This window comes from Amycolatopsis sp. NPDC006125 (genome assembly GCF_040614195.1).
In the GTDB taxonomy this organism is placed as follows: domain Bacteria; phylum Actinomycetota; class Actinomycetes; order Mycobacteriales; family Pseudonocardiaceae; genus Amycolatopsis_E; species Amycolatopsis_E tucumanensis.
The window spans coordinates 1-48,252 of sequence record NZ_JBEXTZ010000069.1; the positions used below are offsets into that span (position 1 = coordinate 1).

General features: G+C 69.0%; 51 protein-coding genes. 38 read left to right on the plus strand and 13 right to left on the minus strand.

Annotation, left to right across the window (positions count from 1 at the left end; translation table 11 throughout):
* The 3 genes from ABZ193_RS29270 to ABZ193_RS29280 form a co-directional block, all read left to right on the plus strand.
* Window positions 1–1,018: FAD-dependent oxidoreductase (locus ABZ193_RS29270; protein ID WP_354712243.1), on the plus strand; the 1,018-nt coding region annotated here is incomplete at its 5' end.
* Entirely contained in the window at window positions 1,015–2,223 is a 1,209-nt protein-coding gene (locus tag ABZ193_RS29275) for an MFS transporter (RefSeq protein WP_354712244.1), read from the plus strand. The genes ABZ193_RS29270 and ABZ193_RS29275, both read left to right, overlap by 4 nt.
* Window positions 2,224–2,264: 41 nt before the next feature.
* Complete coding sequence (locus tag ABZ193_RS29280; RefSeq protein WP_354712245.1) at window positions 2,265–3,302, plus strand: NAD(P)-binding domain-containing protein; 1,038 nt, start codon at window positions 2,265–2,267, stop codon at window positions 3,300–3,302.
* Here ABZ193_RS29280 and ABZ193_RS29285 read toward each other — a convergent pair.
* Together ABZ193_RS29285 and arsM are read right to left on the minus strand one after the other, a co-directional pair.
* A complete protein-coding gene (locus ABZ193_RS29285) occupies window positions 3,292–3,804 on the minus strand; it encodes a DinB family protein (RefSeq protein ID WP_354712246.1) in 513 nt (170 codons plus the stop codon). The genes ABZ193_RS29280 and ABZ193_RS29285 overlap by 11 nt on opposite strands.
* Window positions 3,805–3,853: 49 nt before the next feature.
* Window positions 3,854–4,642: an arsenite methyltransferase gene (gene arsM, locus ABZ193_RS29290; RefSeq protein WP_354712247.1), complete on the minus strand. Its 789-nt coding sequence runs from the start codon at window positions 4,640–4,642 to the stop codon at window positions 3,854–3,856.
* A gap of 128 nt (window positions 4,643–4,770) precedes the next feature.
* On the opposite strand from arsM, the gene ABZ193_RS29295 reads away from it, so the two are divergent.
* Window positions 4,771–5,073 carry a metalloregulator ArsR/SmtB family transcription factor gene (locus ABZ193_RS29295; RefSeq protein WP_094003147.1) on the plus strand — a complete coding sequence of 101 codons (303 nt, stop codon included), beginning with the start codon at window positions 4,771–4,773 and terminating at the stop codon, window positions 5,071–5,073.
* Window positions 5,074–5,080: 7 nt separating this feature from the next.
* Here ABZ193_RS29295 and ABZ193_RS29300 read toward each other — a convergent pair whose 3' ends face one another.
* The 3 genes from ABZ193_RS29300 to ABZ193_RS29310 all read right to left on the minus strand — a co-directional run bounded on the left by ABZ193_RS29300 (window position 5,081) and on the right by ABZ193_RS29310 (window position 6,418).
* Window positions 5,081–5,485, minus strand: a complete 405-nt coding sequence (locus ABZ193_RS29300) for an arsenate reductase ArsC (RefSeq protein ID WP_354712248.1) — start codon at window positions 5,483–5,485, stop codon at window positions 5,081–5,083.
* Between the two features lie 79 nt (window positions 5,486–5,564).
* Complete coding sequence (locus ABZ193_RS29305; protein WP_354712249.1) at window positions 5,565–5,765, minus strand: hypothetical protein; 201 nt, start codon at window positions 5,763–5,765, stop codon at window positions 5,565–5,567.
* A gap of 8 nt (window positions 5,766–5,773) precedes the next feature.
* Window positions 5,774–6,418: an arsenate reductase ArsC gene (locus ABZ193_RS29310; protein ID WP_354712250.1), complete on the minus strand. Its 645-nt coding sequence runs from the start codon at window positions 6,416–6,418 to the stop codon at window positions 5,774–5,776.
* A gap of 125 nt (window positions 6,419–6,543) precedes the next feature.
* On the opposite strand from ABZ193_RS29310, the gene ABZ193_RS29315 reads away from it, so the two are divergent.
* The 12 genes from ABZ193_RS29315 to ABZ193_RS29370 all read left to right on the plus strand — a co-directional run bounded on the left by ABZ193_RS29315 (window position 6,544) and on the right by ABZ193_RS29370 (window position 18,215).
* Window positions 6,544–6,921: a metalloregulator ArsR/SmtB family transcription factor gene (locus tag ABZ193_RS29315; protein WP_354712251.1), complete on the plus strand. Its 378-nt coding sequence runs from the start codon at window positions 6,544–6,546 to the stop codon at window positions 6,919–6,921.
* A 163-nt stretch (window positions 6,922–7,084) separates the two neighbouring features.
* Window positions 7,085–8,053, plus strand: a complete 969-nt coding sequence (locus ABZ193_RS29320) for a PstS family phosphate ABC transporter substrate-binding protein (protein ID WP_354712252.1) — start codon at window positions 7,085–7,087, stop codon at window positions 8,051–8,053.
* Window positions 8,053–9,027: a phosphate ABC transporter permease subunit PstC gene (gene pstC, locus ABZ193_RS29325; protein WP_354712253.1), complete on the plus strand. Its 975-nt coding sequence runs from the start codon at window positions 8,053–8,055 to the stop codon at window positions 9,025–9,027. Before ABZ193_RS29320 ends, pstC begins: the two co-directional genes overlap by 1 nt.
* Window positions 9,027–9,920: a phosphate ABC transporter permease PstA gene (gene pstA / locus ABZ193_RS29330; protein WP_116113417.1), complete on the plus strand. Its 894-nt coding sequence runs from the start codon at window positions 9,027–9,029 to the stop codon at window positions 9,918–9,920. Before pstC ends, pstA begins: the two co-directional genes overlap by 1 nt.
* A 29-nt stretch (window positions 9,921–9,949) precedes the next feature.
* The gene (gene pstB, locus ABZ193_RS29335) at window positions 9,950–10,837 is read left to right on the plus strand and encodes a phosphate ABC transporter ATP-binding protein PstB (protein WP_354712254.1); all 888 of its coding nucleotides are present in this window, start codon (window positions 9,950–9,952) and stop codon (window positions 10,835–10,837) included.
* 9 nt (window positions 10,838–10,846) lie between these two features.
* On the plus strand, window positions 10,847–11,665 hold the full coding sequence (locus ABZ193_RS29340) for a response regulator transcription factor (protein WP_354712255.1): 819 nt from the start codon (window positions 10,847–10,849) through the stop codon (window positions 11,663–11,665).
* 13 nt (window positions 11,666–11,678) lie between these two features.
* Window positions 11,679–12,098 (plus strand): metalloregulator ArsR/SmtB family transcription factor, encoded by a 420-nt coding sequence (locus tag ABZ193_RS29345; RefSeq protein WP_354712256.1) that lies wholly within the window; start codon window positions 11,679–11,681, stop codon window positions 12,096–12,098.
* Window positions 12,099–12,155: 57 nt separating this feature from the next.
* Window positions 12,156–12,455 carry a metalloregulator ArsR/SmtB family transcription factor gene (locus ABZ193_RS29350; RefSeq protein WP_354712257.1) on the plus strand — a complete coding sequence of 100 codons (300 nt, stop codon included), beginning with the start codon at window positions 12,156–12,158 and terminating at the stop codon, window positions 12,453–12,455.
* Entirely contained in the window at window positions 12,452–13,537 is a 1,086-nt protein-coding gene (gene arsB, locus ABZ193_RS29355) for an ACR3 family arsenite efflux transporter (protein WP_354712258.1), read from the plus strand. Before ABZ193_RS29350 ends, arsB begins: the two co-directional genes overlap by 4 nt.
* Window positions 13,534–14,526, plus strand: coding sequence for an ArsO family NAD(P)H-dependent flavin-containing monooxygenase (locus ABZ193_RS29360; protein ID WP_354712259.1), 993 nt, complete (start codon window positions 13,534–13,536; stop codon window positions 14,524–14,526). The genes arsB and ABZ193_RS29360 overlap by 4 nt, the downstream gene beginning before the upstream one ends.
* 64 nt (window positions 14,527–14,590) lie before the next feature.
* A complete protein-coding gene (locus ABZ193_RS29365; RefSeq protein ID WP_354712260.1) occupies window positions 14,591–15,976 on the plus strand; it encodes an FAD-dependent oxidoreductase in 1,386 nt (461 codons plus the stop codon).
* Between the two features lie 223 nt (window positions 15,977–16,199).
* Window positions 16,200–18,215, plus strand: a complete 2,016-nt coding sequence (locus ABZ193_RS29370; RefSeq protein ID WP_354712261.1) for a PhoX family phosphatase — start codon at window positions 16,200–16,202, stop codon at window positions 18,213–18,215.
* 153 nt (window positions 18,216–18,368) lie between these two features.
* Here ABZ193_RS29370 and ABZ193_RS29375 read toward each other — a convergent pair whose 3' ends face one another.
* Window positions 18,369–18,539 carry a hypothetical protein gene (locus ABZ193_RS29375; RefSeq protein ID WP_354712262.1) on the minus strand — a complete coding sequence of 57 codons (171 nt, stop codon included), beginning with the start codon at window positions 18,537–18,539 and terminating at the stop codon, window positions 18,369–18,371.
* Between the two features lie 255 nt (window positions 18,540–18,794).
* Between ABZ193_RS29375 and ABZ193_RS29380 the strand changes: the two genes are divergently transcribed.
* Together ABZ193_RS29380 and ABZ193_RS29385 are read left to right on the plus strand one after the other, a co-directional pair.
* The gene (locus ABZ193_RS29380) at window positions 18,795–19,457 is read left to right on the plus strand and encodes a hypothetical protein (protein ID WP_354712263.1); all 663 of its coding nucleotides are present in this window, start codon (window positions 18,795–18,797) and stop codon (window positions 19,455–19,457) included.
* Between the two features lie 22 nt (window positions 19,458–19,479).
* A complete protein-coding gene (locus tag ABZ193_RS29385; protein WP_354712264.1) occupies window positions 19,480–20,607 on the plus strand; it encodes an XRE family transcriptional regulator in 1,128 nt (375 codons plus the stop codon).
* A gap of 318 nt (window positions 20,608–20,925) precedes the next feature.
* Here ABZ193_RS29385 and ABZ193_RS29390 read toward each other — a convergent pair whose 3' ends face one another.
* Both ABZ193_RS29390 and ABZ193_RS29395 read right to left on the minus strand, forming a co-directional pair.
* The gene (locus ABZ193_RS29390) at window positions 20,926–21,408 is read right to left on the minus strand and encodes a hypothetical protein (RefSeq protein ID WP_354712265.1); all 483 of its coding nucleotides are present in this window, start codon (window positions 21,406–21,408) and stop codon (window positions 20,926–20,928) included.
* Window positions 21,409–21,428: 20 nt separating this feature from the next.
* Complete coding sequence (locus tag ABZ193_RS29395; protein WP_354712266.1) at window positions 21,429–22,841, minus strand: hypothetical protein; 1,413 nt, start codon at window positions 22,839–22,841, stop codon at window positions 21,429–21,431.
* Between the two features lie 627 nt (window positions 22,842–23,468).
* On the opposite strand from ABZ193_RS29395, the gene fxlA reads away from it, so the two are divergent.
* The 4 genes from fxlA (at window position 23,469) to fxlM (ending at window position 29,244) form a co-directional block, all read left to right on the plus strand.
* On the plus strand, window positions 23,469–23,663 hold the full coding sequence (gene fxlA, locus ABZ193_RS29400; protein ID WP_354712267.1) for an FxLD family lanthipeptide: 195 nt from the start codon (window positions 23,469–23,471) through the stop codon (window positions 23,661–23,663).
* Window positions 23,664–23,744: 81 nt separating this feature from the next.
* Entirely contained in the window at window positions 23,745–26,789 is a 3,045-nt protein-coding gene (locus ABZ193_RS29405; protein WP_354712268.1) for a lantibiotic dehydratase, read from the plus strand.
* On the plus strand, window positions 26,786–28,033 hold the full coding sequence (locus tag ABZ193_RS29410; protein ID WP_354712269.1) for a lanthionine synthetase C family protein: 1,248 nt from the start codon (window positions 26,786–26,788) through the stop codon (window positions 28,031–28,033). The genes ABZ193_RS29405 and ABZ193_RS29410 overlap by 4 nt, the downstream gene beginning before the upstream one ends.
* Complete coding sequence (gene fxlM / locus ABZ193_RS29415) at window positions 28,030–29,244, plus strand: methyltransferase, FxLD system (RefSeq protein WP_354712270.1); 1,215 nt, start codon at window positions 28,030–28,032, stop codon at window positions 29,242–29,244. The genes ABZ193_RS29410 and fxlM overlap by 4 nt, the downstream gene beginning before the upstream one ends.
* 162 nt (window positions 29,245–29,406) lie before the next feature.
* Here the strand turns inward: fxlM and ABZ193_RS29420 are convergent, their stop codons facing one another.
* A complete protein-coding gene (locus ABZ193_RS29420; RefSeq protein ID WP_354712271.1) occupies window positions 29,407–30,699 on the minus strand; it encodes a hypothetical protein in 1,293 nt (430 codons plus the stop codon).
* 283 nt (window positions 30,700–30,982) lie between these two features.
* Here ABZ193_RS29420 and ABZ193_RS29425 point away from each other — a divergent pair, with 283 nt between their 5' ends.
* Window positions 30,983–32,389 carry a hypothetical protein gene (locus ABZ193_RS29425; protein ID WP_354712272.1) on the plus strand — a complete coding sequence of 469 codons (1,407 nt, stop codon included), beginning with the start codon at window positions 30,983–30,985 and terminating at the stop codon, window positions 32,387–32,389.
* Here the strand turns inward: ABZ193_RS29425 and ABZ193_RS29430 are convergent, their stop codons facing one another.
* The gene (locus tag ABZ193_RS29430; RefSeq protein WP_354712273.1) at window positions 32,390–33,052 is read right to left on the minus strand and encodes an HAD family hydrolase; all 663 of its coding nucleotides are present in this window, start codon (window positions 33,050–33,052) and stop codon (window positions 32,390–32,392) included.
* Window positions 33,053–33,272: 220 nt separating this feature from the next.
* Here ABZ193_RS29430 and ABZ193_RS29435 point away from each other — a divergent pair, with 220 nt between their 5' ends.
* Entirely contained in the window at window positions 33,273–33,905 is a 633-nt protein-coding gene (locus ABZ193_RS29435) for a hypothetical protein (protein WP_354712274.1), read from the plus strand.
* Window positions 33,906–34,108: 203 nt separating this feature from the next.
* Here the strand turns inward: ABZ193_RS29435 and ABZ193_RS29440 are convergent, their stop codons facing one another.
* Window positions 34,109–34,282, minus strand: a complete 174-nt coding sequence (locus tag ABZ193_RS29440) for a hypothetical protein (protein WP_354712275.1) — start codon at window positions 34,280–34,282, stop codon at window positions 34,109–34,111.
* 90 nt (window positions 34,283–34,372) lie between these two features.
* Between ABZ193_RS29440 and ABZ193_RS29445 the strand changes: the two genes are divergently transcribed.
* The 7 genes from ABZ193_RS29445 (at window position 34,373) to ABZ193_RS29475 (ending at window position 39,208) form a co-directional block, all read left to right on the plus strand.
* Window positions 34,373–35,044, plus strand: coding sequence for a hypothetical protein (locus ABZ193_RS29445; protein ID WP_354712276.1), 672 nt, complete (start codon window positions 34,373–34,375; stop codon window positions 35,042–35,044).
* A 59-nt stretch (window positions 35,045–35,103) separates the two neighbouring features.
* Window positions 35,104–35,997, plus strand: a complete 894-nt coding sequence (locus ABZ193_RS29450) for an SAM-dependent methyltransferase (protein ID WP_354712277.1) — start codon at window positions 35,104–35,106, stop codon at window positions 35,995–35,997.
* Window positions 35,994–36,542 (plus strand): hypothetical protein, encoded by a 549-nt coding sequence (locus ABZ193_RS29455; protein ID WP_354712278.1) that lies wholly within the window; start codon window positions 35,994–35,996, stop codon window positions 36,540–36,542. The genes ABZ193_RS29450 and ABZ193_RS29455 overlap by 4 nt, the downstream gene beginning before the upstream one ends.
* A complete protein-coding gene (locus tag ABZ193_RS29460) occupies window positions 36,539–36,904 on the plus strand; it encodes a hypothetical protein (RefSeq protein ID WP_354712279.1) in 366 nt (121 codons plus the stop codon). The genes ABZ193_RS29455 and ABZ193_RS29460 overlap by 4 nt, the downstream gene beginning before the upstream one ends.
* Window positions 36,901–37,161 (plus strand): hypothetical protein, encoded by a 261-nt coding sequence (locus ABZ193_RS29465; protein WP_354712280.1) that lies wholly within the window; start codon window positions 36,901–36,903, stop codon window positions 37,159–37,161. The genes ABZ193_RS29460 and ABZ193_RS29465 overlap by 4 nt, the downstream gene beginning before the upstream one ends.
* A 374-nt stretch (window positions 37,162–37,535) precedes the next feature.
* The gene (locus tag ABZ193_RS29470) at window positions 37,536–38,489 is read left to right on the plus strand and encodes a hypothetical protein (protein WP_354712281.1); all 954 of its coding nucleotides are present in this window, start codon (window positions 37,536–37,538) and stop codon (window positions 38,487–38,489) included.
* On the plus strand, window positions 38,486–39,208 hold the full coding sequence (locus tag ABZ193_RS29475) for an HAD family hydrolase (RefSeq protein WP_354712282.1): 723 nt from the start codon (window positions 38,486–38,488) through the stop codon (window positions 39,206–39,208). The genes ABZ193_RS29470 and ABZ193_RS29475 overlap by 4 nt, the downstream gene beginning before the upstream one ends.
* Window positions 39,209–39,825: 617 nt before the next feature.
* Here ABZ193_RS29475 and ABZ193_RS29480 read toward each other — a convergent pair.
* Window positions 39,826–40,014, minus strand: a complete 189-nt coding sequence (locus tag ABZ193_RS29480; RefSeq protein WP_354712283.1) for a MerR family transcriptional regulator — start codon at window positions 40,012–40,014, stop codon at window positions 39,826–39,828.
* A gap of 418 nt (window positions 40,015–40,432) precedes the next feature.
* Between ABZ193_RS29480 and ABZ193_RS29485 the strand changes: the two genes are divergently transcribed.
* Entirely contained in the window at window positions 40,433–41,506 is a 1,074-nt protein-coding gene (locus ABZ193_RS29485) for a hypothetical protein (RefSeq protein ID WP_354712284.1), read from the plus strand.
* A gap of 5 nt (window positions 41,507–41,511) precedes the next feature.
* Window positions 41,512–42,213 carry a TetR family transcriptional regulator gene (locus ABZ193_RS29490; RefSeq protein WP_354712291.1) on the plus strand — a complete coding sequence of 234 codons (702 nt, stop codon included), beginning with the start codon at window positions 41,512–41,514 and terminating at the stop codon, window positions 42,211–42,213.
* A gap of 251 nt (window positions 42,214–42,464) precedes the next feature.
* On the opposite strand, the gene ABZ193_RS29495 is transcribed toward ABZ193_RS29490, so the two are convergent.
* Window positions 42,465–43,112 carry a prepilin peptidase gene (locus tag ABZ193_RS29495; protein WP_354712285.1) on the minus strand — a complete coding sequence of 216 codons (648 nt, stop codon included), beginning with the start codon at window positions 43,110–43,112 and terminating at the stop codon, window positions 42,465–42,467.
* 460 nt (window positions 43,113–43,572) lie between these two features.
* Here ABZ193_RS29495 and ABZ193_RS29500 point away from each other — a divergent pair, with 460 nt between their 5' ends.
* From ABZ193_RS29500 to ABZ193_RS29520, 5 genes are all read left to right on the plus strand, one after another.
* On the plus strand, window positions 43,573–43,980 hold the full coding sequence (locus ABZ193_RS29500) for a hypothetical protein (RefSeq protein ID WP_354712286.1): 408 nt from the start codon (window positions 43,573–43,575) through the stop codon (window positions 43,978–43,980).
* Window positions 43,974–45,023, plus strand: coding sequence for a hypothetical protein (locus ABZ193_RS29505; RefSeq protein WP_354712287.1), 1,050 nt, complete (start codon window positions 43,974–43,976; stop codon window positions 45,021–45,023). The genes ABZ193_RS29500 and ABZ193_RS29505 overlap by 7 nt, the downstream gene beginning before the upstream one ends.
* A gap of 119 nt (window positions 45,024–45,142) precedes the next feature.
* Complete coding sequence (locus ABZ193_RS29510) at window positions 45,143–45,856, plus strand: SAF domain-containing protein (RefSeq protein WP_354712288.1); 714 nt, start codon at window positions 45,143–45,145, stop codon at window positions 45,854–45,856.
* The gene (locus ABZ193_RS29515; protein ID WP_354712289.1) at window positions 45,856–46,695 is read left to right on the plus strand and encodes a chromosome partitioning protein; all 840 of its coding nucleotides are present in this window, start codon (window positions 45,856–45,858) and stop codon (window positions 46,693–46,695) included. Before ABZ193_RS29510 ends, ABZ193_RS29515 begins: the two co-directional genes overlap by 1 nt.
* A gap of 125 nt (window positions 46,696–46,820) precedes the next feature.
* A complete protein-coding gene (locus ABZ193_RS29520) occupies window positions 46,821–48,140 on the plus strand; it encodes an ATPase, T2SS/T4P/T4SS family (RefSeq protein WP_354712290.1) in 1,320 nt (439 codons plus the stop codon).
* Window positions 48,141–48,252: the final 112 nt, after the last annotated feature.

The window sequence follows — 48,252 nt, forward strand, 5'->3', positions numbered from 1 at the left end:
GGAGGTGGTGGGCGTCGCGCGCCGGGGCCGGGACCGCGTGGTCGACCACGGGCGCGACACCGAGCCGCTGACGGTGCACGTCCGACACGCCGACGGCCGCGAGGAGCTGATCACCGCGCGCGCGGTGATCGACGCCTCGGGCACGTGGACCAACCCGAACCCGCTGGGCGGCGACGGGCTCCCGGCGCTGGGCGAGCGGGCGGCGGCAGACCGGATCACCTACCAGGTGCCCGACCTCGGCGACCCGGTGGTCCGGGAACGGTTCGCCGGCAGGCACGTCGCGGTCGCGGGCAGCGGGCACTCCGCGTTGACGGCGCTGGTCGCGCTCACCGCCGTGGAGGGCACGCGGGTCAGCTGGATCCTGCGCCGCGGCTCGGTGGGCAACACCTTCGGCGGCGGCGAGGCCGACCAGCTGCCCGCCCGCGGCGCGCTCGGCCTCCGCGCCAAGGAGGCCGTGGACGCCGGGCTGGTGCAGGTCGTCTCCGGGTTCCGCACCGAGGCCGTCGAGCGCGACGAGCAGGGCCGCCTGGTGCTGCGCTCGGGCGACGGGCGCACCGTCGAGGCGGTGGACGAGGTCGTGGTGGTGACCGGCTTCCGCCCGGACCTGTCCTGGCTCTCGGAGCTGCGGCTGGAGCTGGACGCCACACTGCAGGCGCCCGTCGCGCTCGCGCCGCTGATCGACCCGAACGTGCACTCCTGCGGCACCGTCTACCCGCACGGCGCGAAGGAACTCGCGCACCCGGAGCCGGACGTCTACCTGGCCGGGATGAAGAGCTACGGCCGCGCCCCGACGTTCCTCGCGATGACCGGCTACGAGCAGGTCCGCTCGATCGCCGCCGCACTCGCCGGCGACCACGAAGCGGCCGGGCGGGTGGAGCTGGTGCTGGCCGAAACCGGGGTGTGCGGCGGGGCGGGGCTGTTCGACGAGCCCGCTGCCGACGCTTCCTCGGGCGGATGCTGTGGCGGTTCGGCCGAACCGGAGCTGATCTCGCTGTCGGCCCCCTCGGCAGACCGGTGACGGTTGATTCCACCGCGCAGCCCGGCTCCCTGTCACGGGCCGGGCTGCGCCGGGTCCTGGTGACCTTGTGCGTCACCGAGATCACCAGCTGGGGCGTGCTCTACTACGCCTTCCCCGTCCTGGCGACCGACATCGCACGGGACACCGGGTGGTCGCCAACCTGGGTCACCGCGGGCTTCTCCGGTGGGCAGCTGGTGGCCGCGCTCGCCGGCATTCCGGTGGGGCGGTGGCTGGACCGGCACGGGCCGCGGTGGCTGATGACCGGTGGCTCGATCCTCGCGGTGCCGGCGGTGGTGGCGATCGCGACCGCGCAGAACCTCGCCTGGTTCGTCGCGGCGTGGCTGCTCGCCGGAGTGGCGATGGGCGCGACGCTGTACCCGCCGGCATTCGCCGCGCTGACCCGCTGGTACGGGCCGCGCCGGGTAGGCGCGCTGACCGTGGTGACCCTGGTAGCGGGGCTCGCGTCGACGGTGTTCGCCCCGCTGACCGCCGCGCTGGCCTCCCACCTGGACTGGCGGCAGACCTACTTCGTCCTCGCCGCCATCCTGGCGATGATCACCATTCCGGGCCACGCGTGGGGGCTGCGGGGGCACTGGCCCGATCCCGGACCGCACGAGCACCCCGCACACGCCGAGCACACCGACCCTGGACGCATCGCACGGAGCCGCGCATTCGTGGCACTGGTGGTGGCGTTGAGCTTGTCGGCGTTCGCCGCGTTCGCGGTGGTGATCAACCTGGTGCCGTTGCTCACCGAGCGCGGGCTCAGTCCCGGTGCCGCCGCGGTCGCGCTCGGTCTCGGCGGGGCCGGGCAGGTGCTGGGCCGTCTCGGCTACACCACCTTCGCCCGCCACACCAGCGTCCGGGCGCGCACCGCGATCATCCTTGCCGCGGTTGCGGCCACGACCGGTGTGCTGGGTCTGCTGACCACCGCGCCCGCGCTCGTGATCGCCGCAGTGGTCGCGGGCATGGCTCGTGGGGTGTTCACCCTTCTGCAGGCTACGGCCATCACCGACCGCTGGGGACCGGTCCACTATGGACGGCTCACCGGGCTGCTGTCCGCGCCGCTGACGATCACCATGTCGCTCGCGCCGTGGGCGGGCGCCGCGATCGCCGGTGGGCTCGGCGGCTACTCACACACCTTCCTCGTCCTGGCCCTGGTCGCCGTCGCGGCCGCAGTGGCCTCCCTGGTCAGTGTCCCCCGGTAGCTGATCTTCCGAACTCGTTGTGTTGAAAGGATTTCTTTGTCATGCCTGATGTCATTGTGATCGGCGGCGGTCAAGCCGGTCTCGCTGCCGTCCACGCCCTCAAAGCCCGCGGATTCAAGCCCGTCCTGCTGGAGGCCGGCGACGAGCCGGTCGGATCATGGCCGCACTACTACGACAGCCTGCACCTGTTCTCCCCGGCCCGCTACAGCTCCCTGCCCGGGATGGCGTTCCCCGGCGACCCGGACCACTACCCGCACCGTGACGAGGTGATCGACTACCTCCGCCGCTACGCCACGGCCCTGCACGCCGACATCCGCACCGGCCACCGGGTCACCGCCGTGACCCGGCCCGACGGCGAGTTTCTGGTGTCAACCGAGGCGGGCGAAGAATTGTCCGCCCCGACGGTCATCGCCGCCACCGGCGCCTTCACCTCCCCCTACCGGCCCGCGTTACCCGGCCTCGACCGGTTCACCGGCACCGTCCTGCACTCCAGCGACTACCGCGAGCCCAGCCCCTTCGCCGGGCAGCGGATCGTGGTGGTGGGCGCGGCCAACTCCGCCGTCCAGATCGCGATCGACCTCGCCCCGCACGCCCGCGTCACCCTCGCCACCCGCCACCCGATCCGCTACGCCCCCCAGAAACCGCTCGGGCGGGACGTGCACTTCTGGCTCACCGTCACCGGATTCGACGCCCTGCCCATCGGCCCCTGGCTGCGCACCAAGCCGGGCATGCCCGTCCAGGACGCAGGCGGCTACCGCGCCGCCATCGACGCCGGTCGGCCCGACCAGCGCCGCATGTTCACCGCCATCGACGGCGACACCGTGACCTGGCCCGACGGCACCCGGGAACGGATCGACACCATCCTCCTGGCGACCGGGTTCCGCCCCGGACTGTCCTACCTGGACAAGCTCGGCGCCCTCGACCCGTCCGGGATGCCCAAGCAGCACCGCGGCCTGTCCACCACCCATCCCGGGCTCGGGTTCGTCGGGCTGGAGTGGCAGCGCAGCTTCTCCTCGGCCACCATCCGCGGCGTCGGCCGCGACGCCGCCTACCTCGCCCGGCGGTTGCTCAAGCGATGAGTGTGAGCTGCCGTTGGCGGAAGGCGAAATGCCGGGCAGGGTACCGGTAGACGTCGGCCAGGGTCATGGAGGGCGCGAAGAACGGGGCCCAGCGGATCGGGTAGTGCATGCCGCGCCCAAGGTCGGCTTCGCTGGCGCGATCGAGGCTGCGGTGCAAGGACACGATGATGCGGTCGAACCACCAGGCCACACACCGCGGCGGGAGCAAGCCGCCGCCGCATGAGCCGAGGTAGTTCACGACGTCGAAGGGCACCGCCCCGGCATCCAGCACCCGGGCGAACCCGCGACTCACCGGATCCGGCAGGCGGCCGAACACACGCACCAGCAGCTGCAGGGCCCGCACGACCTGGTAGCCGAAGAGCATGTGGAACAACAGCTGCCGGTTGGTCCACCGGGTGCCGCGCGACGGCCGGCGCAAGTCGTCGGCCGTCGCCGCCGCCACCAGCGCGTGGAAGGCGGCGCGGTCACGTTCCCACTGCTCGTGCACGGCTCGCCGGTCCATGGCCTGTCCCTTCCGCGCCCAACGTGACACCGCCGGACTGAGGCGGGTCTCAGCCGCAGCACCCGCCCTTGGTGACCGCCGTCGCCAGCTCCCGCCGCGCGCCCGCGTCGCGGGGCTTGGTGGCGCGCACGCTCGCCGAGTGCACGCTGTCGGCGGCCTCGTGCGTCGGTGTGATCTCGATGTCGGCGAATCCGGCACCAGCCAGGCCGGCCCGGTACTCGGCGAAGGTGAGTGCGCCCGCGATGCAGGCGGTGTACTCGCCGCGCTCGGCCCGGTCCGCGGCAGTGAGGTGGTCCTCGGCGACGACGTCGCTGATGCCGAGCCGCCCACCGGGCTTGAGCACGCGGAACATCTCGGCGAACACCGCGGGCTTGTCCACGGACAGGTTGATCACGCAGTTGGAGATGATCACGTCGACCCGGTTCGCCGGGAGCGGGATCGCCTCGATGTGGCCCTTGAGGAAGTCCACGTTGGTCGCGCCGGCCTTCTCCGCGTTGGCCAGCGCGAGCGCGAGCATCTCCTCGGTCATGTCCAGCCCATAGACCTTGCCGCCCGGCCCCACCCGCCGCGCGGAGAGGAGGACGTCGATGCCGCCGCCGGAGCCGAGGTCGAGCACCGTCTCGTCCTCGCGCAGCTCGGCCACGGCAAGCGGGTTGCCGCAGCCGAGACTGGCCGTCACCGCGTCCGCGGGCAGTTCGGCCTGCTCCGTATCGCCGTACCAAGGGGTCCCGCATGAGTCGCCGTCGCGGCAGGACGAGCTTCCTGCACTCACGGAGGCCGCGGCGGCGGCGTAGCGCCGGCGAACCTCGTCTCGCAATGCCTTCCCCGACTCATCCATGAGCCACACCTCGCAGCTGATTCGAAGACTGTCGAGACAGCTTGCGCTTCTGAATCGATGGACGTCAAGATAGAGAGGTGTCGAACCAGTCGCTGTTGCTGAACCACCTCGTGGCCTGTTGCCCGCCAATGAGCCAGACGCCGCTGTCGGCGGAGCAGGCGGAGGCGTTGGCGCGCGGGTTCAAGGCGGTGGCCGACCCGGTCCGGCTGCGGCTGTTGTCGCTGATCGCCTCGCACGCCGAGGGCGAGGCGTGCGTGTGCGATCTGACCGAGGGGTTCGAGCTGACCGGCCCGACGATCTCGCATCACCTGAAGGTGCTGCGGGAAGCGGGGTTGATCACGGGCGAACGGCGGGGCACCTGGATCTACTACCGTGCCGTGCCCGCGGCGATGGCGCAGCTCTCGGCCGCGCTCGCGCCGGCCGAGAGCTGACGGGCTCTTACTTGTCGAGCAGTTCGGTCAGCAGGGCGCGCACGCGACGGTCGATGTCGTCGCGGACCGGGCGGACCTCCTCGACGGGCTTGCCGGCCGGGTCGTCGAGCTGCCAGTCCAGGTAGCGCTTGCCCGGGAAGACCGGGCAGGTGTCGCCGCAGCCCATGGTGATGACCACGTCGGAGGCTTCGACGTCCTCGGTGGTGAGCTTGCTGGGCACCTCGGCGGTGATGTCCAGGCCCCACTCGGCCAGTGCCTGCGCGGCCGCCGGGTTGACCTTCTCGCCCGGTTCCGAACCGGCGGAACGCACGGCGACGCGGCCCAGGGCGTAGTGCTGCAGCAGGGCGGCGGCCATCTGGGACCGTCCGGCGTTGTGCACGCAGACGAACAGGACCTCGGGAATGTCGGTCACCGGATGCTCCTTGAGGATCGGCAGAGGTGCTTGGTTCGATAATGCCCGATCCAGGTGAACATCCGGTGACCGGCTCCGCTCAGGAGGTCACGGCGAAGTACGCGGTCGAGATCACGAGCGTGACGCAGAAGGCCAGGCACACCCATCCGGTCGCGAACGCGGCCTGTTCCCAGAGGCGTGCCCGTGCCCGCCACAGGTCGGCGAGCTTGACGAAGCCGAAGGTGGCCAGCGCGAGCGCCACCATGAGACCGGCCAGAGTGCCGAGGAACGTCTCGGGCATCGGGAGCGTCAGGCGTCGCCGAGCAGTTCCGACAGCAGGTCGCGGATGCGCCGGTCGATTTCGTCCCGGATGGGCCGGACCTGCTCGATCGGCTGGCCGACCGGATCGTCGATCTGCCAGTCGAGGTACTGCTTGCCCGGATACACCGGGCAGGTGTCCCCGCAGCCCATGGTCACCACGACGTCGGCGGCGCGCACGACCTCGTCGGTCAGCGGCTTCGGGTAGGCGCAGGCCAGCGGGACCCCGAGTTCGGCCAGCGCATCGACGATCTGCTGCGGGATGTGGTCTTGCGGCTGCGACCCGGCCGAGCGCACCGCGACCTTGCCGGAGGCGTGGTGGTCGAGCAGGGCCGCGGCCATCTGGGAGCGGCCGATGTTGTGCACGCAGATGAACAGCACCTGCGGCACGGCGACCCGCGCGAGCCCGAGCGCGTGACCGTGGTCGGTGAGGCGCTGCTTGGCGAAGCGCGCCGTCAGGGTCGCCAGGTGGGTCGTCACGCTGGCCTGGGCGCGGAGGAGGGCGTGGGTCTCGTCGACGTAGCGGCGGACCGTCTCCGGGCTGAAGACGCCGTGGAAGGTGTCGGACAGTTCTTCGACGATCCGGTCGAGTTGAACGTGCAGGTCATGCTGGGGTAGGCCGCTGGCGCGCGTCATGGTGGTGCCCCTCCGGGTACGATCCACGCTGGATCGAGTTTTGTCGAAACAAGCACAGCAGGACAGCGAGATCGCTGTCAACCCTTGGATCGACATTGGTCAATCCATGACCTAGCATTTACCGCATGACGAAGCTCGCCAGCCTCGATCTGGTGAACGACCACCGTCGCGGGCGCGGCAGCGAGCGCTGCGTGCCCGATGCCGTCGCCGCGATGTCCGAGGCCGCGGCGGGCGATGTCGCCGCGGTGTTCAAGGCGCTGTCGAGCCCCGCGCGCCTGCACCTGCTGACGCTCCTGGCGGGCGGCAAGCAGGTCTGCGTCTGCGACCTGGCCAAGCGGACGGCGCTGTCACAGTCCACTGTGAGTCACCATCTGGGAACCCTGAGCCGGGCCGGTCTCGTGCGCGGAGAACGCCGGGGCACGTGGGTCTGGTACGAACTGCTGCCGGACCGCCTGGACGAGGCGCGCGCACTCCTGCTGCCCCAGGTCCCGCTCCACGCCTAGCACCGGACCACTGGAACGACATTTTTCGATTAGAGGCCCCACCTTCACTCTTCGTTCACGTTCCGTTTAGAACGAAATTATTCGATGCAGGGGCCTCGCGACCGCGAGGCGGACGGATCCTCCCGGCGCGTGTGCCGGGGACCCTTAGCAGGAGGCACACCAAGTGACCATCCGCCAGTTCAAGCGGGCACGGGCTGCGGCCGTCGTGATGGCAGCCGGGCTCACCCTGGCCGCGTGCGGTGGCAGCGGAGACGACGGCGCGGCCACGGGCGAGGCGGTGTCCGGGCCGGTCGTGATCGACGGATCGAGCACGGTGGAGCCGTTGTCCTCGGCCGCGGCCGAGCTGTTCATGGGCGAGAACCCGGACACCAACGTCACCGTCGGGACCTCCGGCACCGGTGGGGGCTTCAAGAAGTTCTGCGCGGGCGAGACCGACATTTCCGACGCCTCTCGTCCGATCAAGGACTCGGAGAAGGCGGAATGCGCGTCGAAGAACATCGCCTTCAGCGAGCTGTTGGTCGCCAACGACGCCTTGAGCGTGGTGATCAACAAGGACAACACCTGGGCCGAATGCCTGACCGTGGATCAGCTGAAGAAGATCTGGGCGCCGGGCTCGACGGTCAAGAACTGGAACGAGGTGGACCCGTCGTTCCCGAACGAGCCGCTGCAGCTGTTCGGCGCCGGTTCCGACTCGGGCACCTTCGACTACTTCACCGAGGCGATCAACGGCAAGGAGGGTGACAGCCGCACCGATTACAACCCGACCGAGGACGACAACGTCACGGTGCAGGGCGTGTCGGCGACCAAGGGGGCGCTGGGCTACTTCGGCTTCTCCTACCTGGAGGCCAACGCCGACAAGGTCAAGGCCGTCAAGGTCGACGGTGGCAACGGGTGCGTCGCACCGTCGGTGCAGACCGCGCAGGACGGGACCTACAAGCCGCTGTCGCGCCCGCTGTTCATCTACGTCTCCGACGCCGGGCTGAAGAAGCCGCAGGTGCTCAAGTTCGCCGAGTTCTACCTGGAGAAGAACACCGAGATCGTCCAGGCGGCCAAGTTCATCCCGCTGACGCAGGCGCAGGTGACCACAGCGCAGTCCGAGCTGCAGGCACTCAAGACCAAGGCCGGCGCCTGATGGTCGCTGGACCTGTCACGGCGGGCTCCCCGGGTGCGGGGAGCCCGCCTTCGGGCGGCCGTCCGGTCGACCTTCGCCGCAAGCGGAGCCGGATCGGGGAACGGCTCATCCTGGCGGGGCTGGCCGGCTCGGCGCTGGTGTCGGTGGCGGTGACGGTCGGGATCGCGGTCGCGTTGCTGGCGCCGCTGGTCACCTTCTTCAGCCACGTCGGGTTCGGCGAGTTCCTGACCGGGACGAGCTGGACGGCCGGGTTCGGTGACAAGGCCGCGTGGGACGACAAGAACTGGGGCGTGCTGCCGCTGGTGCTGGGCACGGCGAGCACGACGCTGATCGCACTGGTGGTGGCGGTCCCGCTCGGGCTCGGTGCGGCGATCTACCTGTCGGAGTACGCCAACCCACGCACCCGCAAGGTGCTCAAACCGGTGCTGGAAATCCTGGCCGGCGTGCCGACCGTCGTCTACGGCGTGTTCGCACTGACCATCCTGACCCCGGTGCTGCAGGACGTCGTCGGCGCGGCCATCTTCAACAACCTCTCCCCGGGCCTGGTGATGGGCTTCATGATCGTGCCCACCGTCGCGTCGCTGTCGGAGGACGCGATGTCGGCGGTGCCCGGCTCGCTGCGGGAAGGGTCCTACGCGCTGGGCGCCAACCGGATGAAGACCACGCTGCGGGTGGTGTTCCCGGCCGCGCTGTCCGGCATCGTCGCCGCGATCGTGCTCGGCATCTCCCGGGCGGTCGGGGAAACGATGATCGTGGCGATCGCCGCGGGCAACCAGCCGCAGTTCACCCTCAACCCGCTGGTCGGCGCGCAGACGATGACCGGGTTCATCGCGCAGGTCGCCAGCGGGGACGCCCCGCAGGGCAGCCCGGTGTACTACTCGCTGTTCGCGGTGGGCGCGCTGCTGTTCCTCATCACCCTGGTGATCAACATGATCAGCATCGCGCTGGTCCGCAAGTACAGGCAGGCCTACTGATGACGTTGCTGGAGTACGACAGCGCCGCCACGCTCACCGGCCGCCGCCGGTTCGACGTCCGCTCCGCGGTGTTCGCGGGCCTGCTGTGGGCCTGCCTGGCGATCGCGTGCCTGTTCCTGTGCACGGTGCTGGTCGTGATCATCTCCGAGGGCCTGGCCCGGTTCGACGGCAACCTGATCGGCAACCAGCCGTCGAAGCTGCGGCCGGCGACCTCCGGCGTGCAGTCGGCGATCTTCGGCACGCTGTGGGTGATGGCCGGGACCATCGTGCTCGCGCTGCCGCTGGGCGTCGCCGCGGCGATCTACCTGGAGGAGTACGCCGACAACACCAAGTGGTGGAACCGGCTGATCGAACTCAACATCCAGAACCTCGTCGCGGTGCCCACGGTGATCTACGGCATCCTCACCCTGGCCTTCGTGGTGCGCGGGCCGTTGTCGGTCGGCGCGGTCGCGCTGGCCGGTTCGGTGGCGCTGGCCCTGTTGATCCTGCCGGTCATCATCATCACCACCCGGGAGGCGCTGCGCGCCGTGCCCCGCGAGATCCGGGACGCCTCGCTCGCGCTCGGTGCGACGCAGTGGCAGACCACCTGGCGGCAGGTGCTGCCCGCGTCGGTGTCGGGCATCGCCACCGGGTCGATCCTGGCGCTCTCGCGCGCCATCGGCGAGGCCGCACCCTTGATCCTGGTCGGCGCGACGGTCTTCGTCACCGTCAACCCCGACGGCATCTTCGACCGCTACACCGTGCTGCCCGTGCAGATCTTCAACCTGGTGTCGCTGCCCGCCATCGAGTTCCAGCACCTGGCCTGGTCGACCATCCTGCTGCTGATCCTCGTCCTGCTCGCCATGAACGGGCTGGCGATCTGGCTGCGCAACCGGTTCCAGCGACGCTGGTGACCCCCCTCGACCGCAAGGAAGACCCGAGCATGACCCGAACACGAGTGGAGCAGACCGGCGTGAACCCCGACGGACAGGGCAGGAGACTGCTCGATGAGATCTCCCAGCACAAGGCACCGGAGATTCCCGACAGCGAGCCCGACGGTGTGATCACCACCCGCGGTCTCGGCGTGAGCTACGGCGACTTCCTCGCCGTCAGCGAGGTCGACCTCGACTTCGGCAGCAAGGAGATCACCGCGCTGATCGGCCCCTCGGGCTGCGGCAAGTCGACGGTGCTGCGCTGCCTGAACCGGATGAACGACCTCATCCCCGGAGCGAAGGTGCACGGCCGGGTGTCCTACCACGGCGTCGACATGTACGACTCCGCGGTCGACGTGATCGAACTGCGCCGCCGGATCGGCATGGTGTTCCAGAAGCCGAACCCGTTCCCGAAGTCGATCTACGACAACGTGGCCTACGGGCCCCGGGTCACCGGGATGAAGCCGGCGAGCATGGACGAGGTCGTGGAACGGGCCCTGCGCGGGGCGGCCCTGTGGGACGAGGTGAAGGACAAGCTCAAGCAGAACGCCGCCGGCCTGTCCGGCGGTCAGCAGCAGCGGCTGTGCATCGCCCGCGCGATCGCCACCCAGCCCGAGGTGATCCTCATGGACGAGCCCTGCTCGGCGCTGGACCCGATCGCCACCGCCAAGATCGAAGATCTGATGGACGAACTGGCCCAGACCTACACGATCATCATCGTCACGCACAACATGCAGCAGGCCGCGCGCGTGTCCCAGCGCACCGCGTTCTTCACCGCCGAGGTCGACAACCGGGGCAACCGGATCGGGCAGCTGGTCGAGTTCAACACCACCGAGCGGATCTTCTCCAACCCCGACGACCCCCGCACCGAGGCCTACATCACCGGCCGCTTCGGCTGAGGACGGCACATGTCGGGTTTGCTGACCCAAGGCTGGGAATCGGACAACTCCCAGTTCCATGCCCGCCGGCGGGCCTGCCTGTCGGCCGGCGGCAGGCGCGCCGGCCGCCTCGCCGTGCTCCTGGTCGAACGCGACACCGACCTGGTCCGCGAGCTGCTGGACGCCATGGCCGGGCAACCGGTCGAGGTCAGAGCCTGCGCGGACCCGGCCGAGGCGCTTCTGCAGGTCGGGCGGACCTGCCCGGACGTGGTGGTCGTGGGGCCAGGCGGCGGCCGGCTGGACGCCGCCGAGTTCCTCACCATCCTGCGCACCCACGACCCCGACCTGCCCCTCGTCGCCGCGGCCGGGCCCGGCTCGGCCGACTTCGCCGTCCGCGCCACCGAACTCGGCGCCGCCGCGGTCGTGCCCCGGCCCTACCGGCCGCGTGAGCTGCTGCGGCTGCTGCGCTCGTTCGCGCCCCGGCCCGACCAGGTCGACCTGCGCCCGCTGCCCATCGACCTGGGCCGCCTGCGGGTGGACGGGGCGGTCCCACAGTTCTGGCTGGACGGCCGGACCGTCCCACTGCCGCCGATGGAGTTCCTGCTCCTGCGCTACTTCGCCGAACGCGCCGGAGCCGTGCTCACCCGCAAAGAGCTGCTCCAGGCGGTGTGGGGCGATCGCGGCGCCGCCACCCACAGCAACACCCTGTCCGTGCACGTCCTGCGGCTGCGCAAACGCCTCGGCGACGACGAGGCCGACCCGCGGTGGATCAAGGCCGTGCGCGGGCTGGGCTACCAGTTCACGGTGCCCGAGCCCGAGACGCGTTCACCGGACGTTCATCCCCGTTGATGATGATGACATCATGGCGGTGGGTGAGGTGCGCACGGAGCACAGGAACGGGGTGGTACCGCTGGCCGGCCTGCCGCTGCCTTCGTCGAAGGCACAGTCCTTCCGCGGCGACGACGCGGCCGCGGCGGCTGCGTTGTTCAAGGCCCTCGGCGACCCGGTCCGGGTCCAGCTGCTCTCCCTCGTCCGCCAGGCGCCCACCGGCGAGGCGTGCTTCTGCGACCTCGCCGACGAGTTCGACATGCCGCAGTCCTCGCTGTCACACCACCTCAAGATCCTCGTCAAGGCCGGCATCCTCAGCCGGGAACGCCGGGGCACCTGGAGCTGGTACCGCATCGTCCACGAGCCCCTGGAACTGATGGACCACCTTCTGCGTCCCGGGGGCCCGTTGCGCGACGAGCCCGGCGAGGACGACGACCCCACCCGCTGCGACTGACGGCTTGCCCACCACGCGTGCACGAACCAGTCGGCACTGATGTATCATTCTCGACTGATGTCACTCGATACTGATGCGCTGCGGGTGCTGGCCGACCCGTTGCGGGCCCGGATCCTTGAGCTCCTGGCCGACGAAGCGCTGTGCACCTGCCACCTCGTCGACGCCACCGGCGCCCGGCAGACCAACATCTCCAACCACCTGCGCCAGCTGCGTGAGGCGGGCCTGGTCGCGGCCGAACCCGCGGGCCGGTTCACCTACTACCGGCTGCTGCCCGACGCGGTGCAACGCGCCGCCGACTCCCTCACCGCGCTCGCCGAACGCGCCCGAAACCAGTCCGACGCCAGGAGGCCGTGTTGAGCCAGACGACCGAGACGACGCCCGCCGCCGACGAGGCCGTCCTGCACCGGCTGTCCTTCCTGGACCGGTTCCTGCCGGTCTGGATCGGCGCCGCGATGGTCGCCGGGGTGCTGCTGGGCAAGTTCGTTCCCGGCCTGCAGCGCGTGCTCGACGCGGTCAAGGTCGGCGACGTGTCGCTGCCCATCGCGCTGGGCCTGCTGCTGATGATGTACCCGGTGCTGGCGAAGGTCCGCTACGACCGGCTGGACACCGTCACCCGCGACAAGCGCACCATGGTCGCCTCGCTGGTGCTGAACTGGCTGATCGGGCCCGCGCTGATGTTCGCCCTGGCCTGGCTGCTGCTGCCCGACCTGCCCGAGTACCGCACCGGGCTGATCATCGTCGGCCTCGCCCGCTGCATCGCCATGGTCATCATCTGGAACGACCTCGCCTGCGGCGACCGTGAAGCCGCCGCCGTGCTCGTCGCCCTCAACTCGGTGTTCCAGGTGATCATGTTCGGCGTGCTCGGCTGGTTCTACCTGGAGGTCCTGCCCGGCTGGCTCGGCCTGGACACCGCCGCGCTCGACATCAACGCCTGGACTATCGCCAAGAGCGTGCTGATCTTCCTCGGCATTCCGCTGCTGGCCGGCTACCTGTCCCGGCGGCTCGGTGAGAAGGCCAAGGGCCGCACCTGGTACGAGACGAAGTACCTGCCCAAGGTCGGCCCGATCGCGCTCTACGGCCTGCTGTTCACCATCGTCGTGCTCTTCGCCCTGCAGGGCGACACGATCACCTCGCGCCCGCTGGACGTCGCCCGGATCGCCCTGCCGCTGCTGGTCTACTTCGCGGTCATGTGGGCCGGGTCCTACGCCCTGGGCAAGGCCATCGGCCTGAACTACGCCCGCACCACCACCCTGGCCTTCACCGCCGCGGGCAACAACTTCGAACTCGCCATCGCGGTGGCGATCGGCGTGTTCGGCGTGACCTCCGGGCAGGCGCTGGCCGGGGTCGTCGGCCCGCTCATCGAGGTCCCGGTGCTGGTCGCACTGGTCTACGTTAGCCTCTGGCTCCGCAAGCGCTGGGCCGCGCGCACCGCGGCGTGAACCACACCCAGGTCGTCGTGATCGGCGGCGGTCAGGCCGGCTCGGCGGCGGGCTACTACCTGCGCCGGGCCGGCCTGGACTTCGTCATCCTCGACGGCCAGCCAGGCCCGGGCGGGGCCTGGCGCCACGGCTGGGAATCGCTGCGGCTGTTCTCCCCGGCCCAGCACAGCTCCCTGCCCGGGCGGCCGATGCCACCGTTTCCCGGCGAGGGCTATCCGACGGCCGAGCACGTCGTGACCTACCTGCGTGCCTACCAGCAGCGCTACGACCTGCCCGTTCACCGCCCTGTCCGGGTGCAGGGCGTGCACCCCCACCCAGGCGGTCTGCGGGTCGACACCGACGCCGGCACGTGGATCGCCGGAGCGGTCATCAGCGCGACCGGCACCTGGGAACGCCCCTTCGTCCCGGCCGTGCCCGGCCGTGAGGTGTTCGCCGGCAAGCAATTGCACACCGCCGAGCACACCTCGCCGGAGACCTTCCGCGGCCAACGGGTCGTCGTGGTCGGCGGCGGCAACTCCGGGGCGCAGATCGCCGCCGACCTCACCGGCGTGGCCGAGGTCATCTGGGTGACCCGGCGGCCCCCGCGTTACCTCCCCGATGACATCGACGGACGCGCCCTGTTCGATCTCGCCACCCGGCGCAAGCAGGCGCTCGACACCGGGCGCGCCGACACCGGCGGCGTCGGCGGGCTCGGTGACATCGTCGCCGTGCCCCCGGTCCGCGCCGCGCGCGACGCCGGCGCGCTCTCCGCGTTCCCGATGTTCACCCGCCTCGGCGAGACCGGTCCGGTCTGGCAGGGCGGCACCCGCCGCACCGCTGATGTCGTGATCCGGTGCACCGGATTCCGGCCCGCACTCGCCCACCTCGCACCACTGCGGCTGCGCACCCAGCACGGCCACATCCCCACCGAGGGGACTCGCGCCGTCGCCGAGCCCCGGTTGCACCTGCTCGGTACGGCGACTGGACCGGCCCCGCCTCCGCCACCCTGATCGGCGTCGGTCCCACCGCCCGCGCCGCCGTCTCCGAGATCACCGACCTCCTGGAGGAACACCTGTGACCCGCCTGCTCGTGATCGGCGGCAGCGACGCCGGAATCAGCGCCGGCCTGCGCGCCCACGAACTCGACCCGGCGATCCGGCCACTGCTCGTGGTGGCCGACGCCTACCCGAACTTCTCCATCTGCGGCATCCCCTACCACGTCTCCGGGGAGGTTGGCGACTGGCGAACTCTGGCCCACCGCACCCGCGACGACCTCGGCAACGCCGGCCTCGACCTCATGCTCAACACCCGGGCGCTGGCGATCGACCCGGGCGAGCGGATCGTCACGGTCCGCACGGAGCGCGGGAACACTGAGCGCCTCGACTACGACCAGCTGGTCATCGGCACCGGCGCCGTCCCCGTGCGCCCGCCGATCGGCGGGCTCGCCGACCTCGGCCCGACCGAGGGCGTGCACCTCCTGCACACCATGGACGACACGTTCGCCCTCACCTCCACACTGGACGGCGGGGCGACCTCGGCGGTCATCGTCGGCGCCGGTTACATCGGCCTGGAAATGGCGGAGGCCCTGCGCACCCGCGGCCTCGACGTCACCCTGGTCGAGCAGCTGCCCCAGGTCCTGTCCACAGTAGACACGACTCTGGGCGATCTGGTCGCCGCGGAACTGGACACCCACGGCGTCACCGTGCACACCGGCACCACGGTCCAGCGCGTCGAACGCCACGGCACGGGCCTGCGGGTGCGCGGCAGCAACGGCTTCGACCGCAACACCGACCTGGTCCTGGTCGTGGTCGGGGTCCGGCCCGACACCGCCCTGGCCGAGACCGCGGGCGTCGCCCTCGGTGCCCGCGGGGCCATCGCGGTGGACCGCGGCATGCGGACCAGCGTGGACGGTATCTTCGCCGCCGGCGACTGCGTGCACACCTACCACCGCGTCCTCGACAGCGACACCTACCTGCCGCTCGGCACGACCGCGCACAAGCATGGCCGCGTCGCCGGGGAGAACGCGCTCGGCGGCCACCGCACCTTCGCCGGGTCGCTGGGCACGCAGGTGCTCAAGGTCTTCGACCTCGCCATCGCCCGGACCGGGCTGCGCGAGCACGAGGCAGCGGCCGCCGGCTTCCAGCCCGCCACCGTCGACCTCTCCGCCGACGACCACAAAGCGTATTACCCGGGCGCCCGGCCCATCCGGTTGCGCATCACCGGTGATGGCCGCACCGGCAAACTCCTCGGCGCCCAGATGATCGGCCACCTCGACTCGGCCGTGCACAAGCGCATCGACACCTTCGCCACGGCGCTCTACCACGGCATGACCGTCGCGGAAGTCGAAGACCTCGACCTGTCCTACACACCACCGCTGGGCAGTCCCTTCGACGCGATCCAGGTCGCCACCCAGGCGTGGGCCCGGCAGCAGCGTCCCGCCACCGCTCCGGCGCGGACGTAGCCGCACGCGACGGCGCGGCAGCGTTCGCCTGGAGTTCATCTCCTGGTCGCCGGGATTGCCCGATCACCGCCTAACGTCCTGGATCGAGATCCACCGATCTAGTGAGGGTGGATCTCGTTCCCGAATGGACTGCTTTGGAGGTTCCGTGGCGCCCCGATCCGAACCCGGGCATAGAACAGTGCCGTTGCCCCTGCTGGCCTCCCATGAGGGTGGCCGGGCGGCCATGACGTGCCGCTACCGCTGTGGCGACGCCTGCTTCCACCCGGCGCCGAACACCTCGGACAACCCCTACCTCGGCGACGTCATCACCGGCGCGCTGTCGCGCCGCTCGATGCTGCGCGCCGGCGCGGTGGTGACCCTGGCCGCCGGGGCCGTCGCCGGCGGGACGGCCGCGCTGACCGGCACCGCATCCGCCGCCGCGACCACGGCGGGCAAGCCCGGGCCGGGCGCCGTGCCGCCGGGATTGCGCTTCGAGCCGGTGGCGCCCAATACCGCCGACGCGGTTGCCATCCCGCCGGAATACGAGCAGGAGGTGGTCATCCGCTGGGGCGACCCGGTGCTGGCCGGCGCCCCGCAGTTCTCCCCGGCCGGGCAGAGCGCTGCCGCACAGGCCCGCCAGTTCGGCTACAACTGCGACTACCTGGCGCTGCTGGACCTGCCCGGAGAGCGCGACCGCAAGATCCTGGTCGCCAACCACGAGTACACCGACGAGGTCCTGATGTTCGCCGGGTACAACGCGGCGAACCCCACGCGCGAGCAGGTCGAGATCGCCTGGGCCGCGCACGGCATGTCCGTGGTCGCGCTGGAGGAGAACCGCCGGAACGGCCGCCTGTCCCCGGTGCGGGGGCACCGGCTCAACCGGCGCGTCACGGCGACCACGCCGATCGAGTTCACCGGCCCGGCCGCGGGCAGCGCGCTGCTGAAGACCTCGGCGGACCCGGCCGGCCGGACGGTCCTGGGTACGCTGAACAACTGCGGCGGCGGGATGACGCCGTGGGGCACCGTGCTCTCCGGCGAGGAGAACTTCAACCAGTACTTCGGCAACGCCGACCTGGTCACCGACCCCACCACCAAGGCCCGCCTCGCGCGCTACGGCCTGCGCGGCCTGGCCAGCGAACGCAAATGGGAACGCTTCGACAAGCGGTTCGACGTGTCCCAGGAACCCAACGAGGTCAACCGGCACGGCTGGATCGTCGAGATCGACCCCTTCGACCCGGCCGCCAAGCCGCGCAAGCTCACCGCGCTGGGCCGGTTCAAGCACGAGGCAGCCGAACCGCGCCTGACCCGCGACGGTCGCGTCGTGCTCTACATGGGCGACGACGAACGGTTCGACTACTTCTACAAGTACGTCTCCAAGAACCGGTTCAAGAAGGGCAACAGCCAGAGCGCCCGGCGGCACAACCGCACGCTGCTGGACGAGGGCACCCTCTACGTCGCCAAGTTCACCGGCGACAGCCCCGCCGGCGAGATCGACGGATCCGGGAAACTGCCCTCCGACGGCGAGTTCGACGGCACCGGACAGTGGATCCCGCTCGCCAGCGGCACCCGGTCCTTCGTCGACGGCATGACCGCCGAGGAGGTCTACGTCTACACCCGGCTCGCCGCCGACAAGGCCGGGGCGACCAAGATGGACCGGCCCGAGGACGTCGAACCCCATCCCCGCACCGGGACCGTCTACGTCGCCCTGACCAACAACTCCGACCGCGGCGCCGCAGGCAAGACCGGCCCCGACGAGGCCAACCCCCGCACCGGCAACCGGCACGGCCAGGTCATGGAAGTCATCGAGTCCGGCAACGACGCCGCCGCAACCAGCTTCCGCTGGCGACTGTTCCTGGTCTGCGGCGACCCGGCCGACCCGGGCACCTACTTCGCCGGGTTCCCCAAGGACCAGATCAGCCCGATCTCCTGCCCCGACAACGTCGCCTTCGACCCGCACGGCAACCTCTGGATCGCCACCGACGGCAACGCCCTGAAATCCAACGACGGCCTCTTCGGCGTCGCCATCGACGGACCCAACCGCGGACAGGTCAAGCAATTCCTCACCGTCCCGATCGGCGCGGAGACCTGCGGCCCGATCATCGAGGAACGGCGTGTCCTCGTCGCCGTGCAGCACCCGGGCGAACTCGACGGCGCCAGCGTCGAACAACCGCGCTCAACCTGGCCCGACGGCCCCGGCCACCTGGTCCGCCCATCGGTCATCAGCGTGCACCGCACCGGCGGCGGCCGCATCGGCGCCTGACACGGCAGAACCTCCGGCCCTTGATCGGCCGGTGGACAGGGTTGGACTCAGTCTGGGAACCCCAGCCCGCTCGGGGCGGCTCCACACCCGAGAGCCGCCCCGAGTCCCTTGGGGCGGGCACGAACGTAGGCCGGGAACCGGTCGAGGCCGCGGTCATTGCCAGGACCTGGCGTCCAGCTCCTCTGCGGTGCGACGTTGGGTCAACGTGATCAGGTGGGCCTCGCTCGTCGCCGTAGTGCTGATGTCCCGGTGAACCTCGCGAACCACGGTCGCGATCCTGGGGCGGCCGCCCTGTGGGAATCGGGCCATCAGCGTGATGATCACGACATCCATCGTCGATCACGGCCGCCGCCAGTGCTCTGCAGGCGCCCCGGTGATGACGGCGAGCGGTGGTTTCCAACGGTCGCGGGCCTCCCCGATGTCCCTGCTGTCGTGGCCCGGCACAGCTCACACCCGGTTTGCGGTGTCCGGCGCGGGGCCTTGCACTGGCGCCCCACTCAGGGCGACTCGCCGGGGTCGGCAATAAATGCGACCTCATTTGAGGTCTGGTCTATAGTCGCCTTGAGAGAAGGAGGCAGCTTGACTCATGCGCACGCCCTGCCTGACCCCGGCGACCTCGATGGATGGCTGACTTGGGCAGCACAGCAGCTGGAGCCCCTCGATCTCACCGTGGACCTGTTGCATCGGGTCGCGGAGAACGGGCAGCGTAAGAGGGACGGGACCAGCCCGCTGGCGCCGGCCCAGACGCCTGGGCAGGACCAGTGGAGCGAGGCTGTGATCAGCTTCCGAGAGCAGACCGGCTGGGACAAGGATGAGACCGGCGGCCTTTCCAAGACATGGCATCCCTCGCGCGGCTTCTACGTGGTGGTGCGGGCCGGCGACGACAGCACCGGACTGTTTGGCACCTGTCCTACGCCCAAGACGGGCCTGCGTACGGTGCTGCGCGATCTCATCGACGAGGTGCCTCGCACGGTCCCGCTGTTCGAGGTCACAGGGGCAGGGCGGCACATTCCGTCGCCAACTGAGCCGCCCGTGCTGTGGTTGTTCATGTTCTCGTTCCGTGACGGCGTCGTCTACTCGGAACTGTCCAGGCCCGCGGAGCGGGTGGAGGACAAGATCACGAAGTATCACCAGCGGATCCCGCTGCCCCCGCTGCCGTACACGTACGCCGATACTAGTGTGATCGTCACCCCCGACGATGATCTGGACGCAGGGCCGGACATCGACGTCCAACCGATCTAGTGCAGAGGAGCGGAGTTCTCACGTGTCCGTCTCACCGTCACGTCTCATCCTGGCGCGCAAGTTGCGCGGATTGACGCTGGCAGAGCTTGGGCGTATGACGGACTTGAGCCCGCAGACGATCAACCGCTGGGAGAAGGGTCACCAGGACCCGACACCGGAGAGTCTCGACCGCCTGGCCGAGGTTCTCCGCCTTCCCGTCGAGTTCTTCATGCAAGCGGAGGTCAGCCCGATTCCGGTTGAAGCTGTGAGTTTCCGTGCACTCACCAAGACCCCGGCGGTCCGGCGCGACGCCGTGCTCGCGGCAGGGGAGATCGCCAGGGAGATCGCCAGCTGGATCGCCGAGCGATACCGGCTTCCTGCGGTCGATGTTCCTTCACTCAACCTGCCGCAGGATGCGACTCTGCACGACATCGAGACGATCGCACTCCGTGTCCGAAGCCAATGGAACCTTGATCAGCGCCCGATACCGAACATGGTCCATCTGCTCGAAGCACACGGCGTCCGAGTGTTCTCACTGGTGCAGGAAGTCCGCGACGTCGATGCGTTCTCTCTGTACATCGAGAACGAGCCGTTCATCTTCATCGACACCGGCAAGACCGCAGAACGACAGCGCTTCGACGCGGCACATGAACTCGGACACCTGGTCATGCATCAAGGCCGAGAACGAGCACAAGGCCGCGAAGCCGAGCGTCAAGCCGACCGATTCGCCGCCGCGTTCCTGATGCCCAGAGCGGACGTCCTCGCGCACAACCTGCGCAACGCCAGCCCCGATCAGCTCATCCGGGCGAGTCGCAGGTGGCGTGTATCGGCCATGGCGCTCACCCACCGCCTCAGCGAACTCGGCTTGCTGACCGAGTGGGGCTATCGGAGCGCATGCGTTGAACTGGCCAAGCGCGGATACCGCCGGAGCGAACCTGGCAGCGACCTCGTGCCCGAGTCGTCACAGATCTTGGAGAAGGTGCTTGCGCACCTTCGTGCGAGCGGCTCAGGAGTGACCGCGATCGTCGAGAGCCTCAAGCTGACCTACGACGAGTTCAATCGGCACGTCTTTGGGTTGGCTAGAACAGTGAGCCCGGGAAGCGGTGGAAGGCCGGCCGATGCCGGTCCTTCGCGTAAAGACCATCTCCGCCTGGTGTCTGTCAACCCCTGACTTTGCAGGTCGAGCGCTGGCGACCGCGGCTACGAAGGTTTTGGCGTGGTCAGGAGTGGCTCAGCAGGTTCCAAGACGCGTGTCCGGCCGGCTTGTTGCGCCTCGATCGCGGTTACATGGGACCGCACGGTGTGTGCCAGTCCGCGCGCCGCCCTACGCCTTCGTGATGGTCTCGGTCAGCCTGGAGCAGCCGGTGTCCTGCAGCGAGCTGGTACTGAATCAAGCCTCAAGGGCAGACCGGTGACCAGGAGTCGAGAAGTGTCAGACCCCCAGGGCGCTCGATGACCCGCGTGGCGGGCGAACTGCCTGCCGGGCCGATCATTCTCGGCGGGCGCCTTCTGGCCAGATCACGGTGACGGGCAGGCCGCGATCGCGTGCGGCGGCCACGACGTCGGCTGTTCCGCCGTGGCCGCCGGAGGGGCCGCCGTCCCAGACGGCGATCACGGTGTCGACGTTGTCGAGCAGGTGCTCGCTGGCCGCCATGTATGCCTCGCGGTTCGACCTGTCGAAGGGCATGGTGTGCACGGTCTTGGCTTGACCGAGTAGTTCGTCGAACTCCGCGGCGTTGTCCGGCTTGACTTTGCGCTCCCGGTAGTCGGACGCGGGCAGGACCACCTCGACGGCACCACCGAGTTCTAGCACCACGCGCGCGAAGACCTGGTCGGCGCCGCGGCCGAGACAGGTGACACCGATCAGCCCGTCACGGTCGTGGCCGGCAAGCGCGGCGCGGATGCCTTCTGCGACCGCGGGAACGGACTCGGCGGTCAGGTTCGAATGCCCGGTGATCCCGATTCGCGGCAACGGAGTTGGCCTTCCTGTGGTCAGTCTGCAGGGGTGAGCGCGTTGATGGCCTCGATGGCATCACGCACCGCGGGCACCTTAGCGAAAGGGGTGGCTTCGCGGCGGAAGTCCTGCAGCTTCACGCCGACCCGTCCGGTGGCCCAGGGACCGGCTAACGGCACTGCCTGCACGATCAGGTCAGCGGCGCGATCGGGATCGCGGCTGATGAGGTGGGCGCGGGCGAGGCCGATCAGGTCGAATGCGCGATTGCGGAGCCGGCTGGGGTGGCGCAGCTCCAGCGCGCGCTGGATGTAGGTCTGGGCGGTTCGAGCACGCTTGGGGTCGTAGCATGCGAGATCGCGGTAGCGGGCGCCGATCACGCCGGCGAGCTCGGCCTGGTCGAGGCTGCGGGCGGTGGGCGTGCGTGCGTCCTCGTCGCGGACACCTTCGCTGTGGAAGTCCTCGGCGAGGCCGACGGCCCGGTCGAAGGCCCTGTCGTCACCCTGCTGGGCATAAGCCCATGCCTCCCGCGTGGCGAGTACGGCTCGGAGGCGCGGAGTGGCCGTGCGGCGGGTGCCGTACTGCGCGAGCTGCACGATTTCGAGTCCATCGCGCGGACGCTTCAGGTCGAAGCACTGTCGCGCGAGCGAGGCCAGCGCGACGGCTGCGAGTGCGTCGTCGCCGCCGGCGTGAGCCAGCTGGGCGGCGAGCACGAAGTACTGCTGGGCGCCGCCATGTTCGCTTGCGTCCCACGCCATCGTGGCGGCGATGTCAGCGAGCTCCGCTCCGATCCGGAACGCTTGCCCTGTCTCGCGAGTGCCTTGAGGCGCGGCTTCGAGCCGATGAACATGGCTGTTGAGCTGCGCGACCACTGCTGAACGCGCGAGGACACCCGGAGCCGAGCGCCAGGATCGGAGCGACGCGACGAGACGTTCTGCTGCCTCCAACTCGGGTGGGGTGAACGCGGCCCGACGCCCCGCGCCGGCGGCCGTCGCCGGCCAGAGGAACGGCTGCAACTCGGCGGCGAGGGCAAGGCCGGTGAGCAGCGCGGTTCGGCGTGTCGACGGCGTCAGATCATCCCTGGTGATGGCTGCGGCCTGGGCGAGTACGCCGTCGGCGTCCCAGCGGGGAGCGCTGGGCTGTGACGGTGACGTGTCGGGGCCGGGCGGCTCGATAGTCCTTCGACGGGGAGGGCGAAAGCCGAGTGCGGCGTCGTCTGCGACGCCGAGCACATGGCGGAGGCCGGATCGGTAGGCGGGGTTCGGCCAGCGGGCGACACCCCGCTCCAGCTTCGCGAGGTAGTGCGCGTCGAGGTCGTGCCGCTGTCCAGTGGTCTCCCACAACCACCGGTTGACCTGTTCAGCGACCTCGGCACGGGTGGCGTGCTCGCCGGGCGCGGTCGACGAGGGCAGCCTTTCGCGCGCGGCGCGTAGCAGGCGATTGGGCTCGGTCACCGTGTCCCCTCCAGGTCATGCGCAGTGTAACGAGGCGACAGCGTCACGTCACGGCGTCCATGTGGGGATCTGCCCCGACATTCCCCTGCATTCCCCGAGCTGCCCGGTTGTCTGGCGTCCCGGATCGCCGGAGATGGTCTCAAGCTATGGATCGAGGTCGGCTGGCTGGCGACGAAGCCGGCGTCGAGGACCAGAACCGGGGAGCAAAATGGACAGGCCGCTGGGGTCGACAGGAGGGCAGGGCCCGCAGGGGCCGGCTGCCGCCGGCGAAGCACTGTTGGTGGCTGCAGTCGTGGCACGGGCTGAGCAGGCGGGTTTCCACTTCGAGGCGGTTGACAGCAGCGGCATGGTTCGTGCGCGTGCTCGCCGCGGCCAGTTCGTCGATCACCTTCACCTCTGGCGTGACTCGGACGGGATGACCTACGCGAGCGCGGTCCGTCTCGCCCGGAACAACCAACCGCCGCCCGACGAAGCCGAGGTTCTGGGATGGCGCTCGGACATGGGCCGCGCCCAAGACGTGATCGATCGGGTTCTGCGCTGGCCAGCGAACGAGGACCCACCCAACGTCCGGACGGAAGTTCCGTTTGGAGCACCACCCGCACTGTCGGGTCAGGAGAGGAGAAACGCATGACCACTGTGGTCGACCCTGGGTTCGTCGACGGAGTGCGCCGCGCCGCGCAGGCCGCCGAGGACGCCTTCGCCCTCGACGTGCAGATCATCACCGACGTTCCGCCGGGTCACCCGCTGGCGGCCTGCAAGGGCAACACGGACGACGGCTGCGACCCCACCTGCGCGTCCGCCTGCGTCAGCCACGGCGCCTGAGTTTGGTTGCCGCCGGGACCGAGGTACATACCCGGTCCCGGCGCCGTCCCCTATCGCTCACTCGACGGACCGGAGGACTGTGTGCGTGCCAGCGACAAACGACCGCTCTACCGACACGTCAACGTCGCGTTGCTCCGCGCGGCCGTCGCGCCGCTTCCGGACACCTCGGTCCGGTGGCCCGACCTAACCGACATCGGCGGCTGCCGTCGATGGCTGGAGGAGGTGTGGTCGCGGCCGGATCTCGCCGGCGCGGTGCGTGAAGCCAGCCCGTGCCTGGGCGACCGCGTCGATGTCATCCGGGAAGGACACCTCGTGAGCGACAGGCGGATCCGCAGCGCCACCCTGTCGACCATGCGGTACCTGTTGCGCAGCATCGGCCGCCCCACCCCGTTCGGCCTGTTCGCCGGCGTGGCTCCACTGACGTTGGGCCGGACAGCGCAGACGACCTGGGGCGAGAACCACCGTGGGGTGGCCCGCGCCAACACCGGGTGGCTGGCCGACATCATCACGCGACTTGAACGATGCCCCGAGCTGCTCGAACGACTCCACGTGGTGGTCACCGACCTCGCTGTCCGCCGGGGCGAGCGACTCGAAATACCGCAAGGGCCGAACCGAGTCACCATCGGCTACACCCGCGCAGTCGCGGCCGTGACCCACCTCGCGACCACTCCTGTCCGGTTCAGTGCGCTGATCGACACGCTGACTGAGGACTTCACCGCGGAGCGGTCGAAGGTCCGGGACATGGTCACCGAACTCGTGCGGCAGGGATACCTGCTGACCGCCCTGCGCGCTCCGTTCACCGTCACCGATCCGTTCGACTATTTGATGGACCGCCTGCGCGAGGCTGGCGCCGAGGACTTGCCCGCTCTCTCGTCCCTGGTGCGTCACCTCGACGCGATTCTGGACGAGTTGCGCCGCCACAACGAAAAGGAGACCACTCCGGCCGAGCAAGGCCGTCTCCGCGCCCAGCTCACACGCCGGATGAGGGAACTCTCGCCGGAGGGACGTACCCCTTTGGCGGTCGACCTGCGGCTGGACTGCGCGGTCGCGCTGCCTCACCAGGTCGCCCGGGAGATGGAACGGACCGCCAGCGCGCTGCTGCGCCTGACCCGCCACCCGACCGGCGAGGCCACCTGGCGTGACTACCACGCGGCCTTCGTCGACAAGTACGGAACGGGCACCGTCGTGCCGCTGGCCGAGGTCCTCGGTCCGGACGCCGGCTTGGGGTACCCGACCGGCTATCGCGGAAGCGTGTTCTCCACCCCGGCGACGGGGAGCTCCGAGCGCGACGAGCGGCTGCTCGCGCTCGCTTGGCAGGCGATGCGGGATGGCACTCGGGAAATCGTGCTCACTGACGACGTCATCGAGGAGCTGACCGGCGACACGTTTGACGAACGCTTCATCCCGCCCCACGTGGAGTTGGCCGCCCACGTCCATGCCACCACCGCCCAAGCGCTGGAGCGCGGCGAGTTCCTGCTCACCGTCGCGCCCGCCCGCTCCGCCGGCACCCTCACCAGCCGGTTCACCCCTACAGCCACCGGCTCTGGCCTGGACCAGGCGTACCGGGCACTGCCCGCCGCAACCGAGGGGGCGCTGCAAGTGCAGATGTCGTTCGGGCCGCTCTACCCGCATGCGGAAAACGTCTGCCGCGTCCCGGCCTACCTCGACCACCTTCTTCCCCTGGGCGAGCACCGGCAGCCCGGCGACGACAGTCTGCTCACGATCGACGACCTGGCCATCACCGCGACCGGCGACCGTCTCCACCTGGTCAGCCTCTCCCGGCGCCAGGTCGTCGAGCCGCAGGTGTTCCACGCACTCGCGTTGGACAAGCAACCCCCGCCGCTGGCTCGGTTTCTCGCACAGCTGCCGCGAGCGTTTTCCGCCGCCTGGTACCAGTTCGACTGGGGACCGCACGCCCGCCTGCCGTTCCTGCCCCAGGTCCGCTACCGCCGCACCGTGCTGTCCCCGGCCCAATGGCGGCTGAGTTCCGCCGACCTTCCGACCGGAGAGACCGCTCCTGATCAGTGGCGCCATGTGCTCGACGGGTGGCGCCGCCAATGGGGGTGCCCCGACGAGGTCGAACTCCGCGATGCGGATCGCACCCTACGGCTCACCCTCGACGAGCCCGCGCACGCCACCCTCCTGCACGCCCACATCAAGCGGCACGGTCAGGCGATCCTCCTCGCAGCTAGCCCAGCAGCCGAGTGCGGCTGGATTGACGGCCACGTCCATGAGATAGCGCTCCCCTTGGTGACGACCCGACCCCCGGCACCCGACCCGCTCCACGATGCTCTGCCCGCTGTCACCAACACGCACGGGCAACTGCCTGGCGCTCCGGGCTCCACGTGGATCTCGGCGAAACTGTTCACCCACCCCGAGCGGATCGATGAACTCATCACCGAGGCGCTCCCCGGCCTGCTGAACACTCTCGACACACCCCTGTGCTGGTGGCTGCGCTATCGCAGTCCCCAGGAGACAGACCACCTCCGCCTCCGGCTCGAAGCGACTCCTGGCCGCTACTCTCAGTACACGCAAACGGTCGGAGAGTGGACCCAGCGGATGCGGCAAGCGGGCCTGATCCAGCGCCTGGTGATCGACACCTACTACCCCGAGGTCGGCCGCTACGGCGCCGACGGGGCACTGGACGCCGCGGAGAACGTCTTCGCCGCCGACTCCGCCACCGTGACCGCCCTACTGCGCCACCTGCCCACGGCGAAGCCGAAACTCGCGCTGGTTCCGGCGAACATGGCGGGAATCGTCACCGGTTTCTTCGGCGACACCGGCACGGCGATGGAGTGGCTGGCCACCCGGCCGGCCCCTGCCGCTCCTGCCCTCGACCGAGCGGTGTCCGAGCGAGCGATCCGGCTCGCCACGGACCCGTCCGCGCTCCGCGAGCTGCCTGGCTGGCACACCGACATCGAGCGAGCATGGGACAACCGCACCGCCGCTCTGGTCGACTATCGCAAGGCGCTGCCACCGGAGACGAACATCGACGTGGTGCTGGAATCGCTGCTGCACATGCACCACAACCGGCTGATCGGAATCGACCGGGACAGCGAACGCAGCTGCCGTCGCCTGACCCGGCACGCCGCCCTCACCTGGCAACATCGCGGCGGCGCCGGATGACCTCCGCCGTCCCGCACACCGCCTCGCCCGAGAACGCTCCTGCGCCCGGATGGCGTCAGTCCCTGGGCAACGGAGCGGCCGGGCAGGCGCTGCTGCACATCGCTCGCGCACACGCCGGAACCGGGAACTGGGCCACCGCTCACCGCTGGGTCAAGACCATGACCGCCGACCCCGTGGCCGCCGACCCGGACGCCTGCCTGTATCGCGGCGCCCCGGCCGTCGCGTTCGTGCTGCGCACCGCCGGCCTGCCCGCCTACCGCGGCGTGCTGGGAGCACTCGACGAGCACCTCGCGACGATCACCCGGACCCGATTGGAACGGGCGCACACGCGACTCGACCGCGGAGAACTGCCCGCGCTGCGCGAATACGACCTGATCAACGGCCTGACCGGGCTCGGGGTGTGCCTGCTGCAGTCCGTCCACGCCGACCCGGCCCACCGCGCCCGCGACCTGCTGCGCGACGTGCTGACCTACCTTGTCCAGCTGACCGGCCCGATCACCCTGGAGGGCGCCACACTGCCCGGCTGGTGGACTCCCACCGGACCATCCGGGCGCCCCGACCGGCGGTGGCCAGGCGGCCACGCCAATCTGGGCATGGCGCACGGCATCGCCGGCCCCCTGGCGCTGCTGTCCGCCACGATGATCAGCGGCATCACCGTGGCCGGCCAGCCGGAGGCCATCGAACGCACCGATCGGTTCCTCAGCTCCTGGCGCTGCGGCCCGAAGACCAGCCCGTGGTGGCCCGGCCTGATCTCCGACCGCGAATGGCGCAACACGGCCGTCGACCAGCCCGGACCGCAACGACCGTCATGGTGCTACGGCACACCCGGCCTGACTCACGCCCGCCATCTGGCCGCCCAGGCACTGGACCTCCCCACCAGGTTGGCCGAGACCGAGGTTGCGCTCGTCGCGTGCATCACCGATGAAGGGCAGCTCGATCAGCTCGCCGACGCTTCGCTCTGTCACGGCTGGGCAGGGCTGGTGCACATTGCCCGCCGCACGCTCGCCCGCGCCGAACCCGGCAGCCACGCAGCCGAGGCCCTCGCCCAGCTCGAACATCGCTGGCGACACCGCCGCACCCGGGCCGCGCGAGAACTGTCGGAGGTCAGCGGAATGCTGGAGGGCAAAACCGGCATCGCGCTCACCGACCTCGTGCCGGACGCCGAGTGGGATCTCTGCCTGCTCACCCCGCCCATCAGCTCGCACAACTCGATGCCCAGCCGCACACCGAGAGGAACTCAATGACCAACGCCACCAGCACCCGCCCCGAAGACCTGCGCGAGCAGATGATCAACCATATCCGCGCAGCCGGCCACCTGCGCTCCGAGCGCATCGAGCAAGCCCTACGGGCCGTTCCCCGGCACCGCTTCGTGCCCGCCGCCTCGATCGAGGATGCCTACGCGAACAAGGCCATCACCATCAAACCCGGCCAGGACCGGCCGGCCAGCTGCATCTCCGTGCCGACTGTCGTGGCGATGATGCTCGGCCAGCTCAACCCGCAGCCCGGCGATCACGTCCTGGAGATCGGCGCCGGAACCGGATACAACGCTGCTCTCCTGGCCGAACTCGTCGGTGACACCGGCAGCGTCACCACGATCGACATCCACTCCGACGTCACCGAGCACGCCCGCCACGCGCTGGCCGAGACGGGCTACCACCAGGTGCGAGTGATCACCGGCGATGGTGCTCATGGCGCGGCGGACCACGCGCCCTACGACAAGATCATCGTCACCGTCGGGCCATGGGACCTGCCACCGGCCTGGTTCGACCAGCTCGCCCTCGGCGGCACGCTGGTGGTCCCGATGCACTGGCGCGGGCAGGCCCGCAGCATCGCCTTCACCCGCCACGACACGCACCTGCGCGCGACCAACAGCCAGCTCTGCGGATTCATCCCCATGATCGGCATCGTGCCCACCGGCGAGCACGCCAGCCACATCACCGAGGACGTCACGCTGCATTGGGACGCCGACCAGGACATCGACCCGGCCGCCCTGCACGGGGTTTTCACCGGACCCAGGACGACCGTGTGGTCCGGCACCTCCGTGGCAGCCAACGAGCCGTTCGACCACATCTGGCTGTGGCTGACCGCCACCGAACCAGGCACCTGCCGACTCGACGCCGAAGACAAGGCCATCGAAACCGGCGTCTGCAACCCCGCCTTCTCCTACCGCACCCCCGCGATCGCCGAGGGCGACTCGCTGGCCTACCTCGCCATGCCACGTCCCGTCGAGGAGCCCGGCCCCGCCGGCGAGCGCCGCTTCGAGCTCGGCGCCACCGGCCACGGACCCGCCGCGGCTGAGCTCGCCGAGCGACTGGTCGAGCAAATCCACCGGTTCGACCGCGACCGCAATGCTCAACCCGTCATCACTGCATACCCCGCCGAAACGCCCGACGACGAGTTGCCCTCGGGACTGCTCATCGACAAAAACCACATCCGCTTGGTTGTGAAGCCGTGACCCGGGCGCCGCAGCCCGTCACGCCGTCAGGCCACGAGGAAACCACAGGAACACTCCGAGGACATCGAGGACTACGTTCCGGAGATCACCGTGGAAGCGGCTCACTGACACCAGCAAGACCTGCAGGGATGCGGCCGGACCGGCGGGTGCTCCACGGGCCGGTTAGCCGCTGGGAGAGAGGCTGCGGTCGTCGTCCGTGCCCTCGTTCCAAACACGGGTGCTAAGCGCGATCCAACCAGAGGTCGTTTCTTGATACAACAGGGAGACGGCCAGCATGATCGCGATCAGCGCATTGATAGGGGTGACCTGATCGGGCTCGGCGATCCCGTGTGTCGTCGTGTGTCGGCTGAACGTGTCGGGCAGCTCGATGTTGCGACCTGGCCACCATTCCGTCCACGACTTAGGAACCGGCATGAGCGTCGCTCGTTCGGACAGCATCGACAGGAATGCCTGGGTCTCCTCAGCTAGGTCGACGATCCGCTGGCTTGCGGTTCGGTACTGGAGACCCCTGCGGTCCGTCGAACGGAACAGGCGACGCAGGAGCTGGTCAGCGAGATTCGCTGCGGCCGCCTGTGCCGGCGCTGGTAGGCCCGCGCGCAAAGCGTGGATCGATTGACGGGCGATCTCAAGCATCCGATGCAGATCAACGTCCGTGTCCGAGTCGGTGGCGAGATCGTCCAGTCGGGCTTCACAGTGGTTGAGCACCCGGCCGCTTCGTTCAGACAGGACCGCTCGCCGTCGTCCGCGCTGGTCGGGGCCGGCCGGGACGTCGAGCAACAGTTGTACCGTGTGTGGGTCGGGTACCCAGGCGAGCGGGATGCCCTCCTCCAGCGAAAGCGCGAGGGCGGCCTTGCAGCAGTCAAGACGGGACGCGTCGTCGAACTGCCAGTTTGGTGGTGCGGCATCTCGGAGGAGTGCGCGCGTTGCGATCTGGAGCGTCTGCGCAGCCTTGCCAAGCCAGGACATCGCCGTCCTGTTGTTGGCGTGGAGCGCACGGATTGAGTCGCTGAGCAGGGAAACGTCCTGGGGCTGGATTCGCTGCCAGGTGTTCAGCAACTCCTTAGCAGTACGGATCGCTGGCGAAGTCGCCATGCGTTCCATCAGCTGTTGCTGCACGGCGGCCAGCTCACGGGCCGCCTTGAAGCCGGGAGCGTTGGGCAGGTCGCGGTAGAGCCGTGCAGCAGGTGAATTGGCGAGGTTACGAAGCACTCCCTGCACCCGAGACGTCGACTCCACCGCCGCGCGCATGCCGGGTGAGTTCACCGCGAGAACGGGCTGCCGGAGGGCGCCGGACCGCCGAACCAGGTCCTCGAAGGGCTTCAGGGTCTCCCCGGTTCGTCGCGCGAGCTCAACCGCCAGCCTTGCGTCTGCGCTAAGCTCGTCGTCAACGTCGCCCGCGCCTGGCTTGCCAGGCTCGTCCTGGGCTCCGGTGTTCGCGGTGTTGTCCGTGGTCACGCCGATCAGCTTAACCACGCCCACCGACGAAACTGCGATTTGGCTTCTGGACGCTCGGCCCAGGAGCGATTAGCGTGCCCTCCCGCTCATAGCGCGACCGGCGCGCCGGCAACCGCGCTCTCTGCCATCTCCAGGTTCATAAGCAGGTTCGCACTGGACCAGGCGGTGGCGACCGTCCAGGACCCGTCCATCGACCGTCCATCCCTCTTCCAGTCCTGGCGTCGACCTGATCACGGGCTATCCTCGGTTCGGGAGGTCACGCTGGCTCGGCCAAGGAGGATGGGTGGCGACGCGTCGTAGTTCGGTTCCGAAGCACCCGCCGAATGGGCAACTGACATGGCATCGGGTGCAGCGTGGATGGAGTTGCGACGAGCTCGCCAAGCAGCTCCGCCGCAGTGTCTCGGAGGCGGGCGACGGAACTCCCGGCGTCAACGGCGACGTGGTCCGCCGTTGGGAGTCCGGCGACCGCCGACCGGACCCTCTGTACAAGAAGCACCTCGTTCTGGTCTTCGGTAAACCCGCAGCCGAGCTTGGCCTGTTGACTCCCGAAGAGATGGCGCTTCGCCCCAGCCGGGAGCGGTCCGCGAACGTCGATGATCCTGTCGACCGACGCCTGGTCGGCGAGTTGGTGAAGAGGGTGATGCTGGAGATGATGGGCGGCGGGCCTCAGTTCGGCCGCGAGCTGTTTCTCAAGGGCGTTTTCGGGATGAGTCTGGCGCCGTTGGCGGCAAGCGGACGTGAGATCCCGGACTCGATCGAAACACTCGCCGAGGGCCGGGGCAGCCGCCTGGATCCTCGCATGGTCGACGCGTACTCCGCGGTAACCGCCTCTCATCGCCAGATGTACTGGGACAGTTCGGCCTCCGATCTGCTGCCGTCGGTGGTCGCGCATGCAGGGCTAGGCGTCCGCAAGCTTCAAACGGTAAGTGATGTCGAGGTGCCCGGCGCCCGTCAGCTCGCCGCCGCGGTCGCCGAGGAAGCCTTGATCGCGGCGAGGCTCACCTTCTTCGACCTGGCGGATACCGTTCGAGCAGAGCAGTTCTTCGACACGGCCGAGAACGCCGCGAAAGCCTCGCGTGATCACGCGCTTGTTGCCGCTGTGCTCGCGCACCGAGCGTTCGTCCCCGGGTTCGCACAGGACGAGCAAGGTGCGCAACAGTACCTGGACGAAGCGTACGCACATCTCCCCCGCGGTGCGGGGCCGTTGCTGCGCTCGTGGCTGCACTGCGTCGGTGCGGAAGTCTCGGCGCGAACCGGGCAGGTGCAGGCCAGCCTCGGTCATGTCCGCGCCGCAGAGGATGCCCTCGTGAGCGACGGCTCGGATCCGACATGGCTCGACTACTTCGACTCCTCGCGACTCGACGGATTCGCGGGCAACGCGTTGTTGCTGGCGGGCCAGCATCGTGCGGCAGCCGATAGGCTCGAAGCCGCGTTGAGCGACGCCGCCGACACATCGGACAAGCAGCGCGGTGTCCTGCTCTTCGACCTCGCCAGTGCGCAGGCGTCGTTCGACGCGGAATCCGCAGCCGCAACTGCGCGTCAAGCTTGCGATCAGGCGATGGCGACGCGCTACGGCATGGCGACGCAGCGCGCGGTTGAGGTGCGGAACGCCTTAAGCGCCACGCGCTACGTCGCCGAGCTGGACGAGAGGCTCAACGCCCTCGAAATTGCCTCCGCCAGCGAAGCTTGATCACTTGCGCATCGCGTTGTGCCCGCGCACAAGAGCGGGGAGCTCGCGCAAGCCGTCCAGCGAGAACAAGCACTGCTCCTCCACCACAGGGTCACGAAGGATGTGACCCCACGGGCCGCGACGGACCAGGGCGGTTGCGATGCCGAGCTGCTGTGCAGGCTTGACATCGTTGTCCAACCGGTCGCCGACATACAGGACGGAGGCAGCTGGCACGCCAGCTTCCTCAATCACGCGGCTGAAGAAGTCAACGGAGGGTTTCTCTACGCCCCAACTGTCTGACGTGCCGATCACGTCGACCGGTAGGGCCAAAGCCTTGAGGATCTGCTCCGCTCGTGCAGTCTGGTTCCCGGCCAGTCCGACTCGTATCCCGGCGGCTTTCAGCTCGTGCAGGCATTGGCGTGCGTCCGGGTAAAGGTTCTCTTCCCCGAAGGACTCGGGTTGTCCCGCTTGCGCGCGGCGCTCGCGTTCCAGTGCGAGGTCAAACCCGGGCCTGAAAACCTGGAACGTTTCCCGGTAGTCCTTTCCCTGCGCGATCACGGCGCCGAACACAGCGGAGAACGTGTGGCGCGGAACACCGAGCCAGTCGGCCCATGTCCCGTACTCGCGAGTCTCGTCGACCAGCGTCTCGCCAACATCGAAGAAGACCGCTTCGATCCGTGCCACCTGTGATTCCTCTCTGAGCGTTGCAACATCCTCACCCTATTATTTCGTCGTCGTGGTGTCGAGCTTCCCAACGCCTCTCCCATTGGTCGGTTGTGGACGGTCGCTGGCTGCTAAATGGACGTTTGTTGGCTGGTTCCATGAAATCCCCCGCTCCGGTTGACTATTGATCTCATCGCGATCGCGATGAGCAGCGGGAGAGGGGCAGCAGATGGGGTGCTTGATGCGCTCGGCGCGGGAGATGACCGGAGAGCCGGCCGTCCCGCTGCAGAGCGTGGATGCGACGCCCAACACGGGCCAACCGACCCGCCGGTTGACGACGAAGTACCAGTGGCCGGGACATGTCGACGCGCTGTTGCGCCGGGTGGCGGACGACGGGTTTCTCTTCTACCTCTGCGGTGACCGCGGTGACCCAGCGGTACTGGTTGCCGCCTATTACTGGGACCGCCACGTCGACTTGATCACCATCACCCCGCCCGGCCGGGTTACTGCGGTCCGCGCTATCCGCGAGGCGAGTTTCGACCCATTCGCCCCGCGCAAGGTGGTCTGGGCCTATGGGAACGACCCCGAGCCAACTCTGCTCGCGGCTCTCAATCTTCCTCACCCAGATCACCCCGATCACCCGGCATCCTCGTTCGAACCGCCGCGCCTCGCAGTCGTGCCCGCTCACCTTCAGCGGCCGACGACCGTCAAAGCGCCCGAGCCGTGGCGAGCTGGCAACCGGGCACGCCGTCTCGAACAAGCACTCGCGCAGGAGCTCGCCACGATGCGGGAAGCGGGGTTAGTGCCCGACGGTGGGACCGCCCTCCGCGCGGCTGTCGTTGTGACGAACCGTACGGCTGGGTCCTCGGTATGAAGTCCGTCCCGTATATGCGCCCCACCACCCGCGCTGGACTCTGCAGTACTGGTGGTGTTGATCTCACGCTCGGCAGTGCTCGCTCCCCCTCGCCGAGCCTGCCGGACGTGGGGACGGGCGGCGCGATGGCTGGCATGGTGGACGCCCCCTCCCGCGCCGGTCGTCGTGCCGTCTTCCCGTCTTCTGTGTCGCCGGGGCCAGTCTTAGTCGTGGTGCCCGTCCTCCACCGCGCCCGAGCGGCTGGCCTGGCGGTGCGTCGCGCTGGCCCGGCGCTGACCGGCGTCGTGAAAGACCGGCCGGTCTGCGTTCTGGTGGTGGACGGAAGCGCGGACCACGACGGGCGAGTCGGTCGTGCTGTGCACGATCCCGGCGGACACCGGATCTGGGATGTGCTAGCGATACCGGGCGCGCGGTGGGGCGAGATGGTGACCGCCGGCCTAGGACACGCGCAGCGCATAGGGGCCAGCGTGGCGGTGCTCTTGGACCCGGACTTCATGGCGGGTCAGGACGAGCCTGAGGACGTGGGTCCCGAAGCGGCGCTCGGCCAAGCGGTGAGCGAACTGCTGCGGCAACGACGTCCCGGCGCGGTGTGTGTCCCGGTGATGGTGCCGTGGTGGCAGCGGTTGCTCGCGATGCATGTGCTGCGCTCGCTGTGCGCGCCAGCCTTGGGATTTCTGCCGGTCGACCCGACGACACGGACCTTTGTCCCGGAGCGTGCCCTGGCGATCGAGCTGATCAGGGCTGCGCTGGGGCTAGCGGCTGCGAGCCCTGCAGGCGAAGGCCGAGCGATCGCGTCGTGGGTTGAGGACCACAGCCTCGATGCGGCGGTCCCGGCCCGTGTACTTGCCCAGATCCGGGCTGAATGCGACGAGTCTGCGGGGATCGCTCCGCGCGGTGACGCAGCTGGGTGGCCGGGGCCGTTGATCGATGCGTGGCACGCAGCCCGTGGTGGAGATCCGCACCTCGGACTCCGGGCGGAGCGGGTGTGGTTGGCGTACGTGGCTCGGTTGCGGGCGTGGCTGCGCACCACGCGAAGCGGGTTGACCGGCGTCGCTCGCGAGACCGTTCTTGCTGCATCACATCAGTTCCTCGCCGCGACCGGCATGCGCGTCGATCCAGATGCGGAGTCCCCGCCATGACGCGCCCGCCCATCGCTCACCGCAAATCTAGTGCCTACTGCGAAAAGGGGAGATCAGGGGTGTTCAGTCCGTTCGAGGGTTTGCCCACGTCCGGGCGCGCGACTCCGCCGCTGGATTTGGAGTCGCCCAGTGCCGCTCGGATCTACGACGCCTATCGAGATGGCCGCGAGAACTGGTCGATCGATCGCTGCTTCGCCGCGGCCGTGGCGGAGGCGATGCCGAGCGTGTCGCTCATCGCTCGCGCGAATCGCGAGTTCGTCCACCGTGCCGTCACAGCCCTCGCGCGGACGGGTGTTGCGCAGTTCCTTGATCTGGGGGCGGGAATCCCGGCGGAGCCGCACCTGCACGAGACGGTCCAGGCGGTCGATCCGGACGCTCGGGTGGTGTACGTGGATTTCGAGCCGGTGGCCGCGGCGAAGCTCGCGATCACCGCCGACGAAGATCGGGAACGGCTGGCTGCCGTGCATCGTGATGTACGTGATGTGCAGGGCGTGTGGGAGGACGCCATCGCGTCCGGTGTGTTCGATCCGACCAGGCCGGTCGCGCTGGTGTTCGGCGCGGTGCTGCATTTCATCCCCGATCACGACCAGGCATGGCTTGGGCTGGGGCGGGTGCTCGCGGCCTACCGCACGCTGCTTCCGCCGGGCTCGGCGCTGGTGATGACGCACGCCACCGACGACGGTGTGCCGGTGCTGATCGCGCCGCAGATCCGCGCCGTCGCCGAGCTCTATCGGACGACCACGACACCGGCTGTGCTGCGCAGCCGTGCCGAGGTCGCGGCGCTGTTCGGCGACTTCGAGCTGGCCGGCGCCGGGCTGATTTGGGTGCCGCAGTGGCGGCCGGACCTCATCGATTCCCCGGCGACGCGGGAGCTGGCCGCTGATCCGGCGGGTTCGTGCCTGCTGGGCGGAGTGGCACGCAAACCCAGCACGGACGGCGGGGCCGAGCGGTGACCGGGCTGGCGGTCGCGGCAAGCACGCTGGAGCACCTGCCGCTGCCCTTAGGCACTGTGAACGACCTCGATGAGGAGTTGGTCGCCGTCGAGCAGCTCACCGCGGGCCTGGTCGCAGGAACCGGCGCGGGCGAGGAGTTGCTGGGCCGGATGCAGCTGTGGCGAACCGAGACGATCGAGCACGCCCGCGCCGGCCTGCAGCGGATCCAACACACGCTGCGCGCCACCGCCGCCGATATCCGCGCCGCAAACACCTCCTCCCCGCCCGCGACACCCTTGTCGGCAGAGCCATGGCGCGCCGTGACGCTCGCGAACGTCACACGACGTCGGCACCAGCACAAAGACATCGAGGCTGGCCTGCGCAAGATCGAGGAGCTCGGATACGGCGTGGAACAGCGCAGAAACGGACATTTTCATGCGCATTGCCCTTGTGGTGACTGCCCGACGGTGATCGTTGCCTCCACGCCTCGCAACGCAACCGCGGCGCTGGGCCAACTGCGCCGAGTCGCCGCTCGCGGCTGCCACACCCGGAGGTCCGCACCATGAGCAACAGCGTGCTCACCGGCTATGAAGTTGAGATCACTCGCCGGTTCGAATGCTCGACCCCTCAGCTGTTCGAGGAGCTGGTCGACCAACTCACCACGGCCTTCTTCGCGGACAACGAGACCAGCCTGGCGACTTACCATCCGGGGCAACAGACGTTCACGTTTCACGTCGTGATGCCTCCGTTGCTCGACCGCGCAGCAGCGGTCGAGCAGGCGTGGCGCCGGGTCGACGGAGTGATGCAGGGACTTCGCCTGCCGCCCGGCGCGAGCCATTTCGGCACCGGCGCCATCGCCGTAATCCCACCCCCGACCACCACACCCCCGGCCGTGCCGCAAGAAACCGCCACGGAGCCACCCACGTGAGCGGCGGCCTGATCGACAACGCTGCGCAGCTGGATCAGCTCGCAGCCACCGCGTTGCCCTTCGGCCTGGTCGAGCAACTGGATACCGAGCTCGCCGGTGTTGCCGCGCAAGCCGGGGCGATCGTCGCCGACACCGGCAAAGCCGACATCGTCGCCGCCATTCACGGCACCCGAACAGAGCTCACTCAACACCTCCACGACCAGCTCCAGAAGCTGGCTGGCGAGCTACAAGCGACCGCCCAACGTATCCGCGCGTGACCACCGCGTCCTGAAAGGAAGCGCCCACCGCTATGCCCACTCGACGTCGCTGGCTTCGCAGTCGCCCGCGGTGGTGGAAGCGCTCGCGAGCGCTGGTGCTACTCGCTGCTCGAACGTCGCGGCCAGGTCCCTCCCCATTGACCCCACATTCGATGCGGAATGGACAGTGATATGCCTGAACTCGAACGGCGAACGGCCCCCGAGCCACTTCCCCCACCGAGGGCGATCCCGCAGTGCGCATCGCTCGCGTCCTCGGATCCGAATGCAGTCCCCGTCGATGAGATCGAACACGGCCTCTACGGGGCAAGGCGACCCGATCGCACGGTCTTGCAGCACGTTCTCAACGGCCTTCGGGCACTGCCGAGGAGATCGGGATGAGCCGGATCAACGCCACGCTTATCAACTTCAAGGAGGGCGGCCGCCAGCCGCATGGCCGGTTCGACATGCGTCCGTGCGTGGAGGTGGTGGCTGCTGACGCGCAGTTCTGCGATCTGGTCGTGGTGTGCGAGGGCAACCGCTACGCCTTCGACGGCGGCATGGGCAAACACGCCCTCGCGAACGCGCTCGCGGCCGCGACCGGTCGGCCGCTGGCGGCCGAGCTGGGCAGCCTCCCACGGGGCGAGTTCGGGCCGGTGGTTCTTTACGACCCGGGCGTGGTGCGGATCGAGACGTTCTTCGGCTACGGCCTGCCCCGGCACGCCGAGGACAAACGCAACTGGATGCAGGCCCGTCATGCCGGGAGCGGGCACGTTTTCGGGTTGCTGCCGATCCACTTCCACCACCTGCCCGCCTTCCGCATGACGCAAGCGCAGGAGGTCTCCTTCATCGGCGACCTGCGATTCCCGGTGTTCCTGCTGGGCGACACCAACGTCGCCGCGGACGGCGGCAAGACCACCATGCCCAACGGTCGGCCGCGGCAGGCGACGGACTACAGCAAGGTGCCAGCGTCCAAGCGGTATCACGACGGACGGTGGCAGCCCGGCCAACGTCCAAAGGACGTCAGTGACGACACCGCCCCGCTGGACTTCCTGCTCGGCTGGTGGGACAACGAGACGCAGTCCCGGGTTAACGGCCGGGAGATCGTGGACCTGGCCGAGGTCGCCGCCTACCGCTACGGCGAGCATGACGCCCTCACCCCAACCGTGCTTCCCCGCGTCGAGGGCGCTACCGCCGCACGCAAGGACCTCGTGATGGCCAACCGGGCCGGCGCCGACTGCCTCGTGCCCGGAACCTTCCGGGTCGAGCCGTTCCGGCACCCGCCGACGGTGATGGACCACGCCGCGATCCGCTTCTCCCTCGACCTACAGAAGGGCCACTTCCCGACATGAACGCCAGCCTCGCGATCACCGTCGATGTCGGCGGCGTGATCGGCACCTACACCGGCCCCAGCGCCGGCGAGGTCCTCGCCACGATCGCCGACGCCCCGGCCAACGCCGCCGAGATCGACCGCGACTTCTTCTCGGTCGCACCCACCGTCACCGACGAGCTACGCGAACTGGCCTGCCGGAGGCTGCTGATCGCTCCGGACGCCTGGCCGGCCGACTGGACCGGCACCTGGACAGCCGGGTTCACCCCCTATCCCGGCGCGATCGATGCTCTGGCTCGTCTGGCGACGCTCGGCCCAATCGCCGCGCTGCCAAACCTGTCCGTGCTCGGCGGCCGGGAGCGGATGGGCCAGCTTGAGCAGCACTGCGGCGAGCACCTGACCGCGATCTGCCCCAGCTTCGAGCTGCGAGCCCGCAAACCTGAGTTCCTGTGCTGGACCCGCACGGCCGATCGCCTCGGCGCGACGGTCGCCGACCTCGTCCACATCGGCGACCGGATCCCCGAGGACATCCTCGGTGCCCTCTATGCCGGCTGCCGCGCCGCCATCCTCGCCAACACCCGCGAGGTGACCGTCCCTGATCACCTCCGGGCTCACCCGCGCGTCTTCGTGGTGCCCGACCTGCCCGCCGCGGCGGACCTCCTGACCGAGCTCGTCCTGACGGAGTCGATGCCGCGATCCGATGTCGACGGACCGGGTGTACTCCCGGTGTTCCAGACCTGAGAACTGGGGCCGCGGGATGTCGCCGAATGTGCAGTTCTGGGTGATCCTCCAAGCCACCATCGTCGCGATGGCCGTGGTCTTCGCCGCGATCCGACGCTGGCGCCGCTGGCGGCGATGGCGCAGAACCCGACGTCCCGTCGCCGACCTTCTGGCCCAAGCCGAATGCAGTCCCGCGTGGCCGCTCGTGGATCGGGACATGCGGCCCACGAACCCGGCCGATCGGTCGACACTGCCGTTGCCCCCTGTGTTGCCCCCGAGCTTTCCACTGACGCACCCCATCCGTGCCGCCACCCGGCGCCCCTACCTCAAACGAAACTGAAGGACGAACCGCGATCGGAGACCATTGCCTTCCTTCACCAATTCCAAGAAGGGATCCCGTGTCCTGAGCAGCACCTCAACTGGGGCTGAGGCACCAAGTCAGTGGAGGAGGGGCACCGTACCCCGAACGTGGGTCGTCTCGGCGCCCCGCACGGGCAAGCCTCAACTACGACCGACTGGCCCTTCACCGCGGCGCGCTGATCGGCGGGACACAAGTAGCTCGTTGAGCAGCTCATCGGGCTCGCCCCTTGGCCTCGGGGACATCGCTAGGCCATTCGGGTGGCGATGGCCTGGTTGGCCTACTCGTCGCGCTCTTGAAGGTTCTCTAACTGCTTACGCAGTTTGTCGATATCCCACCGCCCGTGGCCCCCTGGCGTGACGACCTCAGGCTTCACGAGCCCGTCGTCCCACCAGCGGTTAAGCGTCTTCCGCGTGACGCCGATCGCCTGTGCGGCGACGCCGGTGGGAACAAGATCGTTTCGAGCCACGTAGCCACGATGCCGCACAAAAGCACCCATTGGGGGCTCTCTGTAACGAAGAACTACGTTTAGCTACGAAGGTTACGCTTGCACCCACTGAGGGACGTTTGACACGATTGACCTTCGTTCAAACCACACAAGCGGACGGAGGGCCCCTTCATGGGAACACGCCTGGACATCCGGTGCTCGAACCAACGTTTCTCCTGCTTGAGGCTCCGCCAAGCGCGGCCCAAGGAGGAATACACGGCGATCGATCAGCAGCCACCGGGACCGAGCTTCACCCCGTGGCCGCCAGAACCGGACTTCGAGGCTTACGCCACGCCCCAGCGGCGCCCTCTCCACGACTGGGTGGCGGGCGGAGCGCACCTCTGGCCAACCGAGGACCTCGACTTAGACGCACCGCTTCGGCAGTGGAGGTAGTAGCGCCATGGTGCCTGACCTTCCGGCCAACCCGCTGTCGATCGAACTCGCGCTCAATCACAGCCGATTCTGGTGGCAGATCGACGACGAGGACGAGCAGCCGGAGCAGTGGGACGTCTCGGCGGACATCTCCGATCTGGACATCTGCCCCCACGGCTTCGAGCACGTCGGGGACATCAAGCTGGCCATCGCTGACCTCACGAGGGAACGAAACCTTCTCGACTCCGTCGTCCTGGGCGAGTGGGCCCTGGAGTTCATCGCGGAGACAGTGATCGACCCAAACCAGGGCAAGCTGCACCCCGAACTGGACGGCATGATCAACGCCGGTCCGCCGCGCATGGTCATGGTCCGGTCGATCGGCGTGGAGCCCGCCTGGCGAGGACACAGTCTTGGCGCGGCGCTCACCGCTAGTGCGCTGCGCATCCTCGCGCCAAACGCCCGGCTCGCGGCATGCCGTGTGTCCCCGCTCGACTTCCTCAAAGCCAACGGCAACGACCGCGAGGCCGCAGAGCTGACCAGCCTGCGAGCTGGCGCGATGCTAGAGCGCATCGGTTTCCACCGGTGGCGGGGTGTGCACGTGGTCGACCTGAAAGACCCCGCCCTGGTCGACGCGCGGATGGATCTACTTGACCAGTGGTGGCCCCACTCCGACGATGACCAGGACGATTACCAGCACGCCGAGCGGATCACGGTGATGCTCGGGACCGTCGGCCAGCCAGAACAGCTCCTTCAACACGAGCCCGAGGAGCGGGGCCATAGGGTGGGCGAGAGCCCGAAGGATGATCAGATCTTCCTCACCGTGAACCTGGTCGGGGACGACGCCGAGATCATGACCGACTTCGCGAACGACTACCAGGCGGTCATCGGCCATCACGAGGAGGCCGTACACCTCAAAACGTGTGTGATGGACAATTCGCCGATCTTCTTCTCACTGATCTATAACGCGATCGTCACCGACAACCGTGTCGCCACGCAGGTGATCGATGACCTGGAAGCGATCGTGGAAAAGCACAGCCACAACCGACTCAACACCACTGGAGCTGTCGTCTTCACGGGATCAGACACCCCCTGGAAGGCTTGACCCTCATGCTCGGCCGGCCGCGTTCCCGGGTCGCCGCGGGTCTACCCGCGGTCACCCCGGACCACATCATCGATGCTGCACTTGAGTTGACCGCCAGGCACGGCGTCGAAACGTGGACCCTGCGGCAGCTCGCCAGCGCGGTGGACGTCTACCCCGCAGTGATCTACCACCACGTGGGCGATCGGGAAGCGGTCGTGACCGCGGTCGTCGACCGCGTCCTCGCGAAGTACCAGCTCCCCGAGGCGGACCTGCCGTGGTCGGACTGGTGGCGCCGGTTCCTCACGAACCTGCGCGCGGTATTCGTGCAGTATCCGGGCGTCGCGCGCCGGGTCGCGCTCAGTGGACCTTCGACCGAGACCGGCGGACCGACAGTGGACGCCGCGATGAGGTCGCTCCTCGGCGCTGGCTTTGAGCAGGACGAGGCAGCGTTGGTGTGCCGACTGCTCATCAGCCAGGCATGCCTGTTCGTCTCGCTGGAGGATGACCAACGCCACGCGAGCGCGGTGAGGGCCCAGATCGCCGGCGGGTGGGGTGCCCTGACGTCCGACCCGAACCTTGACGCGCTGGCCACGCTCAACGAATCGGTCCAGGACCGGCTCAATGACCCGAAGAGGAACCCGGACTACTTCGGCGAACTGTTCGACTACGCCGTGGACCGGATGCTCGACGGCATAGCGCAGCGGCTCCACGAAATGACGGGACACTGACGAGTTCCGCGGCTGGTCGAGCCTGCCTTGGGCTCACTCCGCTTTTCAGCTGATCTCTCCGAGTACGTGCGAGACGAACACGCAGCAGTACTTGCCCCCCATGGTCACCGGACATCTGAGGTCCTCGCGTGCGTGGCAGTTAGTCTGAGACGCTCAGGCGCCCGCCAAGCCGAGCACGAACCCTTTTTGCCGACGAGGAAGCGTTCCTGAGCAGATCGATCACGACGGCCACCCGCGTCAGCAGCAGGCTCTCAGAGTGCAGGGCTGACCAGGAGGGCGACGAGCGCCCCAAAGATCAAGAAAGGGCCGAGCGGTATCTCCCTGGCCGACTCAGGCTCTCGAATGACGCGGAGTACGAGCAGCGCAAGCGCAGCGGCTAGCCAACCGAGGAGGGTGCCGTACAGCAATGCCGTCCAGCCTGCCCAACCGAGCGCGACCCCCAGAAGGCCGCCGAGTCGAAGGTCACCACCACCTAGGTGACCCGGCAGGAGAAAGTAGAGCGCTCCGTAGAACACCAGGAGCACCAACAGGCCGGCCGCGGAGCGGATGATCGAGTGTGCGTCCTCGTGAACGACGGCGGTCAGTCCGAAGAGCGCAGCTAGTGCGAGCCCGCCGGGCTGCAGAAGCCTCGTGGGCAGCCGACCGATCTTCAAGTCGAGAGCGGCGAGCAGGACACCCACGGCGACGAACCAAGAGTAAGCGAAAAGATCAACTTGAGAAGCAAATCGCCAGGCCATCGCGGCGAACAAGACCGCGCCAACCAGTTCGAGCACTGCTGGCGGGGCGATCCGCTCCGTTCCCGTCCCGAAGTATGGAAAGCGGCGGAGCCCAGCGTGCATCGCGCCGACCACGACGAACCCGACCATGGCCCAGCCGGTGACGCTCGCCGTGATCGTCATCTGATCGGTGCTGCAGGTGCCCGTACTGCCGGTGTGACGAAACGCCTGATGATGTACCCCCTCTGGCTCCTGCTTGTGGTCATTCGGTCTAGCACCGGCTAATGCCTCGTGGCGCTTGCACGCTCCGCATTAGTCCAATCGGGTGGATCTTGCTCTGCTTTGTCTGTTGTGACACCTGTGTCCCCCCATTGGGACATTGCAGTCTCCTGGGGGACACCAGGTAGGCGTTAGGTGTAACACAGTACAAGGACGAACTTGCCTATCTGAGGGGGTTGGTGTGGCTGGGGGCAACACACGTCGCCGCAACACCCGGCACCAGGCGGGGATCGTGTTCTGCGGAATCGCGGCACTGGTGCTTGCGGCCTGCAGTCCGGACTCGTCGCCGGTACCTGGTGGCACTACTCGGGAGGCAGGGGCGTCACTGACACCCACCAGCTCGCCGTCACCGGTTTCTCCGGCCATGCGAGCTGGTGAGCAGGCGACGGCCGCCTATACCGGAATGTGGCGGCAGATGGCCAAGGCCGGTGAGACGTCGGACTGGCAGTCGCCCGAGCTAGCGAAGTATGCCACCGGCGACGCGCTCGGGGTGATCAACCGCAGCCTGTACACCGACCACCTCAACGGTGTCGTGACGAAGGGAGAGCCGAAGACCAATCCCCAGGTTTCTAGCGTGGATCCGCCGGATGCCCCGGCCACGGTCATGATCTCGGACTGCGGAGACGACAGCGCCTGGTTGAAGTACAAGGATGGCCAGCTGCTCAACGATACGCCCGGCGGGCGACGCTCGATCACCGCGGAAGTCAAGAAGCAGCAGGACGGCACGTGGAGGGTCACCCGCTTTGCAGTGGAGGCGGTGGGCACGTGTTGAAGCGGCTAGGAATCGCAGTCGGGCTGTCCGCTGCCGTGATCATGGCGAGTGCGGTCCCCGCTCTCGCGGACGGCGGCTGGGGATACACCGACTGCAGCCAATATCCCAACCCTGGTTGCGAACTCGGCGCGGGCAAGAACCCCCGGCCGGGAAACGGCAACCAGGGCAACGGAAACAGCAATTCCCGTAACCCCGGCGAGAACAACCCCGACACTGGCCGGGCGAACGCCAACGCCAACGGCGATACGATCACTGGCGGTAACGCCAATCTGGCCCAGTGCGGGTACGAACGCAGCGACTATCAAGGCCCGCCGCCGGGAGGCGCGCAGCCGGCGGCCTTCCATGTCCCGCCAAAGACCGGTGTGGTCCCGGCGGTACCTGCGGTGTATCGGCCACGGAGCGAGCCGGCCGCCGTGCAGTTCGTGGTCGCGCAACCGCGGTTCGGGCAGGCCCAGCCGCCATCCGGCGCCTGGTATGTCTACAAGTGCACCGGGCCCGGCGTCGCGGATACGCTGTACCGGCCGCCAGTTTGGATTGCGGACGGTCAGCCGAGCCCGGTGCCGCTGCCGTCGCCGGCCGAGCTCGCGGCGCAGGCGCGGAACCAGCTGCGGCTGCCGACGCCGAAGATCAAGGCGAATCCGGCTGGTGACCAGCTGGTCAGCCTGCCGACCTGGTTGTGGTTGGACCACAGCAGCTGGGGCGATGTCTCGGCCACCGCATCCGTACCGGGTGTTTCGGTGACCGCAGTGGCGAAGCCGACCTCGGTGACCTGGTCGATGGGTGACGGCGGCTCGGTGACCTGCACTGGCCCTGGCTCACCGTTCCCAGCGGGTGGTGATCCGAAGAGCGCGTCGCCGGACTGCGGCTACACCTACGAGACATCGTCGGCGGGCCAGCGCGCGGACGCGTTCCCGGTGACCGCCACGGTGAACTGGACCGTGACGTGGTCGGGCGCGGGCCAGGGCGGCACGTTCCCGAACATGACGACGTCGGCCTCGGTGGCGTTCCGCGTGGCGGAGAGCCAGGGAATCGCGACGGGCTGAACCGAAGCCTCCCGCCTCACGAGGGCGGGGCGTGCACAACGAAACAACTCTGTTGAGCAAGGCACGTCGAACACCCGAGTCGACGCGTCGCGATGGCGTCATGCCTGAAGGAGGTCGGTGTGACCACTACCGCAGGTTCGACCAGCACGGACACGACGACGCAGAATCCGGCGTCGCCGAACGCGTGGGCCGGCCGGGACGGCAAGACTCCTTCACGGTTGAGCGGTGGCGGCCGGCGCCGCAGCGTGCCCTACCTGTTGCTCGGTGTCCTGCTGGTCCTGGTGTGCGCGGCCGGCGGCGTGTTCGCCGGAATGCAGCTGGGCAACCGGGAAAGCGTTCTGGCACTGGCTCGTCCTGTCGCGGTGGGGCAGGTCCTCACCGCCCAGGACCTCAAGCAGGTGAGCATCGCCGCCGACTCCGGCATGGACGTGATGCCCGCATCGGCTGCGTCCACAGTGGTGGGACAGCCGGTCGCGTTCAGTCTTCCCGCCGGCTCGCTCGTGACCCGCTCGGTTCTCGGCGCGCCGCAGATTCCAGCGCAGGGCAAGGCAATCGCTGCCGTGGGATTGAAGCCGGGACAGTTCCCGCCTGACTTGTCGCCCGGCACCACGGTCGCCGTGCTCACCACTCCGGGGCAGGGCACGACGACTGGCACGTCGACTGGAACCGGGCAGACGTCGTCGTGGACCGCGGTGGTGACAGGCATTGCCACGCGCGAGACCGAGCAGACGACCGTAGTGTCGCTGCAACTATCCGAATCGGATGCTCGCGCGCTGGCCTCAGCCCCGCCGGGGCAACTCAGTCTGGTCGCGATCGCGGGAGGAGGCCGCTGATGCTCATCGCCGTCTGCTCGCTGAAAGGGTCGCCGGGCGTGACCACCCTGGCGACTGCGCTCGGCGCCCGGTGGCCGGGGCAGGAGAATCCGATCGTGGTCGAGGTCGACCCAGCCGGCGGTGACCTGATGGCTCGCTTCCGGCTGCCGGACACACCCGGCCTGGTCAGCTTGGCCGCGGCTGCACGCGGCCGTAGCGGCGCCGACCCGAACGTGCTCGCCCGGCACACCCAGCTTCTCCCCGGCGGCCTGCGGGTGGTGCTCGGCCCGGTCGGCGCCGAACAAGCTCGCGCCGCCCTGGCGGTGCTGGCGTCGGGGCCGTCATCGCCGCTGCGCCGGGCCGCCGACCAGTCGGAGACCACGGTCATCGCCGACTGCGGCCGAGTCGATCCGGACTCACTCGCGTTCCCGATCATCCGCAGCGCGGACGCGATGCTGCTGGTCGCCCGCCCGCATGACGACGAGCTCGCCCACGTCGCGCTCAAGCTGCAGGCCGCCCAGCAGTGGTCGCGCCGCCCGTGCTTCGTCCTGGTCGGGGACGGCTACCCGACCACGGAGGTCTCCCAGGCGCTGCGCATCCCGGTGATGGGTCGTGTGCCGCGCGACGACAAGGGCGCCGCGGTGCTGTGCGGCCAGGGCACCGGCCGACGTGGGCCGGACAAGTCCCCGCTGGGGCGCGCCGCCGCCAGGATCGCGCTCAACCTCTACTCGCACGGCCGCCAGCCGGCCACCAACGGCGCCCGTGCACCGCACCTGCGGCTGGCAGTTCTGGGTGAGCCGGCCTCTGGTGCCGCTCTGCAACGGCTCGGGCCGCAGACCCGTAACGGGGCGACGCCATGACCCGGCCTGAGCTCGGCGATCCGCGCCTGACGGCGTCGACCAACGGCGCCGGCCCGAACCTGGCTGCCCAGCACATGCCTGGACCGTCGGAGCTTCCCCACCGGCCCGCGGGAGAGGCAGCAGCGGTGGCACGGCTGCGGCAGCACCTGCGCGACGAGTTGTCGACCCAGCTCAGCAGGCGCATTCGGGCCGACGAGACCGCCGGCCGCCCACCGATGGACGCCCCAGCACGCCGGCGGTTGGCCGAGGCGATCCTGACCGACGCGGCCGAGGCACACGCCCAGGCCGAGCTGCGCAATTCCGCCACCGGCGGGATGCTCGTGGCACCCGAGGTCGAGCAGCGGCTGATCGGCCAGGTCCTCGACGAGGTCTTCGGTCTGGCCGGCCTGGAGCCACTGCTGGCTGACACCGACATCGAGAACATCAACATCAACGGCGACCGCGTCTTCGTCAAGTACGCCGACGGCCGCCGCAACCGTTTGCCGCCGGTCGTCGGCTCGGATACCGAGCTGATCGAGCTCATCCGCGACCTGGCCACCCGCAGCGGGGTGGAGGAGCGCCGCTTTGACCGCGGCAGTCCGATCGTGAACTTCCAGCTGCCCGGGGGTGAGCGCGTCTCGGCGGTCATGGCGGTCACTACGCGGCCGTCGGTGTCGATCCGCCGGCACCGGTTCGCCAAAGTCACCCTCGCCGAGCTGCGCGAGAACGGCACCATCGACCTCGCCCTGGAAAGCTTCCTGAAAGCCCTGGTGCAGGCCAAACGCAACATCTTGGTCACCGGCGGCACGGCGATCGGCAAGACCACACTGCTGCGCGGCCTGGCGTCGGCCATCCCGCCGTGGGAGCGACTGATCACCATCGAGGACGTCTTCGAGCTCGGTCTCGGCGAGGACGCCGACGCCCACCCGGACGTGGTCGCGCTGCAGGCCCGCGAACCGAACATCGAGGGCCAAGGCGAGATCTCCCTGTCGGACTTGGTCTGGCAGTCCCTGCGGATGTCGCCGGACCGGGTCATCGTCGGCGAGGTCCGCGGCCCGGAGGTCATCCCGCTGACCAACGCGATGTCCATGGGCAACGACGGCAGCATGGGCACCCTGCACAGCAGCTCCAGCCAGGGCGCGTTCACCAAGCTGGCCGCCTACGCCGTGCAGGGCCCGGAGCGGCTGCCGATGGAAGCGACCAACCTGCTCGTCGCCGCGGCGCTGCACTTCGTGGTGCACCTGGAGAAACCCCGCAACGATCCCAGCAAGCGGGTCGTGTCCTCCATCCGCGAAGTCGTCGGCGCCGACGGCGCCCAGATCATCAGCAACGAGGTCTGGCGACCCGGCCCGGACCTGCGCGCCGTGCCGGGTGCGCCGCTGCGCACCGCCACTGTCGACCTGCTCGTCGAGGCGGGCTACGACCCGGACCTGTTCGAGCGCCGCGAAGGGTGGTGGACGCCATGACCGCCACCGCCGCCCTGTTCGGCCTGTTCGGCGCCGGCGTGGCCATCGGCGTCCTGCTCATCGTCGCCGGGCTGCGCGGCCGACCCGCCCGCGCGGCGACGCCGTCGCGGCT

Excerpts from the sequence above, each read along its gene's own strand:
- ABZ193_RS29280 (WP_354712245.1), top strand. The coding sequence starts at position 2,265 with ATGCCTGATGTCATTGTGATCGGCGGCGGTCAAGCCGGTCTCGCTGCC.
- ABZ193_RS29285 (WP_354712246.1), bottom strand. The coding sequence starts at position 3,804 with ATGGACCGGCGAGCCGTGCACGAGCAGTGGGAACGTGACCGCGCCGCC.
- arsM (WP_354712247.1), bottom strand. The coding sequence starts at position 4,642 with ATGGATGAGTCGGGGAAGGCATTGCGAGACGAGGTTCGCCGGCGCTAC.
- ABZ193_RS29295 (WP_094003147.1), top strand. The coding sequence starts at position 4,771 with ATGAGCCAGACGCCGCTGTCGGCGGAGCAGGCGGAGGCGTTGGCGCGC.
- ABZ193_RS29305 (WP_354712249.1), bottom strand. The coding sequence starts at position 5,765 with ATGCCCGAGACGTTCCTCGGCACTCTGGCCGGTCTCATGGTGGCGCTC.
- ABZ193_RS29310 (WP_354712250.1), bottom strand. The coding sequence starts at position 6,418 with ATGACGCGCGCCAGCGGCCTACCCCAGCATGACCTGCACGTTCAACTC.
- ABZ193_RS29315 (WP_354712251.1), top strand. The coding sequence starts at position 6,544 with ATGACGAAGCTCGCCAGCCTCGATCTGGTGAACGACCACCGTCGCGGG.
- pstC (WP_354712253.1), top strand. The coding sequence starts at position 8,053 with ATGGTCGCTGGACCTGTCACGGCGGGCTCCCCGGGTGCGGGGAGCCCG.
- pstA (WP_116113417.1), top strand. The coding sequence starts at position 9,027 with ATGACGTTGCTGGAGTACGACAGCGCCGCCACGCTCACCGGCCGCCGC.
- pstB (WP_354712254.1), top strand. The coding sequence starts at position 9,950 with ATGACCCGAACACGAGTGGAGCAGACCGGCGTGAACCCCGACGGACAG.
- ABZ193_RS29340 (WP_354712255.1), top strand. The coding sequence starts at position 10,847 with ATGTCGGGTTTGCTGACCCAAGGCTGGGAATCGGACAACTCCCAGTTC.
- ABZ193_RS29345 (WP_354712256.1), top strand. The coding sequence starts at position 11,679 with ATGGCGGTGGGTGAGGTGCGCACGGAGCACAGGAACGGGGTGGTACCG.
- ABZ193_RS29350 (WP_354712257.1), top strand. The coding sequence starts at position 12,156 with ATGTCACTCGATACTGATGCGCTGCGGGTGCTGGCCGACCCGTTGCGG.
- ABZ193_RS29370 (WP_354712261.1), top strand. The coding sequence starts at position 16,200 with ATGACGTGCCGCTACCGCTGTGGCGACGCCTGCTTCCACCCGGCGCCG.
- fxlA (WP_354712267.1), top strand. The coding sequence starts at position 23,469 with ATGACCACTGTGGTCGACCCTGGGTTCGTCGACGGAGTGCGCCGCGCC.
- ABZ193_RS29410 (WP_354712269.1), top strand. The coding sequence starts at position 26,786 with ATGACCTCCGCCGTCCCGCACACCGCCTCGCCCGAGAACGCTCCTGCG.
- fxlM (WP_354712270.1), top strand. The coding sequence starts at position 28,030 with ATGACCAACGCCACCAGCACCCGCCCCGAAGACCTGCGCGAGCAGATG.
- ABZ193_RS29435 (WP_354712274.1), top strand. The coding sequence starts at position 33,273 with ATGCGCTCGGCGCGGGAGATGACCGGAGAGCCGGCCGTCCCGCTGCAG.
- ABZ193_RS29460 (WP_354712279.1), top strand. The coding sequence starts at position 36,539 with ATGAGCAACAGCGTGCTCACCGGCTATGAAGTTGAGATCACTCGCCGG.
- ABZ193_RS29470 (WP_354712281.1), top strand. The coding sequence starts at position 37,536 with ATGAGCCGGATCAACGCCACGCTTATCAACTTCAAGGAGGGCGGCCGC.
- ABZ193_RS29475 (WP_354712282.1), top strand. The coding sequence starts at position 38,486 with ATGAACGCCAGCCTCGCGATCACCGTCGATGTCGGCGGCGTGATCGGC.
- ABZ193_RS29485 (WP_354712284.1), top strand. The coding sequence starts at position 40,433 with ATGGTGCCTGACCTTCCGGCCAACCCGCTGTCGATCGAACTCGCGCTC.
- ABZ193_RS29490 (WP_354712291.1), top strand. The coding sequence starts at position 41,512 with ATGCTCGGCCGGCCGCGTTCCCGGGTCGCCGCGGGTCTACCCGCGGTC.
- ABZ193_RS29495 (WP_354712285.1), bottom strand. The coding sequence starts at position 43,112 with ATGACGATCACGGCGAGCGTCACCGGCTGGGCCATGGTCGGGTTCGTC.
- ABZ193_RS29500 (WP_354712286.1), top strand. The coding sequence starts at position 43,573 with ATGCGAGCTGGTGAGCAGGCGACGGCCGCCTATACCGGAATGTGGCGG.
- ABZ193_RS29515 (WP_354712289.1), top strand. The coding sequence starts at position 45,856 with ATGCTCATCGCCGTCTGCTCGCTGAAAGGGTCGCCGGGCGTGACCACC.